This is a genomic window from Paracoccus sp. TOH, from assembly GCF_030388245.1.
In the GTDB taxonomy this organism is placed as follows: Bacteria; Pseudomonadota; Alphaproteobacteria; order Rhodobacterales; family Rhodobacteraceae; genus Paracoccus; species Paracoccus simplex.
The window spans coordinates 718,502-775,200 of sequence record NZ_CP098361.1 but is presented as its reverse complement, the minus strand read 5'-3'; the positions used below and the strand labels follow the sequence as shown (position 1 = coordinate 775,200).

Sequence of the window (56,699 nt, the reverse complement as noted above, 5' to 3'; positions counted from 1 at the left end):
CGCCGCACGCTGTGCCTCGTGGACAGCAACGACCTGGGCTCCGGCGGCAATCAATGTCGCTGCCGTCACCAGGACCAGAGGTCCGTTACCGGCGACAACGACACGGCCCTGCGGCACCAATCCCTGACCCTTGACCAGATTCAGGCAGCCACCAGCGGAAATGACCCCCGGCAGGGTCCAGCCGGGGAACGGCATCGGCAGATCCTGCGCGCCGGTTGCGAGCACGACTGCGCTCGCGTCGATTCTGCCGCTGCCCTCGCGCCCCGCATAGGCGATGCAATGTGGCGCCACTGCCGACCATACGGTCGTGTCGCGCAGGAACCGCACGCCGGGCCTGGCAAGAACCTGCGCCAGCGCGGCATAGCCTTTACGATCATGCGGCAGCCGCCGATAGTCTGCCGAGAATGCCGCGGGCAACTGGCGAAAATACTGGCCGCCCGCCTGTCGATTCTCGTCCAGGATAACGACCTCGCGTCCGGCTTCGGCGAGAGCCGCGGCGCAAGACAGGCCCGCCGGCCCCGCGCCGATGATCACCACCGGGGCCGTCATCGCACGCCCTCGTCGCCGGTTCGGATGACCATGCCGGCCTCGACCGGCTCCATACAGCTGCGGACCGTGTTCAGCCCCTCGACCCAGACGGCGCATTCCCAGCACTGGCCCATGCCGCAATAATAGCCACGGCGGGCCCCGTCGCGGGCCGAGATCCGCTGCGCCGCCATGCCGGCCCGCAAGAGCGCAGAGGCGATGCTTTCGCCTTGATGGCCGGTCATAGCGGCGCCGTTGAAGGTGAAGGAAATGATCGGCCCCGGCTTCACGCCGGGGATGAGACGAAAATCACCCATGCTGGAACCTCGCCGGGTCAAAAATCTCGATAGGCCGCGATGGCGCTTGCCCTGCCATCACCTCGGCAAGCAATTGGCCCATTGCTGGGCCAAGGGTGAAGCCGCCACGGGCACAGGCTGCGACGAAGATATTGTCATGGCCCTGCAGCGGGCCGAGATAGGGCAGGGAATCGGGCGTCACGCCTTCGTATCCGGCCCAGCTGCGCAAGGCATTCAGCCCGGCAAGGCCCGGCACGACACGCAGGGCTAGCCGGATATTGTGAACCACCTGGTCGTGATCCACATCCTTGCGCCGGTCCTCCAGGGTGCCGATGCCCTGCCAGCCGCCGCCGATCAGGCAACTGCCATTCAGCGCCTGCTTGAGCGTGAGGATGCCGCGGGCATGACTGACCAGACCTTGCATCGTGAATGGCGCGGGCTCTGTCACCGTGACCATATTCACATCCAGCGCGACCGGAAGATGCACGCCCAGCATTGCCGCGGTGATCTGCGTCCAGGCACCGGTGGCGATGCCCAGGCGGCGGGCCCGGACTCGGCCATGTGGGGTGTCGACCTCGGGGCTGGGGCCGGGATGGATGGCGCTGACCGGGTGGTGCGCAAAAATCTGCACCCCGGCATTCGCGGCAGCCTTGGCCAGCGCCGGACCCATGAGGGTCGGGCTGGCAAAACCGTCCTGCGGCGAATAGGATGCGGCGGCGACATCGGGCGACAACCACGGCGCGCGATCGCCAATCTGCGCTTGGGTCAGGATCTCGATGCGCGCCCCAGCCTCGGCCTGCTGGCGCGCGACATCGCGGAGCCGGTCGGCCTCGTTTGCGGTCATCGCGACCTTCCAGCCTCCGGCACGCCGCAGATGCGCGTCAATGCCGAATTGTGTCAGCAGCCCCTGCCAGATTTCCCACGACCAAAGCGCATAGGGCACCAGCGCCGGCAACTTGTTTTGCACCCCCAACGACCCTGCGTTGACCGCCGACGCTTCCGTCCAGATCTCGCCGCGGTCCAGCAGGGCCACGCTCTGCCCCTTCTGGGCCAGCAGCATCGCAGCATAGAGGCCGAAGATCCCGCCACCGATGATCAGCGAATCGTAGATTTGCCGATCATTCCCGACGCCCGCGGCTCTCACCTGCCGTCACCCTGGGTCGGAGAGACGAAGGGCTGCGCCTCTTCTGCCCGCCGCAGATATTCCAGCAACGCCTCTTCCGAGCGATTCAGGTCAGCCACCACCGCCTCGCGCAGACCCCGCGCATCCCTCGCGCTAGCAGCGGACAGGATCCGGTCATGCGGACTGCTGTCGGGGCGATGCAAAGTCAGGATAGGGTACATGTTGCGCAGCGTCGGCCCGATGCGAAGCCACAACCCCTCGACGATCTTGACCCGCACCGGCATTTCGGCAGCGGTATAGATGCGGAAATGCAGCTCTGTATTCAGGCGCAGGGCTTCGCGATAATCCTTCTTTTCCAACGCCATAATGAAATCGGCCTGGGTCTCGCGCAGCGCCTCGATATCCGCAGGGGGCAGCTTCGTCGCTGCCGCCTCGGCCAGATCGCCTTCAAGGACGCGGCGGATCTCGAAGATCTCGCGAATCTCGTCAGCACCCCGCTGGGGGACCACGATGGCGTTGCGGTCGGTGGTCTGAAGGATGCCGTCTGACACCAGCCGCAGGACCGCCTCGCGCACCGGCGTCACGCTGACCGAAAAATCGGGGGCGATTTGCCGAAGATTGATTCGGTCGTTCGGCGCAAAGGCTCCCGACAAGATCATGCGCGCCAGTTGCGCATGGACCTGTTCCGCCAGCGAATCACCGCGAACGGCGCAGAAGACGTCCTTTCCTTTGGATTTTGCCATGTTTTGCGTCCTTCACCGAAACTCTTGCTTCTTTCAAAATACGATATATCATGTATCACATATGATCAATCGGAAAGGTAGCAACGTGATTGGAAATGATTGGAGCGGGGTTCTGACAGCGGCGATCACCCCGTTCGACGCGGACGGGGCGGTGGATGAAGCAGCGCTGCATGCGCATTTCGACCGGATGCTGGCTGCCGGAGTGAAGGGTTTCGTCGTCTCGGGCAGTACCGGCGAATATTACTCGATGTCTGCGGATGAACGGAAAGCGTTGTTCAAGCTGGTGGCCGATGCCTATGGTGATCGCGCCATGCTGGTCGCGGGCACCTCGTCATTGAACCATGCGGACACGCTGGAACTGACCCGCTATGCGAAGGATGTCGGCTTTGACGGCTGCATGCTGCTGCCGCCGGTCTATTGCCTGCCCACTCCGGCCGAAATTCGTGCCGCGGTTGCTGAGGTCGCCGAGATCGGCCTGCCCGTCATGCTTTACAACAACCCTGCCCGTGTCGGTGTCGGCTTGACCCCGGCGCTGACGGCGGAACTGGCCAGCATTCCCAATGTCGTCGCCTACAAGGAAAGCGCCCGCGACCTTTATGCAGTGGGTGAGACCTATTACGCGACCCGCGACAAGCTGCGGCATTTTGCGGGCCTTGAACCCTATCTTTCCAGCCTGCTCAGCCGCGGCGCCTCGGGGTCGGTCTCGACCATCTCGAACATCTGCGCGGCCGAGGTCGTCGCGACCTATGACGCCTATCGGTCGGGCGATCTGGATGAAATGTCGCGCAATCAGCAGATCATCGACCAGCTTTACCACCTGATGGCGCGCTCGGGCCTGTCGAACTTTGCCTTCGTCAAGGCGGGCATGGCTGCGCTTGGCTTGAATGGCGGCACCGTGCGCCGCCCGCATCTGCCCGCCGATGCCGCCAAGATCGAGGAAATCGGCAAGGGCATCCGCGCCATCTACGCCAATGCAGGCAAGGCGGTCCCGCAGTAATCCGCGCATGAAACACAACGGCCCGGACGCCAAAGGATCCGGGCCTTTACCCAACAAGGAGAAAACCGATGAGACTGACAATCCGCCTGATGCTGGCCGCGACCTGCGTCGGCCTGCCGCTCATGCCCGACGCTACGCTGGCCGATCCCGTCTGGGACCGGATCGAAAGCACCGGCACCATCACCTGCGGCGCCATCCCGAACGACAAGATCGGCTCCTGGGTCGATAGCGCCACCGGTCAGTGGGAAGGCTACGAAATCGACCTGTGCCGCGCCATCGCCGCCGATCTGGGCAAGGAGATGGGCAAAGAACTGAAGGTCCAGTTCCAGGAGACCGGCTGGAAGACCGTGGTGCTGGACCTGCAATCGCAGAAGATCGACATCTGGCCGGGCATGAGCGCGACCGAACAGCGCAAGCAGGCCCTGAACATGATAGGGCCGATGTACGACCTGGCCTTCTGCGCCATGGACGGCAAGACCGCCAAGGTCGGCAAGACATGGGACGAACTCAACGCGCCCGACGTGCGCATCGCCACCGTCACCGGCACAAGCGTCGAGGCCGCGTTCAAGCGCATGGCGCCCAAGGCCCAGCACGTCACTCTGTCCGAATATTCCGAGATCACGCTGGCCGTGCAATCGGGCCGCGCCGACATCATGGGCGCCGATGTGCTGCGCTGCCTGAACGTGATGCAATCCGCGCCAAATGTCTTCAACAGCGTGTTTTTCCCTACCCCGATCGAGGCCATGGGTTCCTCGGCGGGGGTGGTGAAATCCGCCGACAAGCTGACGCCCTGGCTGACAGACTGGGCCACGACGCACAAGGCGGATGGCTCGATCCGGGAAATCTTCCTGAATGTCATGAAGAAGGCCGGCTATGACATCGGCAATGTCCCGCCCGAAGTCCAGTTCTGAGCCATAGGCTCCCACGCAGGCGCGCGGATGCGACGCTCCGCCTCCGCGCAGGCACCTATCGCTCAGAGAGAAGCTCATGGGATATGAATCCCACATTCTCCAAGTAAGTCGCTGATTTCGCTGTCGTAATCGTGATATTTCGCATATAAATCATGGCGTTGACGGCTGCGAGGGGCGCGTTTCATGGATCACCTGGAGGGTGCGGGCTTGGCGCGGGGAGATCGGGTTGATTTCGACCGCCGTGTGCGTCTGGAGTTCCGTGGTGCGCAGATCAGTTCAGACGGTGGCCTGCTGGTGATGCGCGAGCTTGATGACGTGCTCGGCCTGTCCAATCTGGCGTCGGAGGCGCTGCGAGACAGCCGCACCGGGAAGAACACGCTCCATCGGCTTGACGGATTGTTCCGGCAATCGGTGTTCGGACGACTGGCCGGATACGAGGATGTGAACGATGCCGACCGCTTGGCCCTCGATCCCGTGATGCGTCAGGTCGTTGGCGGCAGGGCCGTCGAGGCGCAAGCTGCTTCGGCATCGCAGATGGGACGGTTCGAGACCGAGACGCTGGCTCTGGCCGCGAACCGGGCGGCGCTGGCCGATCTGAACGGCCAATGGATCGACCGGTTTCATGACCGCAACGGGTTGAAATACATCGTGCTGGACATGGACAGCTCGGTCAGCCCCACCCACGGCGATCAGGAAGGTGCTGCCTGGAACGGGCATTTCGACTGCACCTGCTATCACCCCATCTTCTTGTTCAACCAGTTTGGCATGCTGGAGCGCTGCGCCCTGCGTAACGGCAATGTCCACAGCGCCGATGGCTGGCGGGATGTCCTTGATCCCGTCATTGCCCGATATGCTGGCCGCGACCTTGGTGGACGCTTCTTCCGGGCCGACGCTGCCTACGCGATCCCCGCGATCTATATGCGGCTGGAAGAAGCCAGGTTCTTCTACGCCATCCGTCTGCCCGCCAACGCCGTCTTGCGCGAGAAGATCGCGCATCGGCTGACACGGCCCGTGGGACGGCCTTCGCTGACCAAGGTCAAACGGTTCTTCGAGGACTTCGAGTATCAGGCGGCGTCCTGGGACAAGCCGCGCCGCGTCATCGCCAAGATCGAATGGCATCCGGGCGAGCTGTTCCCCAAAGTCGGCTTCATCGTCACCAACCTGCCGATGGAGCCAGACTGGGTGGTGAGGTTCTACAACCAGCGCGGCACCGCAGAGCAGCACATCAAGGAAGGCAAATATGCCTTTCGCTGGACGCGGCTGTCATGCCGGAAGTTCCGGCACAACGAGGTGCGGCTGCAACTGCACGCGCTGGCCTACAACCTGGCAACCTTCCTGCGCTGCATCGAACTGCCCGAGGCCATGGCGGACTGGTCGTTGACCAGCCTGCAACTCAAGCTGATCAAGATCGGCGCCCGCGTCGTCCGCCACGCCCGCGCCATTACCTTCCAGTTGGCCGAGGTCGCCGTCACCGGCCCGATGGTGCGGGCCGTCCTTGCCGCCATCCGCCGTCTTCGAACGCCTCCGTCATGCGCATGACCACGATCCATGCCCAAGCTGAACGAAAGCGGCAGGACAGGTCCGTCTGCCGCGCGGAAAAGCGGCTCTGCCGGGCCAGAATGCTGCGGGTTCGAGGCTTGATCCACCCGACTTCGGCCGTTTGCGCGACGACAGACACCGCTCGGGGCGAAAAACGCTTGCCCAGCGAGCAAAATCAGGCGATCTTGAAGTCAAGCGGCAGGCCACTTGGGGAATGTCGGGATATTGGCAGGCACAATCATGACCCCCATCCAGCTTTACAGCTACCAGACTCCCAACGGCCACAAGGCCTCGATCATGCTCGAGGAAACAGGGCTCCCTTATGTCGTCCATGTCGTGGATATCGAAAAGGGCGACCAGTTCCGGCCAGAATTTCTCGCACTGAACCCCAACAACAAGATCCCGGTGATCGTTGACCCCGACCGGAGCCGGACGGTGTTCGAGAGTGGCGCGATCCTGCTCTACCTTGCTGATCGCTCGGGTGTGCTGAAGCCGGCGAACGACATCGAGGCCGGGCTCACGCTGCAATGGATGCTCTTTCAGGCGGGGCATGTCGGGCCGACGCTCGGCCAGCTCTGGAACTACAAGATCTTTGCCGCCGAAAGGCTCCCGCAGGTGATCGCCCGTTTCGAACGGGAGACAGCCCGCATCCTGCGGGTGCTGGATGGCCAATTGGAACCAAGACCATATCTTGTCGGCGATCTTTTCGGTGTCGCCGACGTGATGACCTGGCCATGGATCAACGCTGCCGTATCCAAGCTTGATGTCGATCTCGGCCAATACCCGAATGTCGCCCGCTGGTTTGCTGAAATCGCGGCGCGGCCGGCTGTGCAACGCGGTCTCCGCGTTCCGGCTCACGATGACCAGGAAACGCTCCCATAGAAATTCGCGGGTGTCTCATAGCCGCTACTCGCAAAAGGAGAACAAAGATGGGCGCTCCCTCTCCCGAACTCTGCAATCTTTGGCTTGCGCGCGCCTTCAATGCGCAGGACGTCGAAGCCGCTGCCGCCATGTACCATCCCGAAGCGTCGATCGTTCAGGTCGACGAGGTCCATGGCGGCACCAGCATCGCGCGCGGCGCCGAGGCTATCCGTAAAACGATGGCCGGCTATATCGGGCTGAAGCCCCATATGGATGTGATCACCCACCACACGACCGTTTCCGGCGACTTTGCGATGACACGCTCGCAGTGGTTGATCAGGGGCATGGACAAGGAGGGCAAGCCGACGAAAGTGCATCATCATGGCATGGAAGTTCACCGGCGCCTAAGCGATGGGACCTGGGTCTTCTTCCTGGACCACCCCTTTGGCGCCGATCCGAGCTGGGCAATCGAAGCACCACCACATACAGAATAGCTGAAATGCTTCGCGCCTCGGGGCGCAATGAGACCTGTTGCCGTTCTACGATGGTTGCTCCAGTGGCCACACCTCGACGACGCCGTGTGCGACAGCGCAGGGGGTCCGCGAGACCATGTCTATGGCCTCGGCCAAATCGGCAGCTTCGATTATGGCAAAGCCAGCCACCGGCAAGGACGACGTCATGAACGGTCCATTTGCCGTTTCCACCTGAGCGGCGTCGGGATTGCGCACTTGCACAGGAGCGCCCGCGATACCCATCAACGCTCCGTCTTTCTGCAGCGTCGCATCATGAGCATGGGCCTTTAGAGCGGTGATTTTCTGTCGGATGCCAGCCAAGAACACGGCCTCTTCGTCGGTCAGCGGACGGGTGGGCCAGCCTTTCACATAGAGCATGTTCTTCGGGATTGTCGCCTCGATGCTGGAGCGGATGGCGGCGATCTCCTTTGCGCGCGCCAGTCGGTCGCGCAGATCGGCATCGAGCAGATCCGGCGCAATGTCGCCCAGCCAGCGCCCGCCCTGGAAGGCAAAGCCGCTATCAGCCTCAAGCGTGACCATGCGTCGGTAGAGCGGCGCGGCCTCCGGCTGGCGCGCGGCCGCTGCAAGGTCGGGCAGGCTGGACATGATGCAGAAGCGGCAGCTCACGCGGGACATGCCGAATGAATATGACTGGTCGGTCGTGCTCCGGCCGGACGCCTGGTTCGAGGCAATCTACATCACGCTGCTTTATGGCATCGGCACAACAGTGATCGGGCTGCTTCTGGGACTGGGACTGGGCCTCGTGTTGATCGGATCATTCGCGCCGGGCCGCTGGGCTGTGCAGTTTTTCATCGGCCTGTTCCGCTGCACCCCGGCGTTGATCCAGATCGTCTGGTTCTACTACGCCTTTCCGATCGTGCTGGGAGTAAATCTGCCGGCATGGCTGGCAGCGGGCTGCGGCCTGACCTTCTATATGGCCGCGTTTTCGGCAGAGATCTTTCGCGGCGGCGTGCAATCCATCGACCAGCGCCAGTGGAGCGCCTGCCGCTCGCTCTGCATGTCCTACTGGCAGACGATGTGGCACGTGATCCTGCCGCAGACAATCCGCCGGATGACGCCCGCCATCGTCAACCAGGCGATCATCCAGTTCAAGAACACCTCGCTCTTGTCGGTCGTGGCGGTGCATGACCTGATGTATACTGCCAATGCGCTGACGGCCGAGACCTATCGCCCGCTGGAGGTGCTGACTTTCGCCGCATTGATCTACATCGCCATCATCTGGCCCATGGCCAGCCTGACCAACTATTTCGAGCGCCGCTCGCAACGGAGGCTTGCCTGATGAGCTATGTCTCGATCCGCAACCTGACCAAAAATTTCGGGAATTTCCGCGCGCTGGATGACGTCAGCATGGAACTCGAAGAGGGCAAGACCGCCGCGATCATCGGTTCGTCGGGCTGCGGCAAATCGACCTTCCTGCGCTGCCTCAACCTGCTTGAAATGCCCACCAACGCCGATTTCCGCATCGGAGACCAGCAGGTGCGCTTTCAGGACGAAAAGCAGGTACAGGGCGAAAAGGACGCTCTGGGATTCCGCCGCAAGATGGCGGTGGTGTTCCAGAGCTTCGATCTGTTCCCGCACATGACGGCGCTGCAGAATGTCGCCCTGGCACCGACCCTGGTCCGCAAGATGGAGCGCGACAAGGCCGAGGCCCTGGCCATGCAATTGCTGGACCGGATGGGCCTGCGCGAACGCGCCGGGCATTATCCGACGCAGCTGTCCGGGGGCCAGCAACAGCGCGTGGCCATTGCCCGGGCGCTGGCGATGGAACCCAAGGTTCTGTTGTTCGACGAAGCGACCTCGGCCCTCGATCCCGAACTGGTGGGCGAGGTTCTGGACGTCATGAAGGCCTTGGCGCGCGAAGGCCGCACCATGCTGGTCGTCACGCATGAGCTGCATTTCGCCCGCGAAGTCGCCGACCTGCTGATCTATTTCGACAAGGGCCGCATCGCCGAGATGGGGCCACCTGCCGAGTTGCTCGGCAACCCGCGCACCGACCGCCTCAAGGCCTTCCTGACCCGCTACACCCACACGCTCGCCCAGTGAAGGCGCCGCGCCTCCTGATCGCAAGCAACCGACCGCACATAAGGAACGACCCCAATGTCTGCGTATGATGCCCTCCTCCAGCCCTTTAGCCTGCGCGGGCTGACCCTGCGCAACCGGATCGTCAGCACCGCGCATGCGCCGGGCTACAGCGTGCAATCGCTGGCCGGCGAACGCTATCGCCGCTATCATGAGGAAAAGGCCAAAGGCGGCGTCGCACTGACCATGATCGGCGGTTCCACCGCGGTCTCGCCCGATGCCGCCGCCCCTTTTGGCCAGCTGACCCTGGCCGAGGACAGGGCCGTTCCTCATATCCGGGAACTGGTCGAGGGCGTGCATGAACATGGCGCGGCAGTCTTTTGCCAGATCTCCCATGCCGGACGCCGGGGCCGTTGGGATTCGGGTGCCTGGATCGCGCCGGTCAGCGCCTCGGCCGTGCGCGAGGCGCAGCACCGCTCATTTCCGCGCGCGATGGAGGAATGGGATTTCCAGCGCATCCTGCACGACTTCGAAGCGGCGGGCCAGCGCGCCGCGGCAGCCCAGCTTGACGGAGTCGAACTGCTGTTCGCCGGCGGCCAGCTCGCGCTGCAATTCCTGTCGCCTGCCGTCAATCGGCGCGAGGACGAATATGGCGGCAGCCTGGAAAACCGTCTGCGTTTTCCTCTGCAGATCATCCAGGCGGTGCGGCGCGGCGTCGGCGACAAGCTGGTCCTGGGCGTGCGCATCACCGGCGATGAATTCTTCGAGGCCGGCCTGACCCGCGACGATTGCCTGGCAATCGGCAAGGCAATCGCCGGCGCGGGCGATATCGACTACCTGAACGTCATGGCCAGCACCGTCTATGACTGGCGCACCGCCTCGCTTTCCATGCCGGGGATGAGCGCGCCGCTGGCGCCTTACCTGGACATGGCGGCGACGATGAAGGCAGCGATCACGATCCCGGTCATGCACGCGAACCGCATCCTGGACTTCGCCACCGCCACGCGCGCGGTCGAGGAGGGGCTGATCGATCTGGTCGGCATGACCCGGGCCCAGATCGCCGATCCGCACATGGTCCGCAAGATGATGGAGCGGCGCGAAAACGACATTCGCCCCTGCGTCGGCGCCAATTACTGCATCAGCCGCATCTATGCCGGGGGCGAGGCGCTGTGCATCCAGAACCCGGCCACCGGCCGGGAAACCACTCTGCCGCATGTCATCCCGCGCGCCGAGGTGCAAAAGAACGTCGTCGTCGTGGGCGGCGGTCCAGCGGGGCTGGAAGCTGCCCGCGTTTGCGCCGAGCGCGGCCACAAGGTTACCCTGATCGAGGCCGAGCCCCAGACCGGCGGCCAGATCAACATCGCCGCCAAGGTGAAGTGGCGCCAGGACCTGCAGACGATCTCGCAATGGCTCGAGGACCAGTGCCGCAAGCTGGGCGTCGACTTGTGGCTGGGCTACATGGCCGATACCGAAATGGTCGAGCGTTTCTCGCCCGATATCGTCATCATCGCGACCGGCGGCTTCCCCAATGTCGGTGAGATCGAGGGCGACGAGAACGTCTACAGCACATGGGACATCCTCAGCGGCCGGGTGGCGTTGGGCGAGCGGGTACTAATGTTCGACGACCAGGGCGCCGACAGCGGCATCAGCTGCGCCGACTACCTGTCGCAAGCGCAGAAAAAGCTGGAGGTGGTGACGCCCGAACGCCATCTTGGCGTGGAGGCTGGGGCCTATAATTTCCCGCATTACCTGTCGCACCTCTACAGCAACGGCGCAACCATCTCACCCGACCGACGTTTGCGCCGCGTCGCCCGCTTGGGCAACAGCCTGGTTGCGACGCTGCGCAACGAATATACCCAGGTCGAGGAAACCCGCGAGATAGATCTGGTGGTCAGCGACAGTGGAACCTTACCGAATGACGAGCTGTATTTCGAACTGAAGGACCGCTCGCGAAACCGCGGCGCGGTCGATCACGACGCGCTGCTGAATGGCAGGCCGCAGACGACGGTCTCGAATCCGGATGCCAAATACATGCTGTTCCGCGTTGGCGACGCGGTCGCTTGCCGCAACATCCACGCGGCTATCTATGACAGCCTGCGGCTGTGCAAAGATCTGTAGACATGCAGGCAGTCATGAAACCTCTCGTGCCGGTGAAGCGCGTGATCGACTGCAACGTGAGGGCGCGCGTTAAGAGCGCCGGCTCCGGTGTCGATCTGGCGAAGGTGAGGATGTCGTTGAGCCTGTCGACGAGATCGCGGTCGAGGAGGCGATCCGGCTGAAGGAAGCCGGCAGGGCCGAGGAGGTGATCGCGGTCTTGATCGGCGTGAAGCAGGCGGCCGAGACGCTGCGCACCGCGCTGGCGATGGGCGCCGAGGAGGTGCAGCAGGACATCGAGCCGCTGGCGGTGGCCAAGATCCTCGCCGCAGATCATCATCGCCGGCAAGCAGGCGATGGACAGCGACATGAACACCACCGGCCAGATGCTGGCGGCGATCCTGGGCTGGGCGCAGGCGACCTTCGCCTCGAAGCTGGAACTACGGCGGCAAGGCCAAAGTCACCCGCGAGGTCGACGGCGGGTCGCAGACCATCGAGGGCGCGCTGCCGGCGGTGGTCACCGCCGACCTGCGCCTGAACGACCTGTTCTCCGGGTGCCGGAATTCACCGGGAAAGCATGACAACCCCGATAACATGGTGCAGCCACCCCAACCGGGGCGGCTTTTGCTTTGCAGCTGACACGCATCTCCAGGTTACACGCTCGGGCAGCGGAGGATATTCTTGACGCATCAATTGCACTATGTTGTTATACATTCATATCAACATGGAGTGTACAATGAAACGGCTCAAGATCGCTCTCGCAGCGGCGCTGGTTCTGGGGGGTGCCGCCCAGGCGCAGGAAACCCTTCGCATCGGCACCTCGCTTACGCAGATGCCCTGGGGTTTCTATGATCAGGACCAGAAGCCGACCGGCGTGGATGTCGCGCTGTGCGGCGCGCTGGCCGAAAGGCTGGGCGCCACGGCCGAATTCATCAGCCTTGACTTCAAGGGGTTGATTCCGGCCTTGCAGGCCGATCGCTTCGATATCGTCTGCGCGGCCATGTATGTGACGCCGGAACGCCAGGAGGCGATCGGGATGGTGCCCTATATCCAGGCCAGCCAGACCGTCATCGCCCATGAAACCGCGCCAATCCAGGGAATCGAGGAGCTTTGCGGCCATTCCGCCAGCGTGCTGCAAGGCTCGGGCTCGCTGAAGGTTCTCGAAGAGGCCAGCGCCGCATGCTCGGCCAGGGGCGAGGCGGCGATCCGCATCCAATCCTTCGATTCGCAGCCCGTCGCGATGCGCGCGCTGGAAAACGGCAGCGTCGATACCTTCATCGCCACCGATTCGCTGATCTCCTACTACATGAAGAAAATGCCGGGGCTGAAAAAGATCGCCACCGGCATCAAGCCGACCGTGCTGGGCATCGGCCTGCCCAAGGGCGATGCAGAGCTGGCGGCCAGGCTGCGGGACGGGCTGACGGCAATGAAGGCCGATGGCAGCTATGCCGCGATCCTCAAGGAATGGGATATCGAGACGGCGGCCGTGGAAAGCTTCAACTAGGCCCGCGCGGTGCCGCGACCCCCGGGGGCGCGTCACCGCATCACCAACGGATCAACGCGACGGGCGCAGCCCGCACCCCCGCCCGGGGGCCGATGCCTGTCGCCCCGACGACAACCGCTTTGAAAGGCACAGACAGATGAAGACCGAACTTCGCGGCATCCTCAGCGCGATCCTGACCCCGTTCAACACAAGCGACGGGCAACTGGACGAAGGGGCCTACAAGGCGCTTGTCCGTTCGCAGGTCGCGGCCGGCATCCATGGCATCGTCGCCAGCGGCTCGACCGGGGAACATCCGGCGCTGAGCGTCGCGGAACGCCAACGCGTCTTTGCCCTTGCAACCGAGGCGGCGGCCGGCGGTTGCGACGTGATCGCGCATGTCGGCTCGAACAATGTCCGCGATGCGCTGGAACTGACCCGCGCCGCCAAGGATCAGGGCGTCGACCAGATGCTGGTCGTCACCCCCTATTTCGACCGGCTGAAATTCCACGAGGTCCAGCGCTTCCTGGAAAAGGTCGTGGCGATCGCCGGCGGACCGATCATCTATTACGACACCCCGGGCATCACCGGTCTGGACATTTCCGAAGAGCAGATGGTGACGCTGCGCCAGGACGGGCTGGTCTCCCATATCAAGGACAGTCCGGCGAGCTTTACCCGCACCATGCGGATGCTGTCGAACCCGGATGCACCGACCGTCCTGGCCGGCTCCGATCCGGCGCTGCTGGCGGTGCTGGCACATGGTGCGCCGGGTTCGATCATCGGGGCCTCGACCTTTGTGCCGGAACTCTGCGTCGCGCTGTACGACGCGGCCACCGCGCGCGATCTGCCGCGCGCGCTGCAGATCTGGGACCGGCTGTGGCCGATCCTGAACTTCATGCTGCTGAACGGCTATGTCGCGCTGGCCAAAGCCGGATCTGCGATCCGCGGCCTGCCGCTGGGCGAGCCGCGCGAGCCGGTGACACCCGCCTCGGACGAATTGCGCCAGAAGTTGCGCGCGATCCTGGAGCAGTCGGCGGTCGGACCGCTGGCCCTTGACGGGGCGAGGGACTGACATGGCCGCCTGGGACTGGTCCGTCTTTTACCATAACCTGACCCGCCCCGCCATTCTGGCGGGGTTGTGGACCACGGTCTGGCTGACGCTGGTCACCCTGGCCCTGGCGATCATCCTTGGGTCGGTCGTGGCCCTGATCGGGCGCATAGACACCTTCGCCACGCGCTGGTTCTATCAGGGTTACGTCGCCTTTTTTCGCGCAACGCCGCTGCTGGTGCAGCTGGTCTTTCTGTACAGCGCCTTGCCACAGATGGGCATCAACCTGACGGTGGTGCAGGCGGCGATCATCGGCCTGATGCTGTCCGAAAGCCCCTATGTGGCGGAAATCGTGCGTTCCTCGATCTCGGCCGTGCCGGTCGCGCAATGGGAGGCGTCAAAGGCCATCGGAATGCGCCCCGCGACCATCATGCGCAAGATCATCGCGCCACAGGCGCTGCGCATCGCGGTGCCGCCGCTGGGCAACGAGTTCGTGCGGCAGTTGAAAAACACCTCGCTGGTCTCGGTGATCTCGATGACCGAGCTGTTCCGCGCGACCGACAACCTGATGCAATCGAATTTCCGCGTGCTCGAGGCGCTGACGGTCGCCACGATCTATTACCTTGGCCTGACCGCGATCTGGACCATCCTGCAGAACGCCTTCGAGCGCCGCAATTCCAGGTGGTTCGCCGAAACCGGCAAACCCGCGAAGACAGGAGCGGTGGCATGACCCAATCCTTTATCGAGGTCGACCGGGTGGTCAAGACATACGGAGGCTATACCGCGCTCAAGACGGTGTCGCTGTCGGTCGACAAGGGGCAGGCTGTGGCGCTGATCGGGCCAAGCGGCTCGGGGAAAAGCACGCTTCTGCGCTGCATCAACGCGCTTGAGACGATCGCGTCGGGCACCATCCGCGTCGAAGGGGTCGAGATCGGCTATGCACCGCAATCCTCGGGTCAGAAGCGCCTGCCCGAACCGAAGATCGCCCGGCAGCGCGAAGACATCGGCATGGTCTTTCAAAGCTTCAACCTGTTTCCGCACATGACGGCGCTGGACAATGTCGCCTCGGGACCCCGACTGGTACGCGGGACGGCCGCTGCCCAGGCCCATGCCCGAGCGATGCAGCTGCTGGACCGGGTGGGGCTGGCCGACAAGGCGCAGAACTTTCCGCGCCAGCTGTCGGGCGGCCAGCAGCAGCGCGTCGCCATCGCCCGCGCCCTGGCGATGGATCCCAAGGTGATGCTGTTCGACGAGCCGACCTCGGCCCTGGATCCGGAAACCGTGCAAGAGGTGCTGAACGTCATCCGCGAGGTGCGCGAATCCGGCATGACCATGCTGATCGCAACGCATGAGATGGAGTTCGCGCGCCATGTCTCGGACCAGACCATCTTCATGGAGGCGGGCCAGATCGTCGAACATGGCCCCTCGTCCCAGGTGCTGTTCGCACCACAAACGGATCGCTGCCAGCGGTTCCTGTCCGGACTGACCGGCGCACGCGGTTAATCCCATTCCCCCGCCGGGCGGCAATTCAATCTCCATAGTTTCAAGGAAGAATATCATGACCATCGACAAGCGGATCGGGATCATCGGCGGCAATGGCTGGCTGGGCAATGCGATCGCCAGCGCCGCCGTGGCCAGCGGCACCATTGCCGGTGAGCGGCTTATCCTTTCGGGTCGCTCCGACAAACGCGGCGCCTTGCCGGTGCCCGGCGCGGTTCATACCCGCGACAATGCCGAACTGGCTGCAGGCGCAGATATAATCGTGCTTTGCGTGCCGCCTCAGGACTTTCCCGAGGTGGATATCAACGCATCCGGAAAACTGGTGATCTCGGTCATGGCGGGCGTCGCCGCGCAGGCCATCGCCGATAGGACTGGCGCGCGTGAAGTCGTCCGCGCCATCCCGAATGCAGCGGCGGCGATCCGGCAATCCTTTACCCCGTGGTATGCCGTGCCGGGCGTTTCTGACGCCAACAAGCAGATCGTTCAGGAACTGTTCGATTCCTGCGGTGAAGGCGCCGAAGTCCCTGAGGAGGCGCATATCGACTATTGCGTCGGCATGACCGGCTCGGGTGCCGCCTTCCCGGCATTGCTGGCCGAGGCGCTGGTGGCGCATGCCACCTCGCAGGGTTTGCCCGCGACCTTTGCGCAGCGCGCGGCCAAGGGCGTGGTCGCGGGCGCCAGCCAGCTTTTTGCAGGCGCGGAGGCCGATACGGCCGCCATCGTGCAAGGAATGATCGACTATCGCGGCACCACCGCCGCTGCGCTGCAAACCATGCTTGACAATGGCTTCGACCGCGCCGTCGCCTTGGGGCTGAAAGCCGCCTCGGCCAAGGCCGCGGCTCTTGGCAAGGCTACGTGATTGGACCCTTCTGGCCCATGCGTTGTCTTGGCTCGAAGAGATGTTACAAATCGGCCATGTCCGGTTCTGGCGCGCGATCTGCGCCAGGATCGGGCAGGCGCAGGGGCGCGAGCCCGCAACGACACGGAAGCTGGGAATGAGAACAGGCAAGACCGCGCTTTACGAGGATCTGAAGCACCAGATCCTGACGCTGGAACGCGCCCCGGACGAGGATCTGGACGAGGTCGGCCTTGGCGAAAGCTACGGCATCTCGCGCACGCCGGTCAGGGATGTGCTGCGCCAGCTAGCGGGCGAAGGCTATGTCCTGATCCGCGAAAACCGCGGCGCCCGCGTCATTCCGATGAACCATGCCACGATGCGAGATTTCTTTTCGGTTGCGCCGGTCATCTATGAGGCGGTGGCGCGTTTGGCGGTGCGGAACTTCCGGCCGCAGCAATTGCAGGAACTGAAGTCCTGCCAGGCGCGCTTTCGCGCAGCGCTGGGATCGCGCGATCACGTCGCGATGGTGGTCGAAAACACCCTCTTTCACGCGGTGATCGGCGACATGTCGGCAAGCACCTTCCTGAGCCCCAGCTACAGCAAGCTCCTCATTGACCACGCCCGGATCGGCCACACCTTCTTTCGCCCCAAGACCGCAGAGATGGAGGAGGAATTGCGGCAATCTTGCGACCAGCACGACCAGATGATCGAGGCCATCGCCCGCCAGGATGAAGAGGGCATGGTCCAGCTCATCTACCAGCATTGGGGCATCTGCCGCAGCAACATGGAAATGTTCATTGCCCCGCGCGAACTCCCTTCGACCACGCTGCAAAAATCATCGTTGCGGTAGAGAATAACCAGAGCCGGACCATCGATATTCTGAGCTTGTATAGTCCAGATGGCCCAAGAATGTTTGCGCCGTGGTTCCAGCCAAGCTTTCTGTGGAGCAGATCGCTGTCTAGTCATGTTGAAAAATGGCGGAACCACAGCCTGATACAGACGATATCGACGAAGCCGAGGAAGCTGTCTGCGGTTTTATCGTATCACTCCGATAACGACGAACGGCAGCGCCATCGCCACCAGCATTGCACCAAGCGGGGGGGGCCGACAAGCGCGTTGCCGGTCAGTTCCACGCTCCACACCCTGCCTATTCGCAGCCTCCAGCCGCTCATGCCGGGTGAACTGCTGCTCGTCGCCCCGACCGCGGGGAGTGCGGCGCTGCGTGGAGCGATGCTGCCCCAACACACCGCACATCCGTCGCTCCGAGACACGCGGCAGCACAGTGCGAACGTGGTCGATGCAGGCCCGGCGGCGCGAGCGGCTCAAAAGTTTCGCTGCGCGGACCTGTGGTTCCTCGTGCCGCCTTCGTCAGGATCAGCCTGTCCAGCGTCAGATCGGCAACCGCCTTGCGAAGCCGCTCGTTCTCCTTCTGGAACTCCTTCAACTGGCGAAGCTGATCGCGACCGCCATACTGCTTGCGCCACCTGTGATAGGTCAACTCGGAAACACCGATCTGGCGCCATCGTCATCCCCTGGTCGCGCAGCACTTCAACCTGCCACAGCTTCGTCACGATCTCATCGGGCTGGTATCGCTTCTGTGCCATGGTGGTCCTCCTTCATGGTCAAACCATACCTCAAGGTGGAGCCGTAAAATGGGGGTGGATCAGACGAAGACGCGATCTGCTGCGGCCGCTGCGGGCCGGAGTGGAATATTGCCCCCGCCGGACCGGGTCAGGCGGCTGAACGCACGCGGGCCGGACCTGTCGGGCATTGCCAAGGGCCAGGCTGCCGATCGGATGGCCGCCATGCCGCGCATGCGCTGATCGAATTGAGCGGCCGGGCGCTTGCCCCCGCGGTTCGATGATCCGGCAGGAAACACGCCAAAGCCGCAAGCCACCCCCCTTGCCGGGCATGCGACCTGTGGCACCGCGATTCAGCAGACGGAGCGGGATGCCCATGCAACTGGCCAGCATCCCGCCGCAGCAAGCTTTCCGCGTCCGGCCCCGAGGTGCGAGCGCGTCTTTGCCTCAGGCCGTCCGCGTGCCCAGCACCCAGATCAGTTCGGCATCGACATCGCCTTGCGAGGTCCAGCAATGCTCGGTCGAGGCATCGTAATACATGCTGTCGCCGGGATAGAGCACCAGCGGCTCGTAGATCCGGCTGTGGATAACCAGTTCCCCCTTGAGGACGGTCAGGAAGATCTCGCCGTCCGAAACGCCCCATGCCTCGTAATCCTCGGGCGAGCGGGCCTTGACCACGGTGCGGATGGGCGTGAAGCACTTGTCCTTGAGATCCGCGCAAAGCAGCTTGTTGTTGCAGGTGGCGTTGTTCAGGTTGTCGCCTTGCCCGGCCCGGGCAATGCTGCGGCGGCCGGTGGTGGGCGCGTGGCCGGGCTCGTCGCCCAGCAAGGCTGACAGCTCGACCTGAAGGCCGCTGGCGATGCGCTGCAAGGTGGTCAGCGTCGGCGAAAGGTCGTTGCGCTCGATCTTGGACAGCGCCGAGGTCGATACGCCGGTCAGGCGAGCGACCTCCTGCAAGGTCAGCTGCTGGCCCTTGCGAAGCGCCTTCAGCCGCGGGCCAAGCTCCAGCGGCCGCTCCCGCCGGGGACGGGCTGTGCGGCGCTGCCTCATTGCGATGTCACCAATCTGGTTCACGATCGGCATGTTTCTCCAGCCTTGCATTCCTGACGTCACGTTATCCGCTGCGCGGCATCCCTGTCCCGCGCGAATTCCCCCCGCCCCGAACTTTCCCGCGCCCTGGTGCCCTGTAAACATAGGATGGCGGGAAGGTCTCGATAAGGCCGGGGCAAGATCGGCGTCCGCTATTACCCCAAGGCGACCGAACGGTCGCGGGCCGCCTCTGCCGCGCGCGCGATCAGCTCCGACAGGCCATCCGGCCGCATCAGCACCGCAAGCGCGGCCGCCGTGGTGCCGGCGGGGCTGGTGACCTCGTAGCGCAGCTCGGACGCATCGCGGCCGCTGGCTACCATCAACTCGGCGGCGCCGCCGACCGTGCCGCGGGCAAGCTGCCGCGCCAGCACCTCGGACAGGCCCAGGGTGCGAGCCGCCTGTTCCAGCACCTCGGCAAAAAGGAACAGATAGGCCGGACCGGAACCCGAAATCGCCGTCACCGCGTCGATCTGCGCCTCGGTCTCAAGGGCGACGACCTCGCCCACCGCCGTGAACATCCGCGTCGCAAGCGCCAGATGCCCGGACCCGGCATGGTCATTGCCGATGATCGCCGTCATGCCGCGACCGACCAGCGCAGGCGTATTGGGCATCGCCCGGATGATCGGGCGGTCGCCAAGCGCCGCACCGTATTGCTGCAGCGAGACCCCGGCCGCGACCGACAGCACCGGCACATCCCCGGGCAGCGCCGCAAGACCCGCCAACACCTCCGCCATCATCTGCGGCTTGACTGCCAGCAACACGACCGCCGGCCGGACGGGCCGGGGGGCGTTGACATGCGCGCCCTGCGCGGCAAGCGCCAGCAACCTTTCGCCGGGATGCGGATCCTCGATCCACAGGCTGGCGGGCTGCAATCCCTGCGCGATCCATCCGTCCAGCAGCGCCCCGCCCATCCGGCCGCAACCGACCACCAGCACGCCGCCATCGTTCAGATCTTTCATCGGGATCGCTCCTTGTGCTGCGGGCCATCGCAGGCCCTAATCCCTGTCTAGCGGATAAAACTTCTCCACTAAAGTGCTTAATTTATCCTATACGATAAATTTTTCTATCATTGCTCGATTATTTGAGCTAGGAGAACGGAAGGAACGATTCTGCGGACGAAGCATCGCGAAGATGTCGCCCCCAAGGATCTGGAGGAAATCATATGACGTCTGCGACCCGACACGAGTCCTCTCGCACGCTTCTGATGGACGAGATCCGCGCATTGCTCGGCCCCGGCGCCGTGCTGGAGAACCCGGCCGAGATCCAGGGCTATTGCACCGACGCAAGGCGCAAATTCCACGCACCCGCGCTTTGCGTCTGCAAGCCGCGCGACACGGCCGAGGTCGCAGCGCTGGTCAAACTGCTGCATGCGCATGGCTGGCCGATGCTGCCGCAAGGCGGCAATACCAGCCTGTGCGGTGGGGCGACGCCCGATGACCGCCTGCCGGTGATCGTCTCGACCGAACGCCTCAACAAGCTGCGCGCCGTCGACCCCTTCGGGCTGACCATCGCCGCCGACGCGGGCTGCACCATCGCCCAGTTGCAGGAGGCGGCCGGCGCCGACGGGTTGCTCTATCCCGTCAGCCTCGGCTCCGAGGGAAGCTGCCAGTTGGGCGGCACCATCGCCACCAATGCCGGCGGCACGGCGGTGCTGCGCTATGGCACCACGCGCGCGAATACGCTGGGGCTGGAGGTCGTGCTGCCCGACGGCCGGGTGCTGGACATGATGCGGGCGCTGCACAAGGATACCGCCGGCTACGACCTGAAGCAGCTTTTCATCGGTGCCGAGGGCACGTTGGGCATCGTCACCGGCGCGGTCATGCGGCTTTATCCCGCCGCCCCGGCGATCGGCATGTGCTGGCTGCGCATCGCCGGGCCGGCCGAGGCGCTGGAGCTTCTGCAACTGTTCCGCCGCCATGCCGGGCGCAGCCTGACGGCCTTTGAGCTGATGAACGCCCAGCAGCTTGCCAATGTGCTGGACCACGGCAGCCACGCCGCGCCGGTCGAGGGCCGCGAGGGCTGGCACCTGATGGTCGAACTGGCCGATACCGCCTCTGCCGACCTCGACGCGTTGATGGTCGAGATACTGGAGCAGGCATTCGAGGCCGGGCTGGTCCTTGACGGCAGCATCGCGCAGAACCTGACGCAGGCCGAGACGATGTGGGCGATCCGCCACAGCGTGACGGAATCGAATGCCCGGGTCGGGGTCAGCATCACCTCGGACACGGCGGTTCCGGTGGCTCGCGTCCCCGAATTCATCGCCCGCGCCACGGATGCCGTCATGCAGGTCCATCCCGGCATTCTCGTGACCGTGGTGGGCCATGTCGGCGACGGCAACATCCATTTCATCGCGCTGTTTGCGCATGACCTCTGGGCGGCGCTGCCCGACCGCCCGGTGGTCGAGGCGCAGGTGCGCAACGCGGTCAACGACATCGCCATCGCGCTTGGCGGCACCTTCAGCGCCGAGCATGGCGTCGGCCAGACCATGACCGGGCTGATGGAGCGCTACAAGACCGGCCCCGAGCTCGACCTGATGCGCGCGCTGAAACGCTGCATCGACCCTGACGGACTGATGAACCGCGACCGCGTCATCGGCCCGACCGCCTGACCACCCGACAAGACCAATCAACGGGAGAGACGTGACATGACGAAACCCACCATGCCGACGATCAAACGTCGGACCCTTCTGCTGGGGGCGGCTGCAGGGCTGGCCGCGCCGGCGATCTGGCGCCCCTCGGGTGCGCGCGCCCAGTCCACCCGCATCGTGGTGCGCGACGACGGCGGCATCTATACCCAGGCCTATACAGAGATCTTCTATCGCCCCTTCACCGAGACGACTGGAATCGAGGTCGTGCCCGCCCAGGCCCAGGCCGAGCCGACCGCGCAGATCCGCTCGATGGTGGAAACCGGGACCTATACCTGGGACATGGGCAAGATCTCGGTCCCAGCAGTGCTGCAACTGACCACGGGCGAAACCAAGTATCTGGAACCCGTGGGACTGGATGCCGAGGCGGTGATCCAGTCGATCCCGGCGCATTTCCGCAACGAATACCAGGTCGGCACCAACGTCTATACCACCGTACTGGCCTATCGCCGCGACGCCTTTGAAGGGCGCGAGGCGCCTGCCTCCTGGGCGGACCTGATGGACCCCGAGAAGTTCCCCGGCCGCCGCGCCCTGCGCCGCCACCCCTATGACACGCTGGAACAGGCGCTGATGGCCGACGGCGTGCCCGCGGACCAGGTCTATCCGCTGGACCTGGACCGTGCCTTCGCCCGGCTGGACAAGGTGCAGCCCGCCACCGACATCTGGTGGACCAGCGGCGCGCAGGCCGAACAGCTGTTGATCTCGGGCGAGGTCGATCTGATTTCGACCTGGGTGTCGCGCGCACAATCGGCGCAGGCGGCAGGCGCCCCGGTCGAGATCGTCTGGAACCAGAACATCTGGGGCTGCGACGGCTGGTCGATCCTGAAGGGCACGCCCAATGCCGATGCCTGCCGCGAGTTGATCAAGTTCGCCTCGGACCCGGCGCGCATGGCACAGCTGGTCAAGTTCTTCCCGGCCGGCGTGGTGCAGCCGGCGGCCTTCGAAACCATCCCGGCGGACGCGGCCAAGAACTGCCCGACCTATCCGGCGAACATCGAGACCGGGTTGCAGATCGACGCCGCCTATTGGCTGGAGAACGCCGACCCGGTGATCGAGCGCTTCAACAGCTGGTTCATCGGCTAGGCCCCGGGGAAACGGATCGCGACATGAGCACTTTGGAAACGCAGGGCCTGGGCAAGGTCTATGGCGACTTCGTCGCCCTTGCACCGACCAACCTGAAAGTCGAGAAGGGCGAGTTCCTGACGCTGCTCGGGCCATCCGGCTCGGGCAAGACCACGCTGCTGAGCCTGATCGCCGGGCTGGCCGAGGCCGACAGCGGGCGCATCCTGATGAACGACCGGGATGTGACCTACGCACCGCCCTATCAGCGCGACATCGGCATGATGTTCCAGAACTATGCGCTGTTCCCGCACATGACCATCGCCGAGAACATCGCCTTTCCGCTGAAGATGCGCGGCACGCCTGCGGCCGAGATCAGGCGGCTGGTGCAGGAGGCGCTGGACATGGTGCGCCTGCCCCATATCGCGGACCGTTTCCCCAAGGAGCTGTCCGGCGGACAGCAGCAGCGCGTGGCGCTTGCGCGCTGCACCATCTATCGCCCCTCGGTCATCCTGATGGACGAGCCGCTGGGCGCGCTGGACAAGAAGCTGCGCGACCAGATGCAGTTCGAGATCCTGCGCATCCACAAGGAGATCGGCGGCACCATCGTCTATGTCACCCACGACCAGGAAGAGGCGATGACCATGTCGGACCGCATCTGCCTGATGAACGGCGGCAGGATCGCGCAGCTGGGCAGCCCGGCCGACCTATATTTCCGCCCGCAATCGCTGTTCGTCGCCGATTTCCTGGGCGAGGCGAACCTGCTGGAAGGCCGCCTCGTCTCGGGCGCGGACGGCGAGGGCGTGGTGCGGCTGGGCGATGCCAGCGAGATCCGCGTCACCCTGCCTCGGCCGCTGGGTCATGGCGCGGCGGTCAAGGTCATGCTGCGGCCGCAGAACATCCGCCTTGAGGCCACGCCCGGCGAGGGGCTGAACGCCAGGCTGCGCAGCTGGAGCGTGACCGGCGCCAGCACTAAGTTCTTCCTCGACGCGCCGGCGATCGGGTCCGAGCCGCTGATCGCCACCCGCGCCACCGCGATGAGCGCCCATGCCCCCGAGCCCGGCCGCGACTATCGCCTGAGCTTCGATCCGCGCGACGCCGTCGCCATCCCCGCCGACGAGGCCGCCTGATGACCGCCATCCCCGCCCCGGCTGCGACCCGCAGGCCGATGAGCCGCAGAAGCAAGCAGCTTCTGATGGCCGCGCCGATGGTGCTGCTGCTGGTGACCTTCCTGATCTACCCTTCGGCGCAGCTTTTCCTGCTGTCCTTCCAGAAGGGCGGTGGCTTTACGCTGGAAAACTACCAGCGCCTGCTCGGCACACCGGTCTATCTGACAGTGATGATGCTGACGCTGAAGATCTCGGTCGTGACCACGATCTTTGCCGTCATCGCCGGCTATCCGGTAGCCTATCTAATCTCGATCCTGCCGAAAGCGAAAAAGGGCCGGATCCTGTTCTGGATCCTGCTGTCCTTCTGGACCTCGTTCCTGGTGCGCGCCTTCGCCTGGATCATCCTGCTGGGCCGCAACGGCGTCGTAAACAAACTGTTGCAGACGCTGGGCATCACCGATGCGCCCATCGCGCTGATGTACAATTTCTCGGCCGTCGTCATCGGCATGGTCCACGCGCTCTTGCCGCTGGCGGTGCTGACCATGCTGTCGGTGATGGAGAACATCGACCGCAACCTGACCCGCGCCGCCTCGACCCTGGGCGCCAAACCCGGCATGGCCTTCTGGAAGATCTACTTTCCGCTGTCCTTCCCCGGCGTGACTTCGGGGGCGCTGATGGTCTTCGTCACCGCCATCGGCTTCTTCATCTTCCCGGCCCTGCTGGGCGGCCGTCGCGAGACGATGATCACCCAGATCATCATCGAGCAGATCATCCAGACCATGAACTGGGGTTTTGCCAGCGCCGTCGCCGTGCTGCTGCTGGCGGTCGTGCTGCTGGTCTTCGTCCTTTACGACCGCGCCGTCGGGCTTTCGACCATGACCGGCGAATCCTCGGCCAGGAAAGGCCGGCCCGGCCGCAAGAGGATCTTCTCGCGCATCGGAGATGCGATCCTGACCGGGCTGGGCCATGCCTCGGACGCGATCATCGGGCTGTTTCCCCGCCGCCGCGCGCGCGAAGGCGCGCCGCGCCCGCTGGTGGGCTTCGTCACTGTGCTGCTGGCGGTGATGACGCTGCCGGTGCTGCTGATGATCCCGCTGTCCTTCGCGGAAAGCGGGCTGAACTGGCCGCCGCAGGGCTTTACCCTGAAATGGTATCAGCAGATATTCAACTCGCCGATCTGGATGAGCGCGCTGACCCGCTCGCTGGTCGTCGGCTTCAGCACCGCGGTCCTGGCGCTGCTGATCGGCACGCCTGTCGCCTTCCTCATGGTGCGCGGCAAGATGCGGGGCAAGACGGCATTGCTGGCCTTTACCCTGATGCCGGTGGTGATGCCGAACATGATCCTGTCGGTCGGGCTGTTCTACCTTTATGCCAAGATCGGGCTGGTCGGCACCAACTTGGGCCTGATCATCGGCCATACGGTCATCGCCGTCCCCTATGTGGTGCTGACGGTCATGTCGGTGCTGCGCAACTACGACACCCGGCTGGACCTGGCCGCGCAAAGCCTGGGCGCGACGCCGATCCGCACGCTGCGGCTGGTCACGCTGCCGATCATCGGCGCGGGCATGATCTCGGCCTTCCTTTTCGCCTTCACCATCAGCTTCGATGAACTGACCATCGCGCTTTTCACCTCGGGCGGCATGTCCGCGACCCTGCCCAAGCAGCTTTGGGACGAGGTATCGCTGTCGATTTCGCCGCTGCTCGCCGCGGTCTCGACCTGCCTGTTCCTGTTCGTGACGGTGCTGATCGTCGCGGTCGGACTGCTGAACCGTCGCCAGAAATAAACTTGAACGGATAGACAATGCTGACTTCGAAAGACCTTCGCGGGATCATCCCCGCCCTGCCGACCCTTGTGAACGGCGACGACAGCCTGGCACGCGGCGACATGGCAAAACTCGTCGATCACGTCTATGCCGGGGGCTGCACGGGCGTGCTGCCCATCGGCGGCACCGGCGAATACGGCGCGCTGCCGCATGCGACGCGGGTCGATGCCGTGGCTGTCTGCGCCGAACGCAGCCAGGCCGGACAGACCGTCATGGCCGGGGTGCTGGATGCCGGCTATTACGATGCCATCAAGGCCGGCAAGGATTACGCCGCGGCCGGCGCCAGTTGCCTGCTGGTGCTGACGCCCTATTACACCAATCCGACGCCGATGGGGCTGCGCGACTATTTCATGCGCTATGCCGACGCCTCGCCGGTGCCGGTGCTGATCTACGAGATCCCCTATCGCACCCGCGTCGCCATCCCGCCCGAGGTCACGCATGAGCTGTCGCGGCACCCCAACATCGTCGGCATGAAGGCGTGCAACACCGACATGTATCACTTCCTGCAGGTCGCGGCGGGGGTCGGCGACGACTTCACCATCCTCAGCGGCGAGGACTCGCTGTTCCCCGTGCATATGGCCGCCGGCGCAAAGGGCGGGATCATCGTCACCGCCTCGATGCTGCCGGCCTTCTGGGTCAAGATGCACGACATGCTGGCCGCGGGCGACCTGGCCGGCGCGCTGGCCCTGCACCGCCAGGCCCTGCCGATGATGAACGCGGCCTTCGGCGAGACCAATCCCGGCCCGATGAAATCGGTGCTGGACCTGTTCGGCATCGACGCGCAAAAGGTGCTGATGCCGCTGGATGCCTGTCAGCCCGAACGCTCGGCCCGGCTGCGGACCGAGGTCAGAAAGCTGCTGGCCGCATAGGGACCGCCGGGGATGGCGCCGCTGAACACGGACGATTTCCGCGCGGCCGCGCGGCGGCGCCTGCCGAGGGGCCTGTTTGACTATATCGATCGGGGCACCGAGGACGAGGTTTCGCTGGCCCGCATCCGCGCCTCGCTGGACGGGGTCCGGCTTCGGCCGCGCATCCTGAACGGCGACTGCCCCGCCTCGCTGGAGACCACCCTGCTAGGCCGCCGCCATCCGACCCCGCTGGTGATCGCACCGACCGCGCTGGCCGGCATGGTGGCGGATAGGGGCGAGACGAAACTCGCCCGTGCCGCCAGCCGCTTCGGCATACCCTTCACCGTCTCGACGCAATCGGTTGAGCCGATCGAGGACATCCGCCGCGGCGCCCCCGATGCCAAGCTGTGGTTCCAGCTTTACGTCTGGAAGGACCGCGCCCGCACCGCCGAGTTGCTGCGCCGTGTCGCGGCTTGCGATTGCGACACGCTGGTGCTGACCGTGGACACGCAAATGCCGCCCAAGCGCGAATACAACCAGCGCAACGGCTTCGGCGTGCCGTTCCGGCCCACGCCGTGCAATGTCACCGACATGCTGCGCCATCCGCGCTGGCTGTGGGAGGTGATCCTGCGGCCGGGCCTGCGCCGGGGAATGCCCAGCTATGGCCACTATCCGCCCGAGTTTCGCGCGGGCCTGCTGTCGCCCGTGATGGCCGAGGAGCTGCGCCTGGATCCGGCACTGACATGGCAGGATTTCCGCGCGCTGCGTGACGGCTGGCAGGGCCGGATCATCCTGAAGGGCGTGCTGTCCGCCGAGGACGCCATGCGCGCCAAGGCCGAGGGCGCCGATGCCATCGTGGTCTCGACCCATGGCGGGCGCAATTTCGACGCCCTGCCGACCACCGCCGAGGCTCTGCACCGCATCGCTGCCAATCCCGCCACGGTTCCCGAACTGCTGGCCGACAGCGGCGTGCGGCGCGGCTCGGACGTGCTGAAATACCTCGCCCTCGGCGCCTCGGCCGTCCAGTTGGGCCGCGCGCCGCTATGGGGCCTTGCCGCCGGAGGGGAGGCCGGCGCCGCGGGACTGCTGGAGATCATCCTGGCCGAGATGCGGACGGGGATGGGCTTTCTTGGCGCGCGGACGCTTGCCGATCTTTGCCCCCTCGATAACTGAAGCCGGCCAAGCCGGAGGCGAAGGAACAAGCCAGCGGACACCCTTTCCAGCTGGTCGGACGGGTCAGCGCAGCGCGGGGGACGGTGTTGCCGGGAACTGGGCATCAACCCCAAGACCGTTGCGAAGTGGCGCAAGCGCGCAACGGTCGAGGATATGAAGACCGGACCGTCGGAGCCGCGGTCCACCGTCCTCACCGAAGCCGAAGAGGCGATGGTCGTAGCATTCCGGCGTCATACGCTTCTGCCACTATAGGGAGGACGTGAGGGACATGAAAACTAAAGCTGTCAAAAGAAGCGCCTTCCGAAAGACTGTCGCGGGCGAAGAAGTGAACTTCGCAAGACTCGCTGCACTCGTGGAAGAGACGTGTACGGCATTAAATCAGGGGCTCGCTGACGGTAAGATGGTGGCGGCAGTGATGCGCGACATCTCCGAGAAACCGTCTGATATCATGTAAACGATTCCTTGAACCGAATGACCGCTTTGCGGAGCCTGTTTTTTGCAAGTAGCACTTGCGACGAATGGCGGCTTTCCGCCCTTCACGCTTGCACCATCGCGGATCCCAATCCCCCTTCCGACCTTCACAACAGCCATTCGACCGGCAGGATACCGATCACCGCGATGGCGATCTGCTGGAGCCATGTCGCGCCGGGTTCCTGCTGGTAGATCTCGGTCCGGCCTTCGGGCAGGGTCTCGACCCAGACCATGTTGGCCTCGGGCGTCAGCGCGGGCTGGTAGCTGACCAGCGGGATGGTGTCATCGAAGGCGGTGGAGACTTGCGCGGCCATCATAGGGCTGTCGATCAGGAAGCCCATCTCGCAATTTAGATCGACCGAGCGCGGATCGAAGTTGAACGAGCCGATGAAGACGCGCCGGTGATCGACCGCGAAGGTCTTGGCGTGAAGGCTTGCACCGGAAACCCCCATCGGGAAGATCTGCTTGTCGGATTGAGCCCCGCGCAGCTTCAGCTCGTAAAGCTTCACGCCGGCCTGCAGCAGGTCGCGGCGGTATTTCGTATAGCCGGCATGGACCAGCAGCACGTCGGACGTGTTCAGCGCATTGGTCAGGATATTGACCTCGATGCCTCTGCGCGCCAGATCCGCGAAGACATCGGTGCCTCTGCGGCTCGGCACGAAATAGGCCGAGACCAGGTCCAGCCGCGTCTCGATCCCGCCGAGGGTCTGCACCAGGCGCGAGATCATCAGTTGGTCCTCGGTGGCGATGCCCTGCCCCTTGGCCGGATCGTCGGCCACCAGTTGCACATGGGTCCATTCATGCGCCACCCTCCCCTCGATGGCGGCGCGGGCGCTGCTTTCCACCGCGCCCAGCAATTCGCGGGCCTCGTCGGTCTCGCGCAGGGCGGCGGTCCGCGCCTCGAAGGCGGCGATATCGCCTGCGCCGCCGACCACCCGCTCAAGCTCGATGACCGAGGCGGCGTTCCAATAGGCGTCGAAGACCGCACTGGTCTCCGGCACGACCTGGCCCACGGCGACCGCGTCCATGTCGAGATAGAAGGCATTGCCGATCTGGAAATATTCGTCGCCGATATTGCGCCCGCCGATGATCGCGGCACTGCCGTCCACGATCATGCTCTTGTTGTGCATCCGGCGGTTCATGCGGAAGAAGTCGATGGCATAGCCCAGGTATTTCGGGCTGCGCACCGTCGAGGGGTTGAACAGCCGGATCTGGAAGTTCTCCTGCGCGTTCAGCGTGGCCAGCAGAGGGTCCAGCCCCGGGATGCCGTTGTCGTCCAGAAGCAGCCGCACCCGCACGCCGCGCTGCGCCGCCCGGTGCAACGCGTCCAGAAGCAGCAGGCCCGAAGTGTCGTCGTGCCAGATGTAATATTGCGCGTCGATCGAGGTCTCGGCCAGATCGGCCAGGGTCAGACGGCTGGCCAGCGCATCATGGCTGTTGCCAAGCGCGACCACGCCGGTCTGGCCGGGATGGGCCGAGATCCGATCCGCGAAAGCGCGGCCGATCCGGCCCTGCGCATCCGGCGGCAGCGAGGTCTCATGCGGGCGGGCAGAAACATCCGGCAGCGGAAAGATCAGGCGCAGGGTCAGGATCGCCGCCCCAGCGACCAGAACTGCCAGCAAAAGCCATTTCAGTTTCTGCATGAAACCTGTCCTCCTCCGATTGGGGGCGCTGACCGATCCCCGCCGGGATCTCGAGGCTGCCGCCGCGGGCGATATCCGTCAAGGAAGAGCGCAACCGAAGCCCGGACAGGCCGATCGCTCCCGAGCCGACAAGGGGTCCCGGCCCATAGAGCAGTTCCATGTGGATCGAGCACACAGAAGGGACAGGAACTGCCCGGCCGCCACGGAAGCGTCGGTCAGGTCGAGCTCTCCCTCGTCCCGCGCCGCTGCAAGCATCTCGGACAGGCCCTGCGCGGCCCGGCGCCTCGTCGTGGAAGCGCGCCGCCGAGCATCGCACCTGCGCGCCATCGGCGATCATCGCAGGGGCCGACGCTGCCCCGCACGGATTTGTGATCCCGCCGATTCTGCGCTGGTGTTCGCTCCCGGTTGCTTCCGATATGCTTCCGGAGCGTTTGGGGCACAAATGCAATAGGCCTCCCGGGGAGGCTTAAGCGGTTGTAATGCAATGTGATTTTTGGTTGCGGGGGCGCGCATTGGACACTGTTTCGCAATGTCGAGCGCGCTCAACCTTCCCTGCCGTTCTCGCAGCGCCGGCCAACCGTCTTGATCACACTGAAATGGGCAGCAGTCTTTCCCTGCCAAACATGGGTGTTCCGCTCTTCGGAAACAACATGACTTGTGCTCGGCGCATGAGCAATACCCTCACTGCCCTGACTGATGACGGCATCGATAAACTGAAAGACACGCTCAGGGATGCGCGCATCGCCATCGAAACCTGGCACGCGTTCCACGACGACTTGGTCAATGACCAGAAAATCTGCATCAAGGCACAGTCGCCGCGGTAATAATCGGTTGGTTCCAACGGAAAAACGATAGGACCGCTCTGGACGCTTATAGACAATTAATAAATTTATGTCTACAAGGGCTTTCAGGAGGTGCCTATGGACCGTCTACCCGTTTCCTTGCAGACGCTCTACGCCGACATGGTCGATCGCAGCTGGTCAGGGTCTTACGCGGAACTGATCGAAGCCGGGGGCGCGCCCTACCGGCAGACGATCGGAGGCCGGGAGTTCTGGTATCTGAAGATGCCCATGGTGAATGGCGTCAGGAAGAAAGACCTCTACTTGGGGCCGGACAGTTCCGAGGTTCAGGCCCGATTGCATCAGCATCACGATCTGAAAGCCGTGCGCGGCGAGCGCCTTGCCATGATCCGATCCCTGCGTGCGGCCCGGCTGCCCGGTCCGGATCCGCTCTCTGGAAAAATCATGTCGACGTTGGCAGAGGCCGGGGCCTTCCGGCTGAGGGCCGTCGTCGTGGGATCGGCGGCATTTCAGACCTATTCGCCTATGCTGGGGGTGCGTTTCGACAACACGGCAGGCCAGACCGGGGACCTTGACATAGCGCAATTCCACTCGATTTCGCTGGCGGTCGACGATGCCATCGAGCAGGATCTCCTCACTACCCTCCAGAGAGCAGATGAGCGGTTCAGGGCGATACCATCGCCGATGGATGGGAGGCGAACGCTGCGATACGCCATCCGGGTGGGAAATCAGGAGGAGTTCGCCGTCGATCTTCTGTGCCCGCTGCGCGGGCCAGAGCGCGGAAGCATTACTGAGTTGAAAGCAATGAAGAGCGATGCCCAACTTCTGCGATACCTCGACTTCCTGATCTACGGCGAGATCAACGCGGTCGCCCTATACGGGCTGGGCGTGCCGATCAATGTGCCGGCGCCGGAGCGCTACGCGGTCCACAAGCTGATCGTTTCCCGGATGAGGATCGAGACGGCCGAGAGTCAGGCGAAGGCCCGGAAGGACATCCGCCAGGCGGAGGCCCTCCTCGAGGTGTTGCTGGAGGATCGCCCTTATGAGCTGGAGGCGGTCTGGACCGAGGCGATGGACCGGGGACCGAACTGGAGGAGCAAGCTTCTTGAAGGGGTTGCCATGCTGAAAAAACCGGTGATCAAGGCGATGCAAGAGCGGATGAAGCTCCAGCTAAGTTGAGCCAAACCTTGCTTATAGACAAAAAATTGTAACTGTCTATAAGCTAATCTGCCTCATGCCATGCGCACACTATCGCTTTTCCTTGGTCAGTGTGCTTCCGCCCCGGCAGCGCAAAGGCCGCCTGCGCGACCGGCTGACGGAAGACATCATCACGCTCGCTCGCACCTACGGGCGATATGGCTATCGGATGATCACCGGATTGCTGAACAACGCCGGTTGGCATGTAAATCATAAACGCGTGGAACGGATATGGCGGCGTGAAGGGCTGAAGGTCCGTAAGCGGGAAGCTGATGCCGTTCAGGGCGTGTAGTTCCAGGGCATGAGGGCGTCGATTTCGGCGCTTGGCCATTGGTTGGCGATGCGCTCGAGGGTCTGTGTCAGCCAGGCTGCGGGGTCCACGTTGTTCATTTTGCAGGTCTGCAGGAGGGTGGCGATGGTGGCCCATGTGCGGCCGCCGCCGTCCGATCCGGCGAAGAGGCTGTTCTTGCGGGTGATGGTCTGGGGCCGGATGGCGCGCTCGACGATGTTGGAGTCGAGTTCGATCAGGCCGTCGGTCAGGAAGCGCTCGAAAATGTCGCACCGGGCGCTGGCGTAGCGGATGGCTTCGGCCAGCTTCGATTTGCCCGAGATGCGCGGCAGGGTCTGTTGCCAGAGGGCGAACAGCTCGGCGACGATGGGCGCGGAGATGGCCTGTCGCGCGGCGGCGCGGGCCTCGGGGCTCTGGCCGCGCACCTCGGCTTCGAGTTTCCACAGATCGGCCATGCGCTCGACCGTGGTGGTGGCGACCTGGCTGTCCCCCGCGGTGTGGAGCTCAAAGAAGCGCCGCCGGCTATGGGCCCAACATCCAGCGAGGCGCGGGCCATCATTGCCCCCGTCCTTGCGGACGAGCTGATTGTAGGCGGCATAGCCGTCGACCTGAAGAATGCCGCCATACCCGCCGAGATGCCGACGAACGCATTCTCCGGATCGGCTGTCCTCGAAGCGATAGGCCACCATGGGCGGCCCGCTGCCGCCGAAGGTGCTGTCGTCGCGGGCATAGGCCCAGAGCCAGGCCTTCTTCACAGCGCCGGTGCCGGGCGCGAGGGTCGGCAGGCTGGTCTCATCGGCGAAGACGCGCGGTCCCTTCAGGATCTCGCCCAGCACATGCGCGGCGAGGATCTCCAACTCGAAGCCGACCCGGCCCATCCATTGCGCCATCAGCCGCCGGTCGATTTCTACGCCGTCACGGGCATAAATCCCCTCCTGCCGGAACAGCGGCAGGCCGTCGGCATATTTGGAGACCGCGATCTGGGCCAGCAGCGCCTCGGTCGGCAGGCCGCTTTCGATGATGTGGGCCGGCGCAAGCGCCTGGATGACACCGTCCCAGCCCTTGAGCGCGTATTTCGGGCGGCGGGTCACGATGACACGGAACTTCGCCGGGATGACGTCCAGCCGCTCGGAGATGTCTTCCCCGATCAGCACCTTCTGCTTGCCCGCGTGTTCCGGCAGGTCCTCGGGCTCGATCACCACCTCGACCCGCTCGAGATGGGGCGGGAAGCCCTTGCGCGGCCGCGGAGCCCGCTTCTCGCCCGGGGCCCGGCCTTGGCCTGTCTGCGCCTTCAGCGCCGCGATGCCGGTCTCGATCTCCTCGAAGACGAAGGCCTGCTGCGCCTCTTCGTCAGCACCAGCCCCAGCGGTGCCAAGCTTCTCGGAGCGCCGCCCGAACCGAGCCCGGTCATAGGCCTTCAGGATCTGCATCAGCCGCTTGATCCGCGCGTCGGCATCAAGGCTGCGCGCCTTCAGGGCAGCATTCTCGTCCTCCAGCACGGCCGTCTTCTCCGCCATGGCGCGGACCATGGCCTTGAGCAGGTCCATGTCATCGGGCAGGGAAAGATCATCGGTGCGCATGCCGCACAGGATAGCACGGCCCGCCGCGCCATGCCTCAGGCGATCGACATTCCGGGCTGGGGTGATTCACTTTGCCGCAGGCTGGTTATCCAGCAAATACAGGCGCTTTTACCACTACGGGGCGAACCCGTTTCCAATCCAAACCGTCGAGCAACGCCATGAGCTGGGCATGGTTGAGTTGCACCCGGACAGGCCCGATCCGCGGCCAGCAGAACGAGGATTTCTCGAGCCGCTTGGCAAAGAGGCAGATCCCGCTGCCATCCCACCAGACAATCTTGATCCGGTCAGCCCGCTTCGCCCGGAACACGTAAAGCGCCCCGCTGAACGGGTCACTGCCAGCATCGCGCACCAGCGACAGCAGGCTGTCAGGCCCCTTGCGGAAGTCTACCGGCTGGCTGGCCAGATAGACCTTCACACCCGACGGCATCATGCCGAGCGCACCGCACGAAGGATCCGGCGCAACGCAGCCTCGCTGAGGTCCGGGCCGACGCGGATCATCACCTCGCCCACCACGATCTCCACCACGGGCGCTGGCGCACCCGCCGGGGCGTCTGCGTTCTGCTTCTTCAGGAAGGCCTTACGCCATCCGAACAGCTGCGGCGGCGAAATCCCCAGGCGGCGCGCCAACGCCGAAACATTCACACCTGGCTCCAGCGCCGCCGCGACGGCTTGGGCCTTGAACTCATCCGACCACCGGCGGCGCTCCCCAACCGGAGCTCCGTCGAAACGCTCGATCACAGCCTCGACCAACTGTAAGCTACCAGTCGCAGGCATAGGCGTAGAACTAGTCGTAGACATGGAACCCCGGCGTCAGACCAACGCCACCAGCCTATCCCGGACCGGCAACGCCGCTAACCCACGGGGTCTCCTTGCCGCTTACAAAGGTCCCGCAAAAGCAGGCAAAGAAGGGTCGGCTCTGGTTGAACGACGGGTCCTGCGTCCGTCTCCGGCCGGAGCACCCGAACCACGTCTGGTCCTATGATTTCGTTCAGGACCGGACACATGACGGACGGCTGTTTCGGACGCTCAATATCATCGACGAATTCACGAAGGAGGCGCTGGTGATCCGTGTAAACCGCAGGCTCAATTCCACCGACGTAATCGACGCCCTGACGGATCTGTTCATCTTGCGTGGCCCGCCTGCGTTCATAAGGTCCGACAATGGCGCGGAATTCATTGCCAAGAAGGTGCAGGGCTGGATCGGCGCAGTTGGTGCCAAGACCGCGTTCATCGAGCCGGGTTCACCCTGGGAGAACGGGTATTGCGAGAGCTTCAACGCTCGATTCCGCGACGAACTCCTGGATGCAGAAGTCTTCTATTCGCTCAGGGAGGCCCAGATCCTCATCGAGCGATGGCGCCGCCACTACAACACTGTCAGGCCGCACAGCTCCCTGGGATACCGCCCACCCGCACCGGAAGCCGTCATCCCAATAGACCAGCGGCCGACAATGCACTAACAATCAACCCGGACCACTCGGTGGGGGCAGTCCACAGCCACGACTGCACCGCCATCTCGCCGACTTCGTCGCGGCCTACAACTTCGCCCGAAGGCTCAAGACCCTCAACGGCCTCACGCCCTACGAATACATCTGCAAGGTCTGGACTTCAGAGCCCGACAGTTTCATCGTCAATCCGATCCATCAGATGCCGGGACTGAACACCTAGGCGCGGGCGCCGGCCGAAAGTCGCAATGGACACATAAGGGAAAAATTCCGGCGACGCGATCATTTTCAGCAACCCGCTAATGCATGCGAAAACGTGCGGCCAGCCTTCGCACCACTAGGGCTTCTCAACCGATACATCTCGCTATACAATCAATGAGGGATCATCTACATTGGCCCGAGTCGAGAAGAAGAAGCTGTTGATGATCAAAATGACCGTTCAATTTATTCAACGCGCTACATGTATCTGCCGTTCTTTATCTGTGACCTATCCAACGATGAGCAAAAAAATCCTTCTAACAGCGCAGAAAAATAGCTCTGCAGCTTATCACCGAACATTAGTCGCCGCCAGCCAGACTCCATCTCCACCAATAACGTCAGCCCCAGTAGCGCTTACACTAACTATTCTAGAAAGCGAACTTTTCATTTTTATAGAAAGAGAGTCTTTGCCGTGCAGCTCCAAAGGATAACTGTATCAAATCTTCGCTTAGACGGGCCAAAGCCTTACGGCCTTAAAATCTCACAGAATTAGAAACCGATTGACTACTGAGCTCCTGCCCCCTGGCCTGCCTATGTCCAAAAATAAATCAGATCTAGACAATTCATGCTTTGCATCCCTTCGCTATGCAGAGGCGCGCGCTAGGTATGAACAGTTAAGGCTAAAAAACACTCACCAAGCTGAAGAATACGCACTGCGCGCGGCTCCTTTTTTTCCGGCTCATCAGTTCTTCTACAATAAGCTTCTATCGGAAGGCGTCGACCCAGAGGTCAGGCGTCGCGCCGCCATTTCTGCACTGAAGATGGCCGAGGCCGGGGTTGATATAAATTACAAAATCTTAATTAGAGCCGAAATGGTGCTCGATAGCACATTTGAAATCGCGCGCGCGCCGCATGCACTTGAGGCCAGAAGAAATCAAAAACTCGTAAAAGGTGCGTCGTCGCTTCTGGCAGAGGTGTATCGAGCAAAAAAAGAACGACGGTGGAACGATGCATATAAAGTTCTTGAACAGTACGTCGAGAGTCATCCACAGGACATAAGAAGAACGATTGAACTAGGTCTGCTAGCCTACCGCAGCGGGTCTTGGGGTGAGCGTATCTCTGCTATTTTAGCACTGCATGATTACCCTCACGATAAAAAGGCAAGAGATGCCTTTGAAACCGTCCAATCGTTCTTTCAGGCTTGCTCGATCCCTATGTCTTCCCGACAGGATTCAGAACAGCGCGAAACGCTGCAAAGCCCGGGATCCGTATTTCGACATGTTCTTGACTCATGCCCCGCTTCCCGCAAAGAAAAACGAGCAGGCGTCGTCATGATCGTGCCATCTTTGGCGGGCGGAGGAGCCGAACGGATCGCTGCTACGATTTGTAATGGTTTGCTCACCAAGGGTAGATCAGTCGAAATGGCGATATATGAAGTTTCCAATGCGTCCGGACGTGATCCCTTATTCTATTTGCCGACAACGGGCCTTTCTACGAAGGATATACAGGTACTCGATCTAAGTAGCGACCTCCGGGAACCCTTTAAATGGCTGCCTCCGAACCTATCTCGAAAATCACAAGCTATCCATGATTTCCTGATCGAACGCCGACCTCGCACATTATACCTGACACTAGACATGGCCAATTTAGCCGGCGGCTTCGCAGCGGTCATCGCCGGGGTTCCAAATATCGTTCTCCATTGCCATAATCAGCGCCCGTCAAGCGTCTATGCAAACCTAGGAATAGAAGGATGGGCGGCAGCATATCATGCACTTCTGAAGCGGGAAGAGGTCCGAATCATTGCGGTCAGCCAAACCGTGTCCGATGACTACATCGATTGGACAGGTGCCCAATTAGGTAAGATTGAAGTCGTTCGAAACGGTCTCGATTTGCGACAGCTCATGAAACCGGATAAGCCGTTCATTAGGGCATTCAAAACGGAGCTAGGTATTCCTCAGGCATCATTGGTTGTAGGCGCGGCTTTTCGCTTCGAAGAAGTCAAACGCCCGGATCTTTGGCTTCGGATGGCTCAGCAGGTAGGAAGAGAACGACAAGATGTCCATTTTGTTCTTTTTGGTGAAGGGGCACTTCTTGACGCGGCACAGTTGCAATGCCGGGAACTTGGGCTCAAAGATCGGGTTCATTTCACAGGGCATATAAACGATCTTTATCGACGATTGCCGCTTCTAGATATATTTGTCTTGTCTTCCCGCTCGGAAGGGCTTCCTAATGTTTTGTTGGAAGCGCAGGCTGCAGGGGTAATTCCAATAGCTTTCGATGTAGGAGGTTGCCGGGAGACGATGATCGACGGAGTTACAGGCCATTTGGTCCACGAGCAATCAGCCGAAGCACTGGCCAACGTTGTCCTGAAAGTCCTAAGTGACTCCGAATGGCGCGGTGCTGCAAGGAAATGTGGGAAAAAGTTCGTCCGAAGTCAATTCTCCGCTCGGCGTATGCAGGCCAGTTTCGGCCGATTACTGCGCAGCTAATTTCCAACTAAAAGAGCTTCCCAAGGTTGGCGCGCGATATTTTAAAACAAAACTATCGCGCGCCGCATAATCGGTTAGTTAAGATTTACTGATAAAGGGCTTGTCGAGACACCCAACCGCGCTATCGTATCCGATTACGATGCCTAAGGAACCTGACTGGTCCGAGATCCAAGGATCATGATACGAAAGTCATCCCGCCCAAGCTGCTGGAACTTTATGAAAAGAAAATACAGCCTTTCCCGAAGGCTGCAATCGTCTTCAACTCATCAAATGCAAGCGCTGATGCATTCCGAATCTCCAATCGTGCGTTTCCCTTTGCGGCGCTTACTGCCAAACGCTTCAAGTCTTCAAAATTGACAATTTCCGCATCGAGGGAAAATCCCCCTCCAAAAGCGGCGAGTTGCATGAGGTCTTGAATGCTGGCTGCATCTGCTATTGCCATTGATTCCCCTTATCATTCAGGATATATTTCAAATGACTGGCTTTCCAGCAACTGCCGCCCGAGCGATTGCATGACCAGCCACCGAAGAATTATTAACAGCAACGCCGGTATTCTGCAAGGACATTCGCCTTTGCGAGCGTATTCCCGCTCATCCCAAACACGGCTTTGGTGAGGAAACGGAAATGCGCAATTCATTCCTTAGCTCTCAAGAAGGTATAGTCAGCTCGTTGATCGCCGCCATCTCCCCAACTTTTTCTCCTCGAGTTTACTTTCCTATAGCGACATCTTAGCTTCAACCATGAGCCAGGCTCCCCGCCAAACGCTGCCTATTTCTGCCCAATCTCCTCTCGACAAATTCAAAACTAACTGCTTCAGCTTGAAAAGCTCAATCGACAGATGTAAGCTTTTCCAGCTCTTTTTTTAGCAAAGCGCTATTGGGGGCTAATGAGATTCCGCGCCGTATAGCCTCTGTAGCTTTAGCCATCTCGCCTACCCGTTGCAGCATTTTCGACACCATAAGCCATTCATCCGGGTATTTATAGTCGAGATCGGCCGCAAGGTTTGCCCAGGTGACTGCTTCGGATTGGTCCCTTTGGCGCATTGCGAACGCGACGAGCGAGTTCAGGGACTTCAGCGCTGACTCTTCTTGCGACCATCTGGTCCATTCACATGGTGACGATCCTGACCGCCGGGGGCTACACCACGGCTGCAGCGATCGCGGTCGGTACTTTGATCGGGCCATCCCAAGTCGGTGCCCGCGTCGTCGAAATGATGGGAGGGGGCCGACATCACCCGATATGGACCATGCTTGCAGCGACCATGCTCGTTTTCGTCGGCTTCCTGGGGCTGCAGATGGGATTTCCAGCTGCCGCCGCTCTCGTCGCATACGGGGCCGGAAATGGCCTTTGGTCCATCGCGCGCGGTGCTCTTCCGCTCGCGCTCTACGGTCCGGAGCACTATGGCGCTCTAATGGGACGCTTGGCTCGCCCGATGCTGTTGGCTGGCGCTGCCGCCCCGACGCTTGGGGCATTGCTCATTGACAAGGTCGGCGCCGAAACGACGATGGTCCTTCTCGCCGCAACGGCCATCGTCCCGTTCTCGATGGCATTCTTGATCCATGTGGACTTGATGCGGGAGCGGCGCAGCGCAGAATTCCTATAGCGGAGGGCCGGTTCGCAAGACAGGAGCATTGTGGCGAGGTTACCGGATGCTCGACCCAATCTGTTCTATGTCGCCACGGATAAGAATGCTGCGAATGCTAAAAACTCTGAGCCGGGGCGGCTGGTTTGGGCTCGATGCGGTCATGCGGCGGTGCGGCAGGCCGTGTGACCATCCTGGCAGAGCGACATGGCACGCCCGGCCCACAGTCGACATTGAGTGCTCCGCGTGAATGCTGCGGTTGCAGTCCACTCTCTGGACATTCGCGGCAAACGCAAAACTTATAGCGTTAGCCTGCATTCCCCAAGTGGCGTGTCGTTTGAGGTGAAGATCGCCTGTATCCGAGCGCTAGACAAGGATTTTCTGCCGCAAGCGGCACCTGCGGTCGCGCAGACTGCTGGATCTGGACGGATCAGACCGCGAAGCCGCTGTTTCCTTGCCCAGGGGCGGCGTTTTTCAGCGCAGCGGACAGATCTGTCCAGCCGCTTTCGTTCAGTTTGAGCGTGGATCGCGATCATGCGCATAGCGGTGGCGCTCGCAATCGGCGGATAGCGGCGAGGATGGCGCGTACCATCGTGCCGGTGACAGCGACCTCGGCCAGCTGGAAGGTGATGGTGCGGGCGTGACGGACCACACGTGCCCCGATCTTGATCAGCTTCAGTTGCAGGCTGGTCAACGACCAGTCGGCCATGGCCTCGGGCAGCTCGATGCAGTGCAAGAAGGTGGCCAGGTTGTACGCCAGGGCGTGCAGTTGCAGCCGCACCTCATTGTCGCGGAACTTCCGGCACGACAGCCGCGTCCAGCGAAAGGCGTATTTGCCCTCTTTGATGTGCTGCTCGGCGGTGCCGCGCTGGTTGTAGAACCGCACCACCCAGTCCGGCTCCATCGGCAGGTTGGTGACGATGAAGCCGACACGCGGGAACAGTTCGCCCGGATGCCATTCGATCTTGGCGATCACCCGGCGTTCCTTGTCCCAGGACGCCGCCTGATACTCGAATTCCTCGAAGAACCGCTTGACCTTGGTCAGTGACGGCCGCCCGACAGGGCGCGTTAGCCGATGCGCGATCTTGTCCTTGAGGACCGCGTTTGCGGGCAGCCGGATGGCGTAGAAGAACCGCGCTTCTTCCAATCGCTCATAGATCGCCGGGATCGCGTAGGCAGCATCGGCCCGGAAGAACCTGCCACCAAGGTCGCGCTCCGCGTAGCGCGCAATGACGGGGTCGAGAACATCACGCCAGCCATCGGCGCTGTGGACGTTGCCATGGCGCAGGGCGCAGCGTTCCAGCATCCCGAACTGGTTGAACAGAAAGTTGGGGTGATAGCAGCTACAGTCGAAATGGCCATTCCAGGCGGACCCTTCCTGGTCGCCATGGGTCGGGCTGACCGAGCTGTCCATGTCCAGAACGATGTACTTCAGCCCGTTACGGTCATGGAACCGGTCGATCCATTGCCCGTTCAGGTCGGCCAGCGCGGCACGGTTCCCGGCCAGAGCCAGCGTCTCGGTCTCGAACCGTCCCATCTGCGATGCCGAGGCCGCTTGTGCATCGACCGCTCTGCCGCCGACAACTTGGCGCATGACCGGATCGCAGGCGAGACGGTTGGCGTCGTTGACATCCTCGTATCCGGCCAGCCGCCCAAAGACTGATTGCCGGAACAGGCCGTCGAGCCGATGGACCGTGTTCTTGCCAGAGCGAGTATCGCGCAGCGCCGCTGACGCCAAATCGGACAACCCGAGCGCGTCATCAAGCTCGCGCATCACCAGAAGGCCGCCGTCGGAACTGAGCTGCGTGCCGCGAAATTCCAGCCGCACGCGAGGGTCGAAATCCACCCGATCTGCCCGTTGCAAGCCCGCACCCTCTGGGTGATCCATGAAACGCGCCCCTCGCAGCCTTCAACACCATGTTTTATATAGGAAATATAATGGTCAGGACAGCGAAATCAGCGCCTTACTTGGGAAATGTGGGTTCAGTCCGAGCTCTCCCTTTTTATCCTCAAGCTCAATGCGTAAACTTTCGGACAACGCCCTGTGCCCTCTTGAACCAGCTTGAATATAAAGCAGGGTTAAATAGAGATCATCCCCACGGCGACGATTGCGGCGCGCGTCTAAAAGATTTCTAATTTCAAAAGTTCCACTCAGCACCTCAGATGCTATGCGAGCGAGACCGTAAGACTTGTTCATCATAGCGACGGTGGCATGGCCGGAAAAGGGGCAAGGTACGAATTGTAAATCGGATCGCCCCCGAAATAGCTGAGCCTGTCGAGCATCAAGTTCAGTGAAAGGGTCATAAAAAATATAGCCAGTCGCTTTGCTGTTGTGAAACATTGTTTCGCTGTCAAAGCTCTCAATCTGCTTGAACTCATCCCGCCAACGCGTCTCGAAAGGTGCATATTCCGGAGCGAGGCTAAACTGTGGTGAAACGCTTATGCAAGGCAACCCCAGCAGCGCCGAAAACAAAGCGGACCCATACCCTCCCATACTAGAACCACAGGTGACAACCCGCCGAGACGCTGCAAAGCTCGCCACGAAATCAACGGCTGTATTGCGTTCGGCGCAGTTATACCAGTGATTACGGCGAGGTATTATATGCAACTCATCGGCCTGAGCTTGCCGTTCAAAAGCGCGCTCAACGAATCCTCGGGCCTGTTCCGCCGGTGCAGACCCCAATGGATTGGCTAACCATGGACCAAATGTCACGACGCCGCGTCCGCGCCCGCCGTCTACGCTCACGATGACCAAATCGGCACCGTCGAAAAGCACCTTCCGTTCCGCATCAGCATTCATGAGGAAATCACCTTGAAGTTGTTCAAGGCCTAACGTAAGCCATACCTAGTCGGAATTGACAAGGCAAGGTGTACACATGAGTGATTTTCTTAAGGAAGCCAGGGAGATCGTCGGCCTTCCTGAGCCTGCCGTCGTACGTAACATGCCGGCATCATTGGCATTTGACCAACCGGGACATGGCTTTCAAGACGGGTTGATGAAGTCAGCCATCCTGTGCACCGCGCGGTCTGGAAGCTCTTTGCTCTCGATTGCTATGGAGGCCTATGGGTTTCGGTTCAGGGAATATCTAAATGCCGGCGACCTGTTGAAAAAGGTGGTAGTAGATGCTGCTATAAAGTACACATCGGAGCTAGCGCAGCCGTTTGAGCAATTCGCGACACAAGACGGTCGCATGTCGATCAAGATGCCGCCTCTCGGCCTCGTTTTCCTCTTTATGATGGGGGAGTTTCCCAAGAATCTGGATCAATGGCGATTTGTTTACTTGCGTCGTGAAAATCTGGTCCGCCAGGCTATATCTGGTGCTGTCGCCCGTAAAACAGGCCAATGGACGCACGTAATGGCAGCGCGGGCCGAGGTCTCGGATGACGATTATTCATTCGACGAAATTCTTCGTATATTGAACTCCGCCAATCAGGAAAACCGTATGATCGAGCGATTTATAGGTCTACTCGGGCTTCCTGTATATAATGTAGTTTACGAGGAGTTCGTTAAGAACCAAAAGCCCGTCCTGGCCGAAATTGCGGCTTTCTTCGGCTGTGATCTAAATGATTATCCTGAAGCGGCACAGCATGAGCCTTGGATCGAGCGGCAGTCCACCGATCTGAACGCGCGTTGGGAAGATCGTTTCCGAGAGGATCTATTAAAGCGTTTAGGCGTGGATAGTAACAGCATTTAAAAAAGGGGCCAGATGGCCCCTTTTAACATCAGAGATATTGATCCTTGGTTAATGCGCTCCATAGATGGCTGAGACCAGAACGGATATTCGTCTGTGCCACGAAGCCTAAGTCGCGCAAAGCCAGCGATGGATCACCCAGCGACATGCGAATGTCCCCCGAGCGAGCAGCAGCATGAATAATTGGGGTTGCACTGCGGCCCGTAACGCCGTCGATGTGAGATGCGAGACCGACTAGCGTTGTCTCAACCCCCGTGCATAAGTTGAAAACAGAAGCGTTTGCTCTATTCTTGGCATAGGCGCGTGCACGGATCAAGCCATCAACAATATCAGAGACGTAGATAAAGTCGCGGCTTTGCTGACCATCGCCAAATACGGTATGGGGGCTGTTCGCCAGACGGTTTGCACAGAAGCGTGAGATCACGCCAGCATAGGGAGATTGTGGATCTTGGCGAGGCCCGTAGACGTTAAAGAAACGCAGGCCGACGGAGGGTAAGCCATGGATAGCTGCCATTGCGCGAGCTTGATGCTCACAGCTAAGCTTGTCAGCCCCGTAGGGAGAAATCGGAGCTGGCAGACTGGATTCACTGCAACCAGCTCCGGAGTTGTCGCCATAGACTGCGGCCGATGAGGCATAAACCACCGGAACACCGCTGGGGCGAACCTTGGCAGCGGCATCAAGCAGCCGCACCGTCGCACCGAGATTAACTCGATGGCCTAGGTTCCAGTCCTTGATACATTCCTGAACCGAAACCAGCGCTGCCAGGTGAAAGACACTGTCAACACTTTGCATCAAGTCTTTCACTAACACGTCGTCGATGACGTCGCCCTCAACCAGATCTGCTTGAGGCGGCAGATTCTTGCTTTTTCCACTAGAGAGGTTGTCCAGCACGATAACCTGCTCACCGGTTGCCACAAGGCGATCTACGAGATGACTGCCAATGAAGCCTGCGCCTCCGGTGACAAGCGTTCTATGTGTCATACTGCATCCAATCATCGTGTTTTGGTTTACTTCAGACTTGCGTTTGCGTGAGATTTAGCTGGGCGCTTGCCCTTACGCGCGAGTTTTGCGGACGGAGCACGTTCTCCGAAATCCGAGAGCCGCGTTCCATAGACCAAATCATGCAACTGCTCCATCATCTGGTCAATAGAAAAGGTTTTTCGGACGAACTTCATGGCGCGCCGACTCATCCGCTTCAATCGCTGCGGCTTGTTAAGCAAGGTAATTACCTCTGCAGCCAACGCCTTTGCCGTACATTCGGGTACCACCAGTCCCGAGCGTCCTGGTTCCATCGTTTCACGACAGCCGCCCACATCGAAGGAAACCGGGACAACACCGGCGGCTTGCGCTTCTATCAGTACGTTCGGAAAGCCTTCCGACCGGGAAGACAGCATCATGATATCGAACACCGCTAACCGCTGTGCGAGATCGGATACACGTCCGGGAAAGTGAACACAGTCTTCCAGACCAAGGTGGGCGGCGCGAATTTTACAAGATTCCAACAGAACGCCGTCGCCATACATAATAAAATGCGCATCCTGTCGCGCGTTACGGATCAGGCGGGCAGCCTCCAGCCAGACCAACGGTTGCTTGACATCGGTGAACCGTATCGCTGCGCCTATGACCGGGCTGTTTGGGGGAATCCCAAGTTCGCATCGGATACGGGAGGGTTGATCGTCCCTCAATCCTTCATCGATTGGCGAGAAATCCACTCCATTGTGAATCACTGCCGCCCGGCAGGCGTTGGGTGGTGTGGCACACCAGTCGAGGTAATCATCCACAGCAACCTGAGCTACGTTGACATACTGAACATTGGGGCGGGCCAATAGCATACGGAACGCACGGTCCCACCCGAAAGAAAGGCGCGTATCGCCGTGCAAGTTAGGGGGGCTCATATTATGACAGTGCAAGACGATCCTAGGCACTCCCGCCATGACTGCAGCAATACCGCCAGCAATAATCGCTTCGTCCAAGGTGATATAAAGTACGCGAGGCCGTAACCGCATCAGATCGTCGTAGATAGCCTGTGCCCGCTGCGCATAAAATGGCGGTAGCCAGCAAAAGGGTTCGCTGGATTGCCGTACAGGCTCGATAATATGCAACTCTTCTTCACGCAAACCGGTCAGGGGCAAATAGAAGAGCGCATTTCCGGCTGGCCCGTTCGTCTTGGAAAACAGCCATAACTGCAGATTTTCAGCCGGCTCCATTTCCTTGAACTGCCGGCACATAGTGGCGACAATGCGCTCGGCACCGCCTCCTGCCAAGGAGCCTGTCAGCAATACGACCCCCTGTCGCACGGCCGTGTCAGGTTCGGGAGCTCGGTCCATTGCATATTCGTATACTGCACCTGGTGTTTCCAGCCGTTCCTGATTCAGGACAAGGTCGGAGGGCGTAGTGGAAGACAATCCCTGCGCGGCTTGAAACGTCTGAAACAGGTTCAGCAACTCGGTGCTGCGCGGATTGCTCTGAATCGAGGCTAGTGCCGAGATCTCGTTGCAGTAGCGTCCCCAGCGCCCCGTCTGCATTGCCAAAGTCGCCCGCAATATGAGGGCTGGTGCATCGGACGGAAACAAATCTAGATGAGTTGAGACCTCGTTCAGTGCGGTATCGACCTTGTTCTCACGTCGCGCCAATTGCGCGCGAAAGAAATGCCGTTGCGGTGAGACCTCCATCAAGCGATCCCGCAGATAAATGGCTTTGGCGCATTCCGCAGGGGAAGCCTGAGACGAGGCTAACAGCATGTCGGTCGCAGTGAAGACGGGTTGCAGAGCTACACTGACCTCCCCCTCTGCCACCTCCAAGACAAGGCGTGCTACCCGCAACTCATCCCCTGTTGCCTTGGCAAGGTCCAGTGCATGTGCGGGAAAGAAGGGCCGCTCAGGGTAAAGTGGAATCAGTTTGCATGCCAAATCAATGGCGCTCTTCTTATCCATCTGTTTGGAGGCTGTCAGCCAATGTTCCCGCGCTTTAGGAAAGGGAAGGCCTTCGAGATCCACGCTTTTCTGTGACAACATAAGCAGCTCAAATAGATGCAAACCTAACGACGACATACCTCTTCCGGGAGTCAATGGCCAGACAGAATCACCCTCGCAGCGAGTGAGCGACGATTGCGATTGGCATGCCCGCAAGCGCGGTGGAGCGCGGAGGCGGGTTTGGTGAAGGTCCACTTGGCCTTGGATGAGGCGACTCTGGAGGTCTGTGCAGTCGAGATCACCGGCAGTGGCGTGGGCGATTCGCCCGCGTTGCCTGATCGGCTCGCCCAGATCCCTGAAGGCGAGCCGCTCGCGTCGGTCACCACGGACGGGGCCTACGACGCGCGGGGCTACCGCGACGCCATCGCGAACCGCGGCGCGGATGCGGTCGCGCCGCCCCGGCGCAATGTCACGCCGTGGAAAAATGACACACCCGGCGCGGCGGACAGGAACGAGGATCTGCGCGCCATCGACCTCCTCGGCAGAAGCACCTGGCGGCGCTGAAGCGGGTATCACAACAGAAGCCGCGCATCTTGCGTGGCCCGCCTGCGTTCATAAGGTCCGACAATGGCGCGGAATTCATTGCCAAGAAGGTGCAGGGCTGGATCGGCGCAGTTGGTGCCAAGACCGCGTTCATCGAGCCGGGTTCACCCTGGGAGAACGGGTATTGCGAGAGCTTCAACGCTCGATTCCGCGACGAACTCCTGGATGCAGAAGTCTTCTATTCGCTCAGGGAGGCCCAGATCCTCATCGAGCGATGGCGCCGCCACTACAACACTGTCAGGCCGCACAGCTCCCTGGGATACCGCCCACCCGCACCGGAAGCCGTCATCCCAATAGACCAGCGGCCGACGATGCACTAACAATCAACCCGGACCACTCGGTGGGGGCAGTCCATGCCAGACCGCTGAACTCCAAGTCCGCATCGCCATCATGAACCGATTCCATGCTCTTGGCATCCCCGTCACGCACCCTTCGGCTGACCTCGGCAGGGGAAAGCCGAAAAGCACTGGATCGCTAGCCGATGCTACCAGATGTCGCCATCCCCTCGCAAAGTCCGGTGCGACGATCGGGCACCTCGTCGAAAAAAGGCCGCGGAGAGGGCGACAATGGCGAGGAGGAAGCGGTGGTGCCCTGAGCGGCGGTATGGGTAGGATCAGCCGCACATCGCGACCCCGCTTGCCGATCTCACGGTCCCGGAAGCGCAAGCCGTCGCAAGCTCCCGTAGTATAGCTCAGCAAGGCAACTACCTGAAAAAAATCAGCATCTGATCCCGCCTCAGCTTCTCGCGATCAGAGCCATCAGATCCATGAACCTGAAACGCATCCTTCGTCAGATCGAGCCCAACCGCTATAACCTCCATAACCACCTCCCAAAAAGGGATTGTGTCATCCACCTTTGCACGTTGATGCCGTCGCAGGCGGTTACAGCATTACAGCTATTGACGGCGACTGACTGAGCGGTCAAGACACCTACGCAGTCGAACGTGCCTGCGCAGGAAGAAGCCAAAATATAATGACGACTTGATGATTTCTGCATAACAGAGCATGGATTATCATTTTCGCCTATGAAGATAACTCTATGCTTGATCGAGAAAAACAATATAGCGCATCAACGAGGTTACGCGCATGCCATCCGTAAATACCATCCCCTATGTCGATCTAGGAAGTATTTCTCCCGCCGCTTCTTGGGCGAGTTTTGTGTTCGATAGCTGCAGCGGCGAAGATGCAGTCGGGAAAAACCTATCCTTACCTTCGGGATATCAGCCCGTAAATCTGACGCTTTCTAGTTGCGATGCTGCACTCGAATATTATGATATTAGCTCTGAGCGGAATAATGGAACATTTACAATCCTAGCCGAAGATACAATGTTAAACGGCGAAAAATATCCGGCCGGTACGGATGTTATGGTTGGATATAAGTTGATGGTTTCTTACACCGACAAAGACGGTGCCCGCTGTGTGAGTTGGCTTATCCCCATCAAAATCGGCAATAGAGGAATGGGCTTCGGCATTATTGGAAGAATCCCCCCCTCCAGCATCGATCTGCATGTCGAATCCAGTGAGGGCTGCGCTCAATGGGACGGCCGCTGTGCCGCTGCTCAGATACCCTACCAGATCATGCCGGGCGTTGCAGCTGGAACGATGCTGGAGACAGAGAGGGGGCTGGTCGCGATTGAGGATTTGGTCGCAGGCAATCTAGTCCTGACTCGCGATCACGGGCTGCAGCATGTGCGCTGGATCGGCTCGCGCAAGCTTTGCACTTCTGATCTGAGAAGTGAGCCAAATTTGCGCCCTATCCGATTTCGCGCGTGCGCGTTGGGAAAAAATATTCCTGCCAGCGATCTTTTGGTCTCGCCGCAGCACCGAATCCTTATTCGCTCTCGTTTAGTACTGCACATGTTTGGCAGGGAGGAATTTCTCGCCCCAGCCAAGCAGCTTCTTCGAGTGGAGGGTATTGACATTGCCACGGATTTGACTGAAATCGAATACTTTCAATTTCTTTTTGACCGGCATGAGATAGTAATATCAAATGGTGCAGAAACCGAGTCACTCTATGCCAGCCCCGAGATCCTGAAAACTGTGGGACATACTGCACGAGAGGAGATCTTCACACTGTTTCCCAACCTGCGCGACATGGAGATGCCTATGCCGGGTGCCCGGATGTTAGCGTCTGGAACTCAGGCACGAAAGCTCGTTGCACGTCATCGTCAGAAAGGCACAAGCCTCGTCAGCTAGGCACTCATCCCCGGCATCTGATGGATTGCATTAGCGGTGAATCTGTCTGGATCTGCAGTCCAGCTTTGCAGATGTATTTTTAGCGCGTGAGGGCTGCTGAAGGTCTTTATGTTGCTAGCGAAGCTGTAGGCCGTCATGAAGTCGAAAAGGTGTGTGTGCAAATAGACGTAGCTATCTAGTGGAAGAGTTAATAGTTGCGTCTGAGGTGGTGCCGGTTTCTGAGACAGGGGCATAAGGTGGATCGACCGATGAAAAGGACGATCCAGCATGAAGACACGCAGACGGTTTACGGCCGAGTTCAAGGCCAAGGTCGCGCTTGAGGCGATCCGCGGCGAGCGGACGATTTCGGAGTTAGCCACGAAACACCAGCTTCATCCCAACCAGATCACGCAGTGGAAGCGGCAGGCCATCGAGAACCTGGCCAAGGCGTTCGACGACAAGGCTTCCGACGCACAGGTCGGCCGGGAGGCCGAGGTCACGAAGCTGCACGCCAAGATCGGCCAGCTCGTCGTCGAGCGCGATTTTTTGGCCAAAGCCTTCGATCGCTGGTAAGCGGGAAGCTGATGCCGTTCAGGGCGTGTAGTTCCAGGGCATGAGGGCGTCGATTTCGGCGCTTGGCCATTGGTTGGCGATGCGCTCGAGGGTCTGTGTCAGCCAGGCTGCGGGGTCCACGTTGTTCATTTTGCAGGTCTGCAGGAGGGTGGCGATGGTGGCCCATGTGCGGCCGCCGCCGTCCGATCCGGCGAAGAGGCTGTTCTTGCGGGTGATGGTCTGGGGCCGGATGGCGCGCTCGACGATGTTGGAGTCGAGTTCGATCAGGCCGTCGGTCAGGAAGCGCTCGAAAATGTCGCACCGGGCGCTGGCGTAGCGGATGGCTTCGGCCAGCTTCGATTTGCCCGAGATGCGCGGCAGGGTCTGTTGCCAGAGGGCGAACAGCTCGGCGACGATGGGCGCGGAGATGGCCTGTCGCGCGGCGGCGCGGGCCTCGGGGCTCTGGCCGCGCACCTCGGCTTCGAGTTTCCACAGATCGGCCATGCGCTCGACCGTGGTGGTGGCGACCTGGCTGTCCCCCGCGGTGTGGAGCTCAAAGAAGCGCCGCCGGCTATGGGCCCAACATCCAGCGAGGCGCGGGCCATCATTGCCCCCGTCCTTGCGGACGAGCTGATTGTAGGCGGCATAGCCGTCGACCTGAAGAATGCCGCCATACCCGCCGAGATGCCGACGAACGCATTCTCCGGATCGGCTGTCCTCGAAGCGATAGGCCACCATGGGCGGCCCGCTGCCGCCGAAGGTGCTGTCGTCGCGGGCATAGGCCCAGAGCCAGGCCTTCTTCACAGCGCCGGTGCCGGGCGCGAGGGTCGGCAGGCTGGTCTCATCGGCGAAGACGCGCGGTCCCTTCAGGATCTCGCCCAGCACATGCGCGGCGAGGATCTCCAACTCGAAGCCGACCCGGCCCATCCATTGCGCCATCAGCCGCCGGTCGATTTCTACGCCGTCACGGGCATAAATCCCCTCCTGCCGGAACAGCGGCAGGCCGTCGGCATATTTGGAGACCGCGATCTGGGCCAGCAGCGCCTCGGTCGGCAGGCCGCTTTCGATGATGTGGGCCGGCGCAAGCGCCTGGATGACACCGTCCCAGCCCTTGAGCGCGTATTTCGGGCGGCGGGTCACGATGACACGGAACTTCGCCGGGATGACGTCCAGCCGCTCGGAGATGTCTTCCCCGATCAGCACCTTCTGCTTGCCCGCGTGTTCCGGCAGGTCCTCGGGCTCGATCACCACCTCGACCCGCTCGAGATGGGGCGGGAAGCCCTTGCGCGGCCGCGGAGCCCGCTTCTCGCCCGGGGCCCGGCCTTGGCCTGTCTGCGCCTTCAGCGCCGCGATGCCGGTCTCGATCTCCTCGAAGACGAAGGCCTGCTGCGCCTCTTCGTCAGCACCAGCCCCAGCGGTGCCAAGCTTCTCGGAGCGCCGCCCGAACCGAGCCCGGTCATAGGCCTTCAGGATCTGCATCAGCCGCTTGATCCGCGCGTCGGCATCAAGGCTGCGCGCCTTCAGGGCAGCATTCTCGTCCTCCAGCACGGCCGTCTTCTCCGCCATGGCGCGGACCATGGCCTTGAGCAGGTCCATGTCATCGGGCAGGGAAAGATCATCGGTGCGCATGCCGCACAGGATAGCACGGCCCGCCGCGCCATGCCTCAGGCGATCGACATTCCGGGCTGGGGTGATTCACTTTGCCGCAGGCTGGTTATCCAGCAAATACAGGCGCTTTTACCACTACGGGGCGAACCCGTTTCCAATCCAAACCGTCGAGCAACGCCATGAGCTGGGCATGGTTGAGTTGCACCCGGACAGGCCCGATCCGCGGCCAGCAGAACGAGGATTTCTCGAGCCGCTTGGCAAAGAGGCAGATCCCGCTGCCATCCCACCAGACAATCTTGATCCGGTCAGCCCGCTTCGCCCGGAACACGTAAAGCGCCCCGCTGAACGGGTCACTGCCAGCATCGCGCACCAGCGACAGCAGGCTGTCAGGCCCCTTGCGGAAGTCTACCGGCTGGCTGGCCAGATAGACCTTCACACCCGACGGCATCATGCCGAGCGCACCGCACGAAGGATCCGGCGCAACGCAGCCTCGCTGAGGTCCGGGCCGACGCGGATCATCACCTCGCCCACCACGATCTCCACCACGGGCGCTGGCGCACCCGCCGGGGCGTCTGCGTTCTGCTTCTTCAGGAAGGCCTTACGCCATCCGAACAGCTGCGGCGGCGAAATCCCCAGGCGGCGCGCCAACGCCGAAACATTCACACCTGGCTCCAGCGCCGCCGCGACGGCTTGGGCCTTGAACTCATCCGACCACCGGCGGCGCTCCCCAACCGGAGCTCCGTCGAAACGCTCGATCACAGCCTCGACCAACTGTAAGCTACCAGTCGCAGGCATAGGCGTAGAACTAGTCGTAGACATGGAACCCCGGCGTCAGACCAACGCCACCAGCCTATCCCGGACCGGCAACGCCGCTAACCCACGGGGTCTCCTTGCCGCTTACACTCATTGAGTTTCACAGCCATAACAAGACGGTTGCGGCGAGCATGATGGCGGAGAAGAAGGTCTCCGGGCACCGGTCGTATCGGGTGGCGACGCGCCGCCAATCCTTCAGGCGGCCGAACATGATCTCGATACGGTTGCGCCGTTTGTAGCGCCGTTTGTCATATTTGACGGCCTTCTTGCGGGATTTCCGACCGGGGATGCAGACCTTCATCCCCTTGCCTTTCAACGCATCTCTGAACCAATCGGCATCATAGCCCCTGTCGGCCAGCAGCCAACCCGCTTTCGGCAAGCATACAGAATCCTGCGGTTCAAAGCGAACAAATCCGAAGCTTCAGCACGAAAAATCAACGCCGTAAGGGTTATTCAGGCGGGACTTACTAGTCGGGAACCGGCCAATCCAGTTCTGCCATCTGCAGGATGCTGGATACCATTCCGGTCGTCTGCCGGAGCGGCAGGCCGAACAGCACTTTCACCATCAGGCATGTGTGGATATCCCCGCTTGAGCAAGTGGTTTGTTGATCCGTCTGAGCGGTGATCGGCTGCGAACATGTGTAAGGCCTTTGCGTGCGGCGCTTACACCGCTGGCCGGTATGGTGATACGCGGATGGACTCCATTTCAAAACAACGAGCTCAGAGTTCTCTGCCTAACACTGGCTTCGTCCATCCGGATCCGTCGATCTTTTGCCCATACGTGGTCAATGCACCTCTTGCGTCACCGACGCTCCTGACGAGATGCGGTCAGCAGACCGCCCCCGCAGGATCTCTGTAAACGTCCTTTCGTGTCATGATGGCCCCCTCCGGCCGGGTCACGTCTCGATGGAAATCTGCGGCCAGGCCACGAACCCCTGCGATCCATAGCCCAAAAGCAGGGAGATCACCACACGATGTCAACGTGCCCGGCGCAGTGCATGGTCGAGGCTCTGTTGCACAAATCCCGCGAGGGATTCATTTTGTGAATCCAGCATGGTAGCTGGGCTGCATGAGCAGACCAACGCCCCCCGCCTACAAGACCAGGAACTGGGCCGCCTATAACGAAGCGCTGAAGTGCCGTGGCTCGCTGACGATCTGGTTCGATCCTTCTATGACTTGGGAGGCAGCGCCGACCGGCAAGCGTGGGCGGCAGCCCGACTACAGCGACGCCGCCATCCAGACCTGTCTGACGATGAAGGTGCTGTTCGGCATGGCGCTGCGGCAAACGACAGGGTTGGTCGAGAGCCTGCTGCGTCTGATCGGCCTGAACTGGGATGTGCCCGACTTCAGCACGCTGTCGCGGCGCCAGAAGACCCTGAAGGTGAACATCCCCTATCGCGGTTCGGACGGCCCGTTGCACTTGCTGGTCGACAGCACCGGGATCAAGGTCGAGGGCGAAGGGGAATGGAACGCCCGCAAGCACGGCGGCTCCAAGCGGCGCATCTGGCGCAAGATCCATATCGGGATCGACGAGAAATCACTGGAAATCCGGGCGGCCGAATTCACAACCAGCGACGTGGGCGATGTCGAGCCGGTGAAGCGCCACCGGTTCGAGCGAACCGGCGAGGGATGCTGCCCGAGCAGCTCGACCAGTTCCCACCCGAACAGGAGATCGCCACGGTCACCGCTGATGGCGCCTTCGACACCCGCAAGTGCCATGACGCCATCGCCGCACGTGGGGCCGCGGCGATCATCCCACCGCGCAAGAACGCCAAGCCTTGGAAACCCGACACCGCCGGGGCCATCGCCCGCAACGAAATCCTGCGCACATCGAAGCGTGTCGGCCGGACCATCTGGCGACGATGGAGCGGTTATCACCGCCGAAGTCGGGCCGAAACCAAGATGCACTGCATCAAGCTGTTGGGCCAGCGCCTCTTCGCCCGTGGCTTCGACCGTCAGGTCGCTGAGTTCCAAGTCCGGGTCGCCGTGCTCGGCACACCCATCACAAAGGTCGCAGAATAGGTCCGTCCGGGGAACGGCAAGGTCCGCCCATCTCCGGGTTTGCGCAACAGAGCCCCATGGTCGACACTTTATAGGCGCATAGCTTCAGAAAAAGAATGGGCGGGGCCAAAGCCCCACCCATTCGGACCGCCTACCCGGCGGACAAAAATCAAAGCGCCTATCTTTTTTCAGCCGCCTACCCGGCGGGAAAGACTGCCTTGGTCTACCAATTTCTTGGTGCGACGCTCACTTTATAATCCGTCCTTTGATGCAATTCAAGTCTTTCTCGAGATTTTGGAAAAAATAAATCAGGCATTCCTGATCCTTGAATAGGGATGAGCGCACCGGCACTTCCGGTGAGGTGGTGCCGGTTTCTGAGACAGGGGCATAAGGTGGATCGACCGATGAAAAGGACGATCCAGCATGAAGACACGCAGACGGTTTACGGCCGAGTTCAAGGCCAAGGTCGCGCTTGAGGCGATCCGCGGCGAGCGGACGATTTCGGAGTTAGCCACGAAACACCAGCTTCATCCCAACCAGATCACGCAGTGGAAGCGGCAGGCCATCGAGAACCTGGCCAAGGCGTTCGACGACAAGGCTTCCGACGCACAGGTCGGCCGGGAGGCCGAGGTCACGAAGCTGCACGCCAAGATCGGCCAGCTCGTCGTCGAGCGCGATTTTTTGGCCAAAGCCTTCGATCGCTGAGCCTGGATCGGAGGAGAATGATGATTGATCCCGATCACGAACGGCTCTCGATCCGTCGCCAGCGAGCTGGTCTCGATCTCGCGAGCCTCGTTCTACCGCCAGCCCGCTGGCGAGAGCCCGGAGAATCTTGAGTTGATGCGTGTCATCGACGGGGCCTTCATGGAAACGCCCTGGTATGGCTCGCGTCAGATGGCGCGGCACCTGCGTCGCCAGGGCTGGTGCGTCGGCCGCAAGCGTGTCCGGCGGCTGATGCGCAAGATCGGCCTGTAGCCGATCTACCAGGCACCGAGGACCAGCGAGCCGCATCCGCAGCACCGCATCTATCCCTACCTGCTACGGAATCTGGCGATCGAGCGACCAGATCAGGTATGGTGTGCCGATGTGACCTACATCCCGATGCGGCGCGGCTTCCTCTACCTCGTCGCCATCATGGACTGGTTCAGCCGCAAGGTGCTTGCCTGGCGGCTGTCGAACACGATGGACGCCGACTTCTGCGTGGCCGCGCTCGAAGAGGCAATCGCCCACCACGGCAGGCCCGACATCTTCAACACGGATCAGGGAAGCCAGTTCACCAGCTTCGCCTTCACCACCACGCTGAAGGACGCCGGCATCCGCATCTCGATGGACGGGCGCGGCCGTTGGATGGACAACGTCTTCATCGAGCGGCTGTGGCGCAGCCTCAAATACGAGTGCGTCTTCCTCAACGCCTTCGAGACCGGAAGCGAAGCCCGCAACGGGATCGGTTCATGGATAGCCTACTACAATGAGAGACGCCCGCACTCGACCTTCGGCGGCAGGACACCCGACGAGGTCTATGCTACGGCGGAAATGACGGAGCGACTGGCGGCATAGAAACCAACCCGATCCACCTTAGCCAAGCCGCCAAACTGTCTCACCAGGCGGGTCCACCTCTCGGTTCTCGGAGCTTATCCAAGGTTCTGCCCCAGCTCCTCACCTTGCCATGACGCGGACACGGACACGGCAATCAGTCCAGAAGATAAACCGGACCCGCCGGTTCTCCGCCAACATCACGGCCATGGCATAGGCGAGCGGGGCGATCCGTGAATACCAATCCCGACTATTTTCCACCACGATGATGTCCGGAAGAGGCTCCAGGCAATAGACCAATAGTTACAAAATAGCCTTCCCACTGATACTTGTTTGATGACAGTGCCGTTAATTTTTATCTATGCGTTTTGTGCTGTATGAGGCTCGGGATCTGCTGCCTCCACGACACAGGGTCCAGCTATTAGCGATTTTCGACCAGATTCCGATTGGCGTGATAATATGGATTTCCTTCCAAGAGGTCCTGCTACTTGCTGATGGGATTTCAGCGGCCCTGCCCCGCAGACTGCATCTTCCGCTGGCCATCAGAACGGCATGAACAGATGGAACGTCGGATATCATTGGCGGAAATGCCGGAACATGTGGAGAAGCCAATGTCACGGATCCGAGCACATGGAAGTTCCAGGATTCTTCTCTCGACAGGAAATCCTCCTGACAAAGGGCGAACAGGTCACAAAAGCTGATCAAAACAGAGTAAGTCGAACATCTCCACGACCCCGCTTACTGCGGCATCAGAAGGACCCTGACCTCCTGGACATTACTACATGCTTCAATTTGCCTGAAATCGCGCACAGTGCCGGTACGCTCGGATCGCATTCGCCCGATTATGAACGAGTCAAGCAGGTGGCAAAGGCTAATACGGCCTGGTCAGCTTACTCTCGTCATGGGCGATCAACAGGCTGATCCCTCGGCACGGCCGCCACAACCACAAGCCCGCATCCCGATCAGCCAAGCTGAACGGGATCATCGCTGCCACGCAAGCCTGCCGCATATCATGCCGGTGATTTCTTAGTCGGCAACATAATACTCAAATCGGGGGCTCCGGTGAGGTCTGGCAGTTCTGCCAGAGCGGATCCGGCATTCATTCTCGCGCCCCGATCTCGACCAAAGCAATGTCGCGCCCGGCCCGGTCCCTGGCGGACGAGAGGGTCTCGCGCTGATCGGCGCGCGCAACACCCGGCGCTGCCGCATGGTGCCCGATCTGCGCAGCGCATCGTGACGGCCCTCATGAGCGCGAGCGATCCCGCGCTGATCCTGGTCGCGCCCGGG

The 56,699-nt window shown here is 61.6% G+C and carries 47 protein-coding genes and 15 pseudogenes (2 of these 62 running past the window's edge); 37 read left to right on the top strand and 25 right to left on the bottom strand.

Going from position 1 to position 56,699, the window contains the following annotated elements:
- The 4 genes in view from NBE95_RS14460 to NBE95_RS14445 are tightly spaced (each overlapping or abutting the next) and all read right to left on the bottom strand, a layout consistent with a single transcriptional unit that may run on beyond the window.
- Positions 1–549, bottom strand: partial view of an FAD-dependent oxidoreductase gene (locus NBE95_RS14460; RefSeq protein ID WP_289894946.1) — the beginning only. The gene continues 858 nt to the left of window position 1, outside the view; only the first 549 of its 1,407 coding nucleotides appear in the window; the start codon lies at positions 547–549; its stop codon lies beyond the left edge, outside the window.
- Entirely contained in the window at positions 546–842 is a 297-nt protein-coding gene (locus tag NBE95_RS14455) for a (2Fe-2S)-binding protein (RefSeq protein WP_289894945.1), read from the bottom strand. The genes NBE95_RS14460 and NBE95_RS14455 overlap by 4 nt, the downstream gene beginning before the upstream one ends.
- Positions 835–1,965: an FAD-dependent oxidoreductase gene (locus NBE95_RS14450; RefSeq protein WP_289894944.1), complete on the bottom strand. Its 1,131-nt coding sequence runs from the start codon at positions 1,963–1,965 to the stop codon at positions 835–837. The genes NBE95_RS14455 and NBE95_RS14450 overlap by 8 nt, the downstream gene beginning before the upstream one ends.
- Positions 1,962–2,687 (bottom strand): GntR family transcriptional regulator, encoded by a 726-nt coding sequence (locus NBE95_RS14445; protein ID WP_019352221.1) that lies wholly within the window; start codon positions 2,685–2,687, stop codon positions 1,962–1,964. The genes NBE95_RS14450 and NBE95_RS14445 overlap by 4 nt, the downstream gene beginning before the upstream one ends.
- Positions 2,688–2,772: 85 nt before the next feature.
- On the opposite strand from NBE95_RS14445, the gene NBE95_RS14440 reads away from it, so the two are divergent.
- From NBE95_RS14440 to NBE95_RS14420, 5 genes are all read left to right on the top strand, one after another.
- Positions 2,773–3,684, top strand: a complete 912-nt coding sequence (locus NBE95_RS14440) for a dihydrodipicolinate synthase family protein (RefSeq protein ID WP_289894943.1) — start codon at positions 2,773–2,775, stop codon at positions 3,682–3,684.
- Between the two features lie 68 nt (positions 3,685–3,752).
- Positions 3,753–4,595, top strand: a complete 843-nt coding sequence (locus tag NBE95_RS14435; protein WP_289894942.1) for a transporter substrate-binding domain-containing protein — start codon at positions 3,753–3,755, stop codon at positions 4,593–4,595.
- Between the two features lie 183 nt (positions 4,596–4,778).
- Positions 4,779–6,134, top strand: a complete 1,356-nt coding sequence (locus NBE95_RS14430; RefSeq protein ID WP_012112698.1) for an IS1380-like element ISPme1 family transposase — start codon at positions 4,779–4,781, stop codon at positions 6,132–6,134.
- 240 nt (positions 6,135–6,374) lie between these two features.
- The gene (locus NBE95_RS14425; RefSeq protein ID WP_289893952.1) at positions 6,375–7,016 is read left to right on the top strand and encodes a glutathione S-transferase N-terminal domain-containing protein; all 642 of its coding nucleotides are present in this window, start codon (positions 6,375–6,377) and stop codon (positions 7,014–7,016) included.
- Positions 7,017–7,063: 47 nt separating this feature from the next.
- The gene (locus NBE95_RS14420; protein ID WP_289893951.1) at positions 7,064–7,489 is read left to right on the top strand and encodes a nuclear transport factor 2 family protein; all 426 of its coding nucleotides are present in this window, start codon (positions 7,064–7,066) and stop codon (positions 7,487–7,489) included.
- 45 nt (positions 7,490–7,534) lie between these two features.
- On the opposite strand, the gene NBE95_RS14415 is transcribed toward NBE95_RS14420, so the two are convergent.
- Complete coding sequence (locus NBE95_RS14415) at positions 7,535–8,113, bottom strand: YciI family protein (RefSeq protein WP_289893950.1); 579 nt, start codon at positions 8,111–8,113, stop codon at positions 7,535–7,537.
- Positions 8,114–8,141: 28 nt separating this feature from the next.
- On the opposite strand from NBE95_RS14415, the gene NBE95_RS14410 reads away from it, so the two are divergent.
- The 10 genes and pseudogenes from NBE95_RS14410 (at position 8,142) to NBE95_RS14365 (ending at position 17,357) form a co-directional block, all read left to right on the top strand.
- Complete coding sequence (locus NBE95_RS14410; RefSeq protein WP_289894941.1) at positions 8,142–8,807, top strand: amino acid ABC transporter permease; 666 nt, start codon at positions 8,142–8,144, stop codon at positions 8,805–8,807.
- Positions 8,807–9,571 (top strand): amino acid ABC transporter ATP-binding protein, encoded by a 765-nt coding sequence (locus tag NBE95_RS14405; RefSeq protein ID WP_289894940.1) that lies wholly within the window; start codon positions 8,807–8,809, stop codon positions 9,569–9,571. Before NBE95_RS14410 ends, NBE95_RS14405 begins: the two co-directional genes overlap by 1 nt.
- A gap of 54 nt (positions 9,572–9,625) precedes the next feature.
- Complete coding sequence (locus NBE95_RS14400; protein WP_289894939.1) at positions 9,626–11,665, top strand: FAD-dependent oxidoreductase; 2,040 nt, start codon at positions 9,626–9,628, stop codon at positions 11,663–11,665.
- A gap of 14 nt (positions 11,666–11,679) precedes the next feature.
- Positions 11,680–12,184, top strand: a pseudogene (locus NBE95_RS14395) (electron transfer flavoprotein subunit beta/FixA family protein); the annotation flags it as partial.
- Positions 12,185–12,377: 193 nt separating this feature from the next.
- On the top strand, positions 12,378–13,145 hold the full coding sequence (locus NBE95_RS14390; RefSeq protein WP_289894938.1) for an ABC transporter substrate-binding protein: 768 nt from the start codon (positions 12,378–12,380) through the stop codon (positions 13,143–13,145).
- 136 nt (positions 13,146–13,281) lie between these two features.
- Positions 13,282–14,193: a dihydrodipicolinate synthase family protein gene (locus tag NBE95_RS14385; RefSeq protein WP_289894937.1), complete on the top strand. Its 912-nt coding sequence runs from the start codon at positions 13,282–13,284 to the stop codon at positions 14,191–14,193.
- 1 nt (position 14,194) lies between these two features.
- Positions 14,195–14,899, top strand: a complete 705-nt coding sequence (locus tag NBE95_RS14380) for an amino acid ABC transporter permease (RefSeq protein ID WP_289894936.1) — start codon at positions 14,195–14,197, stop codon at positions 14,897–14,899.
- Positions 14,896–15,672, top strand: a complete 777-nt coding sequence (locus NBE95_RS14375; protein ID WP_289894935.1) for an amino acid ABC transporter ATP-binding protein — start codon at positions 14,896–14,898, stop codon at positions 15,670–15,672. Before NBE95_RS14380 ends, NBE95_RS14375 begins: the two co-directional genes overlap by 4 nt.
- 55 nt (positions 15,673–15,727) lie before the next feature.
- Positions 15,728–16,528: a pyrroline-5-carboxylate reductase dimerization domain-containing protein gene (locus NBE95_RS14370; protein ID WP_289894934.1), complete on the top strand. Its 801-nt coding sequence runs from the start codon at positions 15,728–15,730 to the stop codon at positions 16,526–16,528.
- 136 nt (positions 16,529–16,664) lie between these two features.
- Complete coding sequence (locus tag NBE95_RS14365; protein WP_289894933.1) at positions 16,665–17,357, top strand: GntR family transcriptional regulator; 693 nt, start codon at positions 16,665–16,667, stop codon at positions 17,355–17,357.
- 112 nt (positions 17,358–17,469) lie between these two features.
- Here the strand turns inward: NBE95_RS14365 and NBE95_RS14360 are convergent.
- The 4 genes and pseudogenes from NBE95_RS14360 to proC all read right to left on the bottom strand — a co-directional run.
- Positions 17,470–17,562 (bottom strand): annotated as a pseudogene (locus NBE95_RS14360) (IS5/IS1182 family transposase); the annotation flags it as partial.
- A gap of 133 nt (positions 17,563–17,695) precedes the next feature.
- Positions 17,696–18,111, bottom strand: a pseudogene (locus tag NBE95_RS14355) (transposase); the annotation flags it as partial.
- A 423-nt stretch (positions 18,112–18,534) separates the two neighbouring features.
- Positions 18,535–19,137, bottom strand: coding sequence for an XRE family transcriptional regulator (locus tag NBE95_RS14350; RefSeq protein WP_199259142.1), 603 nt, complete (start codon positions 19,135–19,137; stop codon positions 18,535–18,537).
- Between the two features lie 194 nt (positions 19,138–19,331).
- The gene (proC, locus tag NBE95_RS14345; RefSeq protein WP_289894932.1) at positions 19,332–20,135 is read right to left on the bottom strand and encodes a pyrroline-5-carboxylate reductase; all 804 of its coding nucleotides are present in this window, start codon (positions 20,133–20,135) and stop codon (positions 19,332–19,334) included.
- Positions 20,136–20,338: 203 nt separating this feature from the next.
- Here proC and NBE95_RS14340 point away from each other — a divergent pair, with 203 nt between their 5' ends.
- The 7 genes and pseudogenes from NBE95_RS14340 to NBE95_RS14310 form a co-directional block, all read left to right on the top strand.
- Positions 20,339–21,784, top strand: a complete 1,446-nt coding sequence (locus NBE95_RS14340; RefSeq protein WP_289894931.1) for an FAD-binding oxidoreductase — start codon at positions 20,339–20,341, stop codon at positions 21,782–21,784.
- A 36-nt stretch (positions 21,785–21,820) separates the two neighbouring features.
- Entirely contained in the window at positions 21,821–22,903 is a 1,083-nt protein-coding gene (locus tag NBE95_RS14335) for an ABC transporter substrate-binding protein (protein ID WP_289894930.1), read from the top strand.
- Between the two features lie 23 nt (positions 22,904–22,926).
- Positions 22,927–24,009 carry an ABC transporter ATP-binding protein gene (locus tag NBE95_RS14330; protein WP_289894929.1) on the top strand — a complete coding sequence of 361 codons (1,083 nt, stop codon included), beginning with the start codon at positions 22,927–22,929 and terminating at the stop codon, positions 24,007–24,009.
- Between the two features lie 38 nt (positions 24,010–24,047).
- Positions 24,048–25,772: an ABC transporter permease subunit gene (locus tag NBE95_RS14325; protein WP_289894928.1), complete on the top strand. Its 1,725-nt coding sequence runs from the start codon at positions 24,048–24,050 to the stop codon at positions 25,770–25,772.
- Between the two features lie 17 nt (positions 25,773–25,789).
- The gene (locus NBE95_RS14320; RefSeq protein WP_289894927.1) at positions 25,790–26,680 is read left to right on the top strand and encodes a dihydrodipicolinate synthase family protein; all 891 of its coding nucleotides are present in this window, start codon (positions 25,790–25,792) and stop codon (positions 26,678–26,680) included.
- A 12-nt stretch (positions 26,681–26,692) separates the two neighbouring features.
- The gene (locus tag NBE95_RS14315) at positions 26,693–27,832 is read left to right on the top strand and encodes an alpha-hydroxy acid oxidase (protein ID WP_289894926.1); all 1,140 of its coding nucleotides are present in this window, start codon (positions 26,693–26,695) and stop codon (positions 27,830–27,832) included.
- A gap of 96 nt (positions 27,833–27,928) precedes the next feature.
- Positions 27,929–28,081 (top strand): annotated as a pseudogene (locus NBE95_RS14310) (IS481 family transposase); the annotation flags it as partial.
- Positions 28,082–28,410: 329 nt separating this feature from the next.
- Here NBE95_RS14310 and NBE95_RS14305 read toward each other — a convergent pair.
- On the bottom strand, positions 28,411–29,946 hold the full coding sequence (locus tag NBE95_RS14305) for a phospholipase D family protein (RefSeq protein ID WP_289894925.1): 1,536 nt from the start codon (positions 29,944–29,946) through the stop codon (positions 28,411–28,413).
- Between the two features lie 78 nt (positions 29,947–30,024).
- Positions 30,025–30,201: a TetR/AcrR family transcriptional regulator C-terminal domain-containing protein gene (locus NBE95_RS22425; protein WP_354670359.1), complete on the bottom strand. Its 177-nt coding sequence runs from the start codon at positions 30,199–30,201 to the stop codon at positions 30,025–30,027.
- A gap of 413 nt (positions 30,202–30,614) precedes the next feature.
- Between NBE95_RS22425 and NBE95_RS14300 the strand changes: the two genes are divergently transcribed.
- The 3 genes and pseudogenes from NBE95_RS14300 to NBE95_RS14290 all read left to right on the top strand — a co-directional run.
- Positions 30,615–30,770, top strand: coding sequence for a hypothetical protein (locus NBE95_RS14300; RefSeq protein ID WP_289894924.1), 156 nt, complete (start codon positions 30,615–30,617; stop codon positions 30,768–30,770).
- Between the two features lie 96 nt (positions 30,771–30,866).
- On the top strand, positions 30,867–31,925 hold the full coding sequence (locus NBE95_RS14295) for a GSU2403 family nucleotidyltransferase fold protein (protein ID WP_289894923.1): 1,059 nt from the start codon (positions 30,867–30,869) through the stop codon (positions 31,923–31,925).
- Between the two features lie 133 nt (positions 31,926–32,058).
- Positions 32,059–32,208 (top strand): annotated as a pseudogene (locus NBE95_RS14290) (IS3 family transposase); the annotation flags it as partial.
- Between the two features lie 14 nt (positions 32,209–32,222).
- Here the strand turns inward: NBE95_RS14290 and NBE95_RS14285 are convergent.
- From NBE95_RS14285 to NBE95_RS14275, 3 genes are all read right to left on the bottom strand, one after another.
- A complete protein-coding gene (locus NBE95_RS14285; protein ID WP_289894914.1) occupies positions 32,223–33,812 on the bottom strand; it encodes an IS66 family transposase in 1,590 nt (529 codons plus the stop codon).
- An 85-nt stretch (positions 33,813–33,897) separates the two neighbouring features.
- Complete coding sequence (gene tnpB, locus NBE95_RS14280; RefSeq protein WP_289894913.1) at positions 33,898–34,227, bottom strand: IS66 family insertion sequence element accessory protein TnpB; 330 nt, start codon at positions 34,225–34,227, stop codon at positions 33,898–33,900.
- Between the two features lie 11 nt (positions 34,228–34,238).
- Complete coding sequence (locus tag NBE95_RS14275; protein ID WP_289894912.1) at positions 34,239–34,550, bottom strand: transposase; 312 nt, start codon at positions 34,548–34,550, stop codon at positions 34,239–34,241.
- 143 nt (positions 34,551–34,693) lie between these two features.
- Here NBE95_RS14275 and NBE95_RS14270 point away from each other — a divergent pair.
- The 3 genes and pseudogenes from NBE95_RS14270 to NBE95_RS14260 all read left to right on the top strand — a co-directional run.
- Positions 34,694–35,269 (top strand): annotated as a pseudogene (locus tag NBE95_RS14270) (IS3 family transposase); the annotation flags it as partial.
- 40 nt (positions 35,270–35,309) lie between these two features.
- A pseudogene (locus tag NBE95_RS14265) lies at positions 35,310–35,477 on the top strand (IS481 family transposase); the annotation flags it as partial.
- 535 nt (positions 35,478–36,012) lie between these two features.
- Positions 36,013–37,941: a glycosyltransferase gene (locus NBE95_RS14260; protein ID WP_289894922.1), complete on the top strand. Its 1,929-nt coding sequence runs from the start codon at positions 36,013–36,015 to the stop codon at positions 37,939–37,941.
- 214 nt (positions 37,942–38,155) lie between these two features.
- Here NBE95_RS14260 and NBE95_RS14255 read toward each other — a convergent pair whose 3' ends face one another.
- Positions 38,156–38,383: a hypothetical protein gene (locus tag NBE95_RS14255; protein WP_289894921.1), complete on the bottom strand. Its 228-nt coding sequence runs from the start codon at positions 38,381–38,383 to the stop codon at positions 38,156–38,158.
- A gap of 669 nt (positions 38,384–39,052) precedes the next feature.
- Here NBE95_RS14255 and NBE95_RS14250 point away from each other — a divergent pair.
- Positions 39,053–39,544: a hypothetical protein gene (locus NBE95_RS14250; RefSeq protein WP_289894920.1), complete on the top strand. Its 492-nt coding sequence runs from the start codon at positions 39,053–39,055 to the stop codon at positions 39,542–39,544.
- 511 nt (positions 39,545–40,055) lie between these two features.
- On the opposite strand, the gene NBE95_RS14245 is transcribed toward NBE95_RS14250, so the two are convergent.
- Together NBE95_RS14245 and NBE95_RS14240 are read right to left on the bottom strand one after the other, a co-directional pair.
- Positions 40,056–41,411 (bottom strand): IS1380-like element IS1247 family transposase, encoded by a 1,356-nt coding sequence (locus tag NBE95_RS14245; RefSeq protein ID WP_078527637.1) that lies wholly within the window; start codon positions 41,409–41,411, stop codon positions 40,056–40,058.
- Positions 41,412–41,465: 54 nt separating this feature from the next.
- A complete protein-coding gene (locus NBE95_RS14240; protein ID WP_289894919.1) occupies positions 41,466–42,323 on the bottom strand; it encodes a hypothetical protein in 858 nt (285 codons plus the stop codon).
- Between the two features lie 76 nt (positions 42,324–42,399).
- Here NBE95_RS14240 and NBE95_RS14235 point away from each other — a divergent pair, with 76 nt between their 5' ends.
- Positions 42,400–43,218, top strand: a complete 819-nt coding sequence (locus NBE95_RS14235) for a Stf0 family sulfotransferase (RefSeq protein WP_289894918.1) — start codon at positions 42,400–42,402, stop codon at positions 43,216–43,218.
- A 28-nt stretch (positions 43,219–43,246) separates the two neighbouring features.
- Here NBE95_RS14235 and NBE95_RS14230 read toward each other — a convergent pair whose 3' ends face one another.
- Both NBE95_RS14230 and NBE95_RS14225 read right to left on the bottom strand, forming a co-directional pair.
- Positions 43,247–44,197, bottom strand: a complete 951-nt coding sequence (locus NBE95_RS14230; RefSeq protein WP_289894917.1) for an NAD-dependent epimerase/dehydratase family protein — start codon at positions 44,195–44,197, stop codon at positions 43,247–43,249.
- Positions 44,198–44,223: 26 nt separating this feature from the next.
- A complete protein-coding gene (locus tag NBE95_RS14225; protein ID WP_289894916.1) occupies positions 44,224–46,266 on the bottom strand; it encodes a glycosyltransferase in 2,043 nt (680 codons plus the stop codon).
- 43 nt (positions 46,267–46,309) lie between these two features.
- Between NBE95_RS14225 and NBE95_RS14220 the strand changes: the two are divergent.
- Positions 46,310–46,689, top strand: a pseudogene (locus tag NBE95_RS14220) (transposase); the annotation flags it as partial.
- A gap of 29 nt (positions 46,690–46,718) precedes the next feature.
- A pseudogene (locus NBE95_RS14215) lies at positions 46,719–47,051 on the top strand (integrase core domain-containing protein); the annotation flags it as partial.
- Positions 47,052–47,437: 386 nt separating this feature from the next.
- Here the strand turns inward: NBE95_RS14215 and NBE95_RS14210 are convergent.
- Positions 47,438–47,551: pseudogene (locus NBE95_RS14210) on the bottom strand (IS110 family transposase); the annotation flags it as partial.
- A 265-nt stretch (positions 47,552–47,816) separates the two neighbouring features.
- Between NBE95_RS14210 and NBE95_RS14205 the strand changes: the two are divergent.
- Both NBE95_RS14205 and NBE95_RS14200 read left to right on the top strand, forming a co-directional pair.
- Positions 47,817–48,926 (top strand): Hint domain-containing protein, encoded by a 1,110-nt coding sequence (locus tag NBE95_RS14205; RefSeq protein WP_289894915.1) that lies wholly within the window; start codon positions 47,817–47,819, stop codon positions 48,924–48,926.
- 267 nt (positions 48,927–49,193) lie between these two features.
- Positions 49,194–49,451: pseudogene (locus NBE95_RS14200) on the top strand (transposase); the annotation flags it as partial.
- A 45-nt stretch (positions 49,452–49,496) separates the two neighbouring features.
- On the opposite strand, the gene NBE95_RS14195 reads toward NBE95_RS14200, so the two are convergent.
- The 5 genes and pseudogenes from NBE95_RS14195 to NBE95_RS14175 all read right to left on the bottom strand — a co-directional run.
- On the bottom strand, positions 49,497–51,086 hold the full coding sequence (locus tag NBE95_RS14195; RefSeq protein WP_289894914.1) for an IS66 family transposase: 1,590 nt from the start codon (positions 51,084–51,086) through the stop codon (positions 49,497–49,499).
- Between the two features lie 85 nt (positions 51,087–51,171).
- Positions 51,172–51,501 (bottom strand): IS66 family insertion sequence element accessory protein TnpB, encoded by a 330-nt coding sequence (gene tnpB, locus NBE95_RS14190; protein WP_289894913.1) that lies wholly within the window; start codon positions 51,499–51,501, stop codon positions 51,172–51,174.
- 11 nt (positions 51,502–51,512) lie between these two features.
- Complete coding sequence (locus NBE95_RS14185) at positions 51,513–51,824, bottom strand: transposase (protein WP_289894912.1); 312 nt, start codon at positions 51,822–51,824, stop codon at positions 51,513–51,515.
- A gap of 154 nt (positions 51,825–51,978) precedes the next feature.
- A pseudogene (locus tag NBE95_RS14180) lies at positions 51,979–52,257 on the bottom strand (transposase); the annotation flags it as partial.
- A gap of 91 nt (positions 52,258–52,348) precedes the next feature.
- Positions 52,349–52,450, bottom strand: a pseudogene (locus NBE95_RS14175) (transposase); the annotation flags it as partial.
- A 497-nt stretch (positions 52,451–52,947) separates the two neighbouring features.
- Here NBE95_RS14175 and NBE95_RS14170 point away from each other — a divergent pair.
- The 3 genes and pseudogenes from NBE95_RS14170 to NBE95_RS14160 all read left to right on the top strand — a co-directional run.
- Positions 52,948–53,900, top strand: a pseudogene (locus NBE95_RS14170) (IS5 family transposase).
- A gap of 402 nt (positions 53,901–54,302) precedes the next feature.
- Positions 54,303–55,436, top strand: a pseudogene (locus NBE95_RS14165) (IS3 family transposase).
- 1,221 nt (positions 55,437–56,657) lie between these two features.
- A protein-coding gene (locus tag NBE95_RS14160; protein ID WP_289894911.1) for a hypothetical protein crosses the window boundary here: on the top strand, positions 56,658–56,699 show its beginning. Its footprint extends 129 nt past the window's final position; the window shows 42 of its 171 coding nt (coding positions 1–42); it begins with the start codon at positions 56,658–56,660; its stop codon lies off the right edge, out of view.

Excerpts from the sequence above, each read along its gene's own strand:
- NBE95_RS14455 (WP_289894945.1), bottom strand. The coding sequence starts at position 842 with ATGGGTGATTTTCGTCTCATCCCCGGCGTGAAGCCGGGGCCGATCATT.
- NBE95_RS14445 (WP_019352221.1), bottom strand. The coding sequence starts at position 2,687 with ATGGCAAAATCCAAAGGAAAGGACGTCTTCTGCGCCGTTCGCGGTGAT.
- NBE95_RS14435 (WP_289894942.1), top strand. The coding sequence starts at position 3,753 with ATGAGACTGACAATCCGCCTGATGCTGGCCGCGACCTGCGTCGGCCTG.
- NBE95_RS14430 (WP_012112698.1), top strand. The coding sequence starts at position 4,779 with ATGGATCACCTGGAGGGTGCGGGCTTGGCGCGGGGAGATCGGGTTGAT.
- NBE95_RS14425 (WP_289893952.1), top strand. The coding sequence starts at position 6,375 with ATGACCCCCATCCAGCTTTACAGCTACCAGACTCCCAACGGCCACAAG.
- NBE95_RS14420 (WP_289893951.1), top strand. The coding sequence starts at position 7,064 with ATGGGCGCTCCCTCTCCCGAACTCTGCAATCTTTGGCTTGCGCGCGCC.
- NBE95_RS14415 (WP_289893950.1), bottom strand. The coding sequence starts at position 8,113 with ATGTCCAGCCTGCCCGACCTTGCAGCGGCCGCGCGCCAGCCGGAGGCC.
- NBE95_RS14410 (WP_289894941.1), top strand. The coding sequence starts at position 8,142 with ATGCCGAATGAATATGACTGGTCGGTCGTGCTCCGGCCGGACGCCTGG.
- NBE95_RS14405 (WP_289894940.1), top strand. The coding sequence starts at position 8,807 with ATGAGCTATGTCTCGATCCGCAACCTGACCAAAAATTTCGGGAATTTC.
- NBE95_RS14400 (WP_289894939.1), top strand. The coding sequence starts at position 9,626 with ATGTCTGCGTATGATGCCCTCCTCCAGCCCTTTAGCCTGCGCGGGCTG.
- NBE95_RS14390 (WP_289894938.1), top strand. The coding sequence starts at position 12,378 with ATGAAACGGCTCAAGATCGCTCTCGCAGCGGCGCTGGTTCTGGGGGGT.
- NBE95_RS14385 (WP_289894937.1), top strand. The coding sequence starts at position 13,282 with ATGAAGACCGAACTTCGCGGCATCCTCAGCGCGATCCTGACCCCGTTC.
- NBE95_RS14380 (WP_289894936.1), top strand. The coding sequence starts at position 14,195 with ATGGCCGCCTGGGACTGGTCCGTCTTTTACCATAACCTGACCCGCCCC.
- NBE95_RS14375 (WP_289894935.1), top strand. The coding sequence starts at position 14,896 with ATGACCCAATCCTTTATCGAGGTCGACCGGGTGGTCAAGACATACGGA.
- NBE95_RS14370 (WP_289894934.1), top strand. The coding sequence starts at position 15,728 with ATGACCATCGACAAGCGGATCGGGATCATCGGCGGCAATGGCTGGCTG.
- NBE95_RS14365 (WP_289894933.1), top strand. The coding sequence starts at position 16,665 with ATGAGAACAGGCAAGACCGCGCTTTACGAGGATCTGAAGCACCAGATC.
- NBE95_RS14350 (WP_199259142.1), bottom strand. The coding sequence starts at position 19,137 with ATGAGGCAGCGCCGCACAGCCCGTCCCCGGCGGGAGCGGCCGCTGGAG.
- proC (WP_289894932.1), bottom strand. The coding sequence starts at position 20,135 with ATGAAAGATCTGAACGATGGCGGCGTGCTGGTGGTCGGTTGCGGCCGG.
- NBE95_RS14340 (WP_289894931.1), top strand. The coding sequence starts at position 20,339 with ATGACGTCTGCGACCCGACACGAGTCCTCTCGCACGCTTCTGATGGAC.
- NBE95_RS14335 (WP_289894930.1), top strand. The coding sequence starts at position 21,821 with ATGACGAAACCCACCATGCCGACGATCAAACGTCGGACCCTTCTGCTG.
- NBE95_RS14330 (WP_289894929.1), top strand. The coding sequence starts at position 22,927 with ATGAGCACTTTGGAAACGCAGGGCCTGGGCAAGGTCTATGGCGACTTC.
- NBE95_RS14325 (WP_289894928.1), top strand. The coding sequence starts at position 24,048 with ATGAGCCGCAGAAGCAAGCAGCTTCTGATGGCCGCGCCGATGGTGCTG.
- NBE95_RS14320 (WP_289894927.1), top strand. The coding sequence starts at position 25,790 with ATGCTGACTTCGAAAGACCTTCGCGGGATCATCCCCGCCCTGCCGACC.
- NBE95_RS14315 (WP_289894926.1), top strand. The coding sequence starts at position 26,693 with ATGGCGCCGCTGAACACGGACGATTTCCGCGCGGCCGCGCGGCGGCGC.
- NBE95_RS14305 (WP_289894925.1), bottom strand. The coding sequence starts at position 29,946 with ATGCAGAAACTGAAATGGCTTTTGCTGGCAGTTCTGGTCGCTGGGGCG.
- NBE95_RS22425 (WP_354670359.1), bottom strand. The coding sequence starts at position 30,201 with ATGCTTGCAGCGGCGCGGGACGAGGGAGAGCTCGACCTGACCGACGCT.
- NBE95_RS14300 (WP_289894924.1), top strand. The coding sequence starts at position 30,615 with ATGAGCAATACCCTCACTGCCCTGACTGATGACGGCATCGATAAACTG.
- NBE95_RS14295 (WP_289894923.1), top strand. The coding sequence starts at position 30,867 with ATGGACCGTCTACCCGTTTCCTTGCAGACGCTCTACGCCGACATGGTC.
- NBE95_RS14285 (WP_289894914.1), bottom strand. The coding sequence starts at position 33,812 with ATGCGCACCGATGATCTTTCCCTGCCCGATGACATGGACCTGCTCAAG.
- NBE95_RS14255 (WP_289894921.1), bottom strand. The coding sequence starts at position 38,383 with ATGGCAATAGCAGATGCAGCCAGCATTCAAGACCTCATGCAACTCGCC.
- NBE95_RS14250 (WP_289894920.1), top strand. The coding sequence starts at position 39,053 with ATGGTGACGATCCTGACCGCCGGGGGCTACACCACGGCTGCAGCGATC.
- NBE95_RS14245 (WP_078527637.1), bottom strand. The coding sequence starts at position 41,411 with ATGGATCACCCAGAGGGTGCGGGCTTGCAACGGGCAGATCGGGTGGAT.
- NBE95_RS14240 (WP_289894919.1), bottom strand. The coding sequence starts at position 42,323 with ATGAATGCTGATGCGGAACGGAAGGTGCTTTTCGACGGTGCCGATTTG.
- NBE95_RS14235 (WP_289894918.1), top strand. The coding sequence starts at position 42,400 with ATGAGTGATTTTCTTAAGGAAGCCAGGGAGATCGTCGGCCTTCCTGAG.
- NBE95_RS14230 (WP_289894917.1), bottom strand. The coding sequence starts at position 44,197 with ATGACACATAGAACGCTTGTCACCGGAGGCGCAGGCTTCATTGGCAGT.
- NBE95_RS14225 (WP_289894916.1), bottom strand. The coding sequence starts at position 46,266 with ATGTCGTCGTTAGGTTTGCATCTATTTGAGCTGCTTATGTTGTCACAG.
- NBE95_RS14205 (WP_289894915.1), top strand. The coding sequence starts at position 47,817 with ATGCCATCCGTAAATACCATCCCCTATGTCGATCTAGGAAGTATTTCT.
- NBE95_RS14195 (WP_289894914.1), bottom strand. The coding sequence starts at position 51,086 with ATGCGCACCGATGATCTTTCCCTGCCCGATGACATGGACCTGCTCAAG.